The sequence below is a fragment of the Alteribacter aurantiacus DSM 18675 genome (genome assembly GCF_000429705.1).
Lineage (GTDB): Bacteria > Bacillota > Bacilli > Bacillales > Salisediminibacteriaceae > Alteribacter > Alteribacter aurantiacus.
The window spans coordinates 1-57,671 of sequence record NZ_AUCJ01000012.1 but is presented as its reverse complement, the minus strand read 5'-3'; the positions used below and the strand labels follow the sequence as shown (position 1 = coordinate 57,671).

Annotated in this window: 51 protein-coding genes and 1 rRNA gene (1 of these 52 running past the window's edge); all 52 read left to right on the top strand. The window is 44.3% G+C overall.

Going from position 1 to position 57,671, the window contains the following annotated elements:
- Window positions 1–1,706: the 3' portion of a methionine--tRNA ligase gene (gene metG / locus G476_RS0102475; RefSeq protein WP_026688709.1), read on the top strand. Its footprint begins 265 nt before the window's first position; only the last 1,706 of its 1,971 coding nucleotides appear in the window; the start codon falls outside the window, past its left edge; it ends in the stop codon at window positions 1,704–1,706.
- Window positions 1,707–1,974: 268 nt separating this feature from the next.
- A complete protein-coding gene (locus tag G476_RS0102470) occupies window positions 1,975–2,742 on the top strand; it encodes a TatD family hydrolase (protein ID WP_026688708.1) in 768 nt (255 codons plus the stop codon).
- A gap of 219 nt (window positions 2,743–2,961) precedes the next feature.
- A complete protein-coding gene (locus tag G476_RS0102465) occupies window positions 2,962–4,332 on the top strand; it encodes a G5 and 3D domain-containing protein (RefSeq protein ID WP_026688707.1) in 1,371 nt (456 codons plus the stop codon).
- A gap of 537 nt (window positions 4,333–4,869) precedes the next feature.
- Window positions 4,870–5,421: a ribonuclease M5 gene (gene rnmV / locus G476_RS0102455; protein WP_026688706.1), complete on the top strand. Its 552-nt coding sequence runs from the start codon at window positions 4,870–4,872 to the stop codon at window positions 5,419–5,421.
- Window positions 5,422–5,426: 5 nt separating this feature from the next.
- Window positions 5,427–6,308, top strand: a complete 882-nt coding sequence (rsmA, locus tag G476_RS0102450) for a 16S rRNA (adenine(1518)-N(6)/adenine(1519)-N(6))-dimethyltransferase RsmA (protein ID WP_026688705.1) — start codon at window positions 5,427–5,429, stop codon at window positions 6,306–6,308.
- 70 nt (window positions 6,309–6,378) lie between these two features.
- Entirely contained in the window at window positions 6,379–7,251 is an 873-nt protein-coding gene (yabG, locus tag G476_RS0102445) for a sporulation peptidase YabG (protein ID WP_026688704.1), read from the top strand.
- A gap of 454 nt (window positions 7,252–7,705) precedes the next feature.
- Window positions 7,706–7,972, top strand: a complete 267-nt coding sequence (gene veg, locus G476_RS0102440; protein WP_026688703.1) for a biofilm formation stimulator Veg — start codon at window positions 7,706–7,708, stop codon at window positions 7,970–7,972.
- A gap of 269 nt (window positions 7,973–8,241) precedes the next feature.
- Window positions 8,242–8,433 (top strand): small, acid-soluble spore protein, alpha/beta type, encoded by a 192-nt coding sequence (locus tag G476_RS0102435; RefSeq protein ID WP_026688702.1) that lies wholly within the window; start codon window positions 8,242–8,244, stop codon window positions 8,431–8,433.
- 464 nt (window positions 8,434–8,897) lie between these two features.
- Window positions 8,898–9,761, top strand: coding sequence for a 4-(cytidine 5'-diphospho)-2-C-methyl-D-erythritol kinase (gene ispE, locus G476_RS0102430; RefSeq protein WP_026688701.1), 864 nt, complete (start codon window positions 8,898–8,900; stop codon window positions 9,759–9,761).
- A 75-nt stretch (window positions 9,762–9,836) separates the two neighbouring features.
- Window positions 9,837–10,649: a pur operon repressor gene (gene purR, locus G476_RS0102425; protein WP_026688700.1), complete on the top strand. Its 813-nt coding sequence runs from the start codon at window positions 9,837–9,839 to the stop codon at window positions 10,647–10,649.
- A gap of 161 nt (window positions 10,650–10,810) precedes the next feature.
- Window positions 10,811–11,989 carry an acetyl-CoA C-acetyltransferase gene (locus G476_RS0102420; protein WP_026688699.1) on the top strand — a complete coding sequence of 393 codons (1,179 nt, stop codon included), beginning with the start codon at window positions 10,811–10,813 and terminating at the stop codon, window positions 11,987–11,989.
- 75 nt (window positions 11,990–12,064) lie between these two features.
- Window positions 12,065–14,137 carry a sigma-54-dependent Fis family transcriptional regulator gene (locus tag G476_RS23145; protein ID WP_084405574.1) on the top strand — a complete coding sequence of 691 codons (2,073 nt, stop codon included), beginning with the start codon at window positions 12,065–12,067 and terminating at the stop codon, window positions 14,135–14,137.
- Between the two features lie 317 nt (window positions 14,138–14,454).
- A complete protein-coding gene (locus G476_RS0102410; protein ID WP_026688698.1) occupies window positions 14,455–16,029 on the top strand; it encodes an acyl CoA:acetate/3-ketoacid CoA transferase in 1,575 nt (524 codons plus the stop codon).
- 18 nt (window positions 16,030–16,047) lie between these two features.
- Entirely contained in the window at window positions 16,048–17,337 is a 1,290-nt protein-coding gene (locus G476_RS0102405) for a GntP family permease (RefSeq protein ID WP_026688697.1), read from the top strand.
- A gap of 93 nt (window positions 17,338–17,430) precedes the next feature.
- Window positions 17,431–18,171: a 3-oxoacyl-ACP reductase FabG gene (gene fabG, locus G476_RS0102400; RefSeq protein ID WP_026688696.1), complete on the top strand. Its 741-nt coding sequence runs from the start codon at window positions 17,431–17,433 to the stop codon at window positions 18,169–18,171.
- Window positions 18,172–18,505: 334 nt separating this feature from the next.
- Window positions 18,506–18,796, top strand: a complete 291-nt coding sequence (gene spoVG / locus G476_RS0102395) for a septation regulator SpoVG (protein WP_026688695.1) — start codon at window positions 18,506–18,508, stop codon at window positions 18,794–18,796.
- A gap of 432 nt (window positions 18,797–19,228) precedes the next feature.
- Complete coding sequence (gene glmU, locus G476_RS0102390; RefSeq protein WP_026688694.1) at window positions 19,229–20,593, top strand: bifunctional UDP-N-acetylglucosamine diphosphorylase/glucosamine-1-phosphate N-acetyltransferase GlmU; 1,365 nt, start codon at window positions 19,229–19,231, stop codon at window positions 20,591–20,593.
- 41 nt (window positions 20,594–20,634) lie between these two features.
- A complete protein-coding gene (locus G476_RS0102385; protein ID WP_026688693.1) occupies window positions 20,635–21,588 on the top strand; it encodes a ribose-phosphate diphosphokinase in 954 nt (317 codons plus the stop codon).
- A 121-nt stretch (window positions 21,589–21,709) separates the two neighbouring features.
- The gene (locus G476_RS0102380; RefSeq protein WP_026688692.1) at window positions 21,710–22,354 is read left to right on the top strand and encodes a 50S ribosomal protein L25/general stress protein Ctc; all 645 of its coding nucleotides are present in this window, start codon (window positions 21,710–21,712) and stop codon (window positions 22,352–22,354) included.
- A gap of 642 nt (window positions 22,355–22,996) precedes the next feature.
- Window positions 22,997–23,554 (top strand): aminoacyl-tRNA hydrolase, encoded by a 558-nt coding sequence (gene pth / locus G476_RS0102375; protein WP_026688691.1) that lies wholly within the window; start codon window positions 22,997–22,999, stop codon window positions 23,552–23,554.
- Between the two features lie 82 nt (window positions 23,555–23,636).
- Entirely contained in the window at window positions 23,637–23,861 is a 225-nt protein-coding gene (gene fin, locus G476_RS0102370) for an anti-sigma-F factor Fin (RefSeq protein ID WP_026688690.1), read from the top strand.
- A 115-nt stretch (window positions 23,862–23,976) separates the two neighbouring features.
- Entirely contained in the window at window positions 23,977–27,531 is a 3,555-nt protein-coding gene (mfd, locus tag G476_RS0102365) for a transcription-repair coupling factor (protein WP_026688689.1), read from the top strand.
- Window positions 27,532–27,823: 292 nt separating this feature from the next.
- Window positions 27,824–28,363, top strand: a complete 540-nt coding sequence (gene spoVT, locus G476_RS0102360) for a stage V sporulation protein T (protein ID WP_026688688.1) — start codon at window positions 27,824–27,826, stop codon at window positions 28,361–28,363.
- Window positions 28,364–28,526: 163 nt separating this feature from the next.
- The gene (locus G476_RS21115; protein ID WP_084405572.1) at window positions 28,527–30,164 is read left to right on the top strand and encodes a putative polysaccharide biosynthesis protein; all 1,638 of its coding nucleotides are present in this window, start codon (window positions 28,527–28,529) and stop codon (window positions 30,162–30,164) included.
- A gap of 6 nt (window positions 30,165–30,170) precedes the next feature.
- Window positions 30,171–31,637 carry a bifunctional methyltransferase/pyrophosphohydrolase YabN gene (gene yabN / locus G476_RS0102350; RefSeq protein WP_026688687.1) on the top strand — a complete coding sequence of 489 codons (1,467 nt, stop codon included), beginning with the start codon at window positions 30,171–30,173 and terminating at the stop codon, window positions 31,635–31,637.
- Between the two features lie 167 nt (window positions 31,638–31,804).
- A complete protein-coding gene (locus G476_RS0102345; RefSeq protein ID WP_026688686.1) occupies window positions 31,805–32,080 on the top strand; it encodes an RNA-binding S4 domain-containing protein in 276 nt (91 codons plus the stop codon).
- A 200-nt stretch (window positions 32,081–32,280) separates the two neighbouring features.
- The gene (gene yabP / locus G476_RS0102340; RefSeq protein WP_026688685.1) at window positions 32,281–32,589 is read left to right on the top strand and encodes a sporulation protein YabP; all 309 of its coding nucleotides are present in this window, start codon (window positions 32,281–32,283) and stop codon (window positions 32,587–32,589) included.
- On the top strand, window positions 32,586–33,182 hold the full coding sequence (gene yabQ, locus G476_RS0102335) for a spore cortex biosynthesis protein YabQ (RefSeq protein ID WP_026688684.1): 597 nt from the start codon (window positions 32,586–32,588) through the stop codon (window positions 33,180–33,182). The genes yabP and yabQ overlap by 4 nt, the downstream gene beginning before the upstream one ends.
- Before the next feature lie 5 nt (window positions 33,183–33,187).
- A complete protein-coding gene (locus tag G476_RS0102330; RefSeq protein WP_026688683.1) occupies window positions 33,188–33,568 on the top strand; it encodes an FtsB family cell division protein in 381 nt (126 codons plus the stop codon).
- Window positions 33,569–33,640: 72 nt separating this feature from the next.
- Window positions 33,641–34,114 carry a S1 domain-containing RNA-binding protein gene (locus tag G476_RS0102325; RefSeq protein ID WP_026688682.1) on the top strand — a complete coding sequence of 158 codons (474 nt, stop codon included), beginning with the start codon at window positions 33,641–33,643 and terminating at the stop codon, window positions 34,112–34,114.
- A gap of 677 nt (window positions 34,115–34,791) precedes the next feature.
- The gene (spoIIE, locus tag G476_RS21110) at window positions 34,792–37,275 is read left to right on the top strand and encodes a stage II sporulation protein E (protein WP_051314621.1); all 2,484 of its coding nucleotides are present in this window, start codon (window positions 34,792–34,794) and stop codon (window positions 37,273–37,275) included.
- Between the two features lie 338 nt (window positions 37,276–37,613).
- Window positions 37,614–37,943 (top strand): hypothetical protein, encoded by a 330-nt coding sequence (locus tag G476_RS0102310; RefSeq protein WP_026688681.1) that lies wholly within the window; start codon window positions 37,614–37,616, stop codon window positions 37,941–37,943.
- A 528-nt stretch (window positions 37,944–38,471) separates the two neighbouring features.
- Window positions 38,472–39,209 carry a vWA domain-containing protein gene (locus tag G476_RS0102305; RefSeq protein WP_026688680.1) on the top strand — a complete coding sequence of 246 codons (738 nt, stop codon included), beginning with the start codon at window positions 38,472–38,474 and terminating at the stop codon, window positions 39,207–39,209.
- Window positions 39,175–40,182: a protein kinase domain-containing protein gene (locus G476_RS0102300; RefSeq protein WP_026688679.1), complete on the top strand. Its 1,008-nt coding sequence runs from the start codon at window positions 39,175–39,177 to the stop codon at window positions 40,180–40,182. The genes G476_RS0102305 and G476_RS0102300 overlap by 35 nt, the downstream gene beginning before the upstream one ends.
- Window positions 40,183–40,210: 28 nt before the next feature.
- Window positions 40,211–40,966, top strand: a complete 756-nt coding sequence (locus tag G476_RS0102295) for a threonine/serine exporter family protein (protein ID WP_026688678.1) — start codon at window positions 40,211–40,213, stop codon at window positions 40,964–40,966.
- Between the two features lie 65 nt (window positions 40,967–41,031).
- Complete coding sequence (locus G476_RS0102290; protein ID WP_026688677.1) at window positions 41,032–41,478, top strand: threonine/serine exporter family protein; 447 nt, start codon at window positions 41,032–41,034, stop codon at window positions 41,476–41,478.
- Complete coding sequence (gene tilS, locus G476_RS0102285) at window positions 41,462–42,883, top strand: tRNA lysidine(34) synthetase TilS (protein ID WP_026688676.1); 1,422 nt, start codon at window positions 41,462–41,464, stop codon at window positions 42,881–42,883. The genes G476_RS0102290 and tilS overlap by 17 nt, the downstream gene beginning before the upstream one ends.
- 78 nt (window positions 42,884–42,961) lie before the next feature.
- Window positions 42,962–43,501, top strand: a complete 540-nt coding sequence (hpt, locus tag G476_RS0102280; protein ID WP_026688675.1) for a hypoxanthine phosphoribosyltransferase — start codon at window positions 42,962–42,964, stop codon at window positions 43,499–43,501.
- A gap of 70 nt (window positions 43,502–43,571) precedes the next feature.
- On the top strand, window positions 43,572–45,611 hold the full coding sequence (gene ftsH, locus G476_RS0102275) for an ATP-dependent zinc metalloprotease FtsH (RefSeq protein WP_026688674.1): 2,040 nt from the start codon (window positions 43,572–43,574) through the stop codon (window positions 45,609–45,611).
- A 93-nt stretch (window positions 45,612–45,704) separates the two neighbouring features.
- Window positions 45,705–46,475: a type III pantothenate kinase gene (locus tag G476_RS0102270; RefSeq protein ID WP_026688673.1), complete on the top strand. Its 771-nt coding sequence runs from the start codon at window positions 45,705–45,707 to the stop codon at window positions 46,473–46,475.
- Between the two features lie 32 nt (window positions 46,476–46,507).
- The gene (hslO, locus tag G476_RS0102265; protein WP_026688672.1) at window positions 46,508–47,404 is read left to right on the top strand and encodes an Hsp33 family molecular chaperone HslO; all 897 of its coding nucleotides are present in this window, start codon (window positions 46,508–46,510) and stop codon (window positions 47,402–47,404) included.
- A gap of 247 nt (window positions 47,405–47,651) precedes the next feature.
- Window positions 47,652–48,584 carry a cysteine synthase A gene (gene cysK, locus G476_RS0102260; RefSeq protein WP_026688671.1) on the top strand — a complete coding sequence of 311 codons (933 nt, stop codon included), beginning with the start codon at window positions 47,652–47,654 and terminating at the stop codon, window positions 48,582–48,584.
- A 404-nt stretch (window positions 48,585–48,988) separates the two neighbouring features.
- The gene (pabB, locus tag G476_RS0102255; RefSeq protein WP_425387203.1) at window positions 48,989–50,431 is read left to right on the top strand and encodes an aminodeoxychorismate synthase, component I; all 1,443 of its coding nucleotides are present in this window, start codon (window positions 48,989–48,991) and stop codon (window positions 50,429–50,431) included.
- Window positions 50,432–50,444: 13 nt separating this feature from the next.
- Window positions 50,445–51,032 (top strand): aminodeoxychorismate/anthranilate synthase component II, encoded by a 588-nt coding sequence (gene pabA / locus G476_RS0102250; protein WP_026688669.1) that lies wholly within the window; start codon window positions 50,445–50,447, stop codon window positions 51,030–51,032.
- Window positions 51,026–51,874, top strand: a complete 849-nt coding sequence (gene pabC, locus G476_RS0102245; protein ID WP_026688668.1) for an aminodeoxychorismate lyase — start codon at window positions 51,026–51,028, stop codon at window positions 51,872–51,874. The genes pabA and pabC overlap by 7 nt, the downstream gene beginning before the upstream one ends.
- Before the next feature lie 262 nt (window positions 51,875–52,136).
- A complete protein-coding gene (gene folP / locus G476_RS0102240; RefSeq protein ID WP_084405576.1) occupies window positions 52,137–52,910 on the top strand; it encodes a dihydropteroate synthase in 774 nt (257 codons plus the stop codon).
- Window positions 52,903–53,268: a dihydroneopterin aldolase gene (gene folB / locus G476_RS0102235; RefSeq protein WP_026688666.1), complete on the top strand. Its 366-nt coding sequence runs from the start codon at window positions 52,903–52,905 to the stop codon at window positions 53,266–53,268. The genes folP and folB overlap by 8 nt, the downstream gene beginning before the upstream one ends.
- Window positions 53,265–53,795 (top strand): 2-amino-4-hydroxy-6-hydroxymethyldihydropteridine diphosphokinase, encoded by a 531-nt coding sequence (folK, locus tag G476_RS0102230; RefSeq protein WP_026688665.1) that lies wholly within the window; start codon window positions 53,265–53,267, stop codon window positions 53,793–53,795. Before folB ends, folK begins: the two co-directional genes overlap by 4 nt.
- Window positions 53,747–53,953 (top strand): helix-turn-helix domain-containing protein, encoded by a 207-nt coding sequence (locus tag G476_RS0102225; RefSeq protein ID WP_026688664.1) that lies wholly within the window; start codon window positions 53,747–53,749, stop codon window positions 53,951–53,953. Before folK ends, G476_RS0102225 begins: the two co-directional genes overlap by 49 nt.
- Before the next feature lie 13 nt (window positions 53,954–53,966).
- Entirely contained in the window at window positions 53,967–54,986 is a 1,020-nt protein-coding gene (dusB, locus tag G476_RS0102220) for a tRNA dihydrouridine synthase DusB (RefSeq protein WP_026688663.1), read from the top strand.
- 138 nt (window positions 54,987–55,124) lie between these two features.
- Complete coding sequence (lysS, locus tag G476_RS0102215) at window positions 55,125–56,636, top strand: lysine--tRNA ligase (RefSeq protein ID WP_169720867.1); 1,512 nt, start codon at window positions 55,125–55,127, stop codon at window positions 56,634–56,636.
- A gap of 785 nt (window positions 56,637–57,421) precedes the next feature.
- Window positions 57,422–57,671, top strand: a 16S ribosomal RNA gene (locus tag G476_RS0102205); the annotation flags it as partial.

Genomic DNA, 57,671 nt, shown 5'->3' with positions numbered 1-57,671 from the left:
TCTCCTATGATGACTTTATTCGAACGACAGAACCAAGACACAAAGACGTTGTGCAAAAGATTTTTGATCAGCTTCTCGATCAAGGGGATATTTACCTCGATGAATACGAAGGCCTTTACTGTACGCCATGCGAATCGTTCTTTACAGAGCGTCAAGCGGAAGGCGGGAACTGTCCTGACTGTGGCAGACCGGTAGAAAAGGTTCGTGAAGAGTCTTACTTCTTTAGAATGAGCAAGTACTCGGATCGACTGTTAAAGTATTATGAAGACAACCCTGAATTCATCCAGCCTGAATCCCGTAAAAAGGAAATGGTCAATAACTTCATTAAACCGGGACTGGAAGATCTCGCAGTATCTCGTACGTCATTTGATTGGGGCGTTAAAGTAAAGAGCAATCCTGAGCACGTTGTCTATGTCTGGATTGACGCGTTGTCGAATTATATTACGTCTCTTGGTTATGCAAGTGACGATGATTCCCTTTATCAAAAGCACTGGCCGGCGGATGTTCACCTTGTAGGAAAAGAGATTGTCCGTTTCCACACGATTTACTGGCCGATTATGTTAATGGCCCTTGATCTCCCATTACCGAAAAAAGTCTTCGGTCACGGTTGGTTATTGATGAAAGACGGAAAAATGTCCAAATCAAAAGGGAATGTCGTCGATCCTGTTCCATTAATTGATCGCTACGGCCTCGATGCCCTTCGTTATTATCTTCTTCGTGAAGTACCATTTGGTTCTGACGGAGTATTTACTCCGGAAGGGTTTGTGGATCGCTTGAATTATGATTTGGCAAACGACCTTGGAAACCTTTTGAACAGAACGGTTGCCATGATTAATAAATACTTTGACGGTGAAGTGCCAAACTACGTAAAGGATGCCACGCCATATGATGAGTCTCTTGTGGACCTTGTGAAGGCGACGGTTGATAAAGTGGAAGCGGCCATGGAGGACATGGAGTTTTCCGTTGCATTAACAGCCATCTGGCAGCTTGTAAGTCGTACGAATAAATACATTGATGAGACACAGCCTTGGATTTTAGCAAAAGATGAGACGGCAAAAGAACAGCTCGGATCGGTGATGTACCACTTAGCTGAATCTCTTCGAAACGTCTCCATCATGATTCAGCCGTTCATGACTGAAACACCACAAAAGATTTGGGATCAACTCGGTGTCGCCAAAGAAGACACAGAGTGGGAGTCCATTCATGAATTCGGACGCCTGAAAAATGGTTCCCGTGTCGTGAAAAAAGGCGAGCCTCTCTTCCCACGTCTTGATGTGAAGGATGAAGTTGCCTATATCGTCAAATCAATGGGCGGGGAAGTCCTTACAGAAGAAGATCAGAAGAAAGAAGCGGAAAACAAAGAGAAGAACGTACCTGAAGTCGATGAAATCACGATTGACGACTTCACAAAGGTAGAACTTCGTGTCGCGGAGGTCATTGATGCAGAACCGGTGAAAAAAGCCGACAAACTGCTCAAACTTCAGCTCGATTTAGGCTACGAAAAACGACAAGTCGTCTCAGGAATCGCTAAACACTACAAGCCAGAAGAGCTTGTTGGGCAAAAAGTGATTTGTGTGACCAACTTAAAACCGGTTAAGCTTCGTGGAGAGCTATCTCAAGGGATGGTTCTTGCCGGGTCTAAAGGAAAAGACTTAAAGTTGGCAACGATTGACCAATCCTTGCCAAATGGTGCTCAAGTGAAATAAAACAAGTAATTGCCCGGCACCAGTTGCCGGGCTTTTTTTAAAGAAGAGTGGTGTTTGCGCCGGATGGTTTGTGTTTAAACAGGTTGGGGGAGCACTTAAACAGGTTGGGAGCGCGTTTAAATAGGTCAGAGCAGCATTTAAACAGGTTGGAGGCGCGTTTAAACAGGTTGGAGGCGCGTTTAAACAGGTTAGTGACACACTTAAACTGGTTAGTACCGCATTAGCCCTCCACCACACCTTCAATTAACAAAAGGAAAGGACGATTAACATGCTATTTGATACTCATGTACACCTCAATGCCGATCAATTCGAAGATGATCTGACAGATGTCATTGAACGAGCTCAAGAAGCGGGCGTTAAAGAAATGGTTGTTGTCGGATTTGATAAGAAAACCATTCATAAAGCCATGGCTCTTGTTGAACAATATGACTTTCTTTACGCATCAGTCGGTTGGCATCCAGTAGATGCAATCGACATGACAGACGAACACTTGAAGTGGATTGAAGAGCTATCGGCTCATCCGAAAGTCGTTGCCATCGGGGAGATGGGTCTCGATTACCACTGGGATAAATCACCGAAAGACGTTCAAAAGGAAGTCTTTCGTAAACAGATTCGTCTTGCGAAAAAGGTAAACATGCCGATTATCATCCATAATCGTGAAGCGGATCAAGATATCGTTGACGTACTCAAAGAAGAAGATGCAGGACAAGTAGGTGGCATCATGCATTGCTTTGCAGGAGACATGGACATGGCAAGAGAATGCTTGGACATGAATTTTCACATCTCTTTTGGAGGCCCGGTGACGTTTAAAAACGCCAAGCTACCAAAAGAAGTAGCTACGCAGATTCCGATGGATCGTCTCCTGATCGAAACCGATTGTCCGTTTCTAGCACCGCACCCAAATCGAGGAAAGCGAAATGAACCGGCATACGTGACACTTGTTGCTGAGAAATTGGCAGAGTTAAAAGAGGTCTCCTATGAGGAATTAATAGAACAAACACGAAATAATGCGAAAAAACTATTTAACATAAGCTGACAACTTTCGGTGTCGAAGGAAATCCCATGGTGTCCAAGAAACGAACCTGGTCCTATTCTTCGACACCGATTTTTCTGTCTTTTGTAGGGTTTGTCGAAGGGAAACGCTTTACATTTCCATAAAACGTGGACGATAATACTAGGAAATGGTTCTTAGAGCCGAATTGACAAGAAAGGTGGATAGGGGTAAAATGTGAAAATCGAAGGAGGCGTTCTGACTATGAATGATAGGATGAAGCAACTTCTTTCACGTTTATTCACGTGGAAAAAGTTGGTCATATCCGGCGTCGGCCTTACTATTGTGCTTGCTACCGTTGGATTCGTATTCTATGAAATTACGAAAACAACCGTCACGATTTATGCTGAGGATCTTGAACGCGAGGCCCAAACGCATGCAACCACAGTAGAAGAGGCTTTGGAAGAACAAGGAATAGACATAGGCTTTCATGATCACATTGAACCAGCACTTGATACCAAACTCACAGATGAGACTCACATAACCATAACAAAAGCGAACCACGTTACATTAACGATCGATGGAGAGCGAAAGGTCACATGGACCATAGCGGAAAATGTAGAAGAGCTTCTTCAAGAGATCGATCTTGAGGTGGGCGAACACGATTATCTTTCCCACTCACCTGAAACAAAAATTAACTCCGAAACCGACATTGTGTATGAAGCCGCCTTTGGTGTCACGGTATACATAGACGGAAAAGAAGAGAAGATCATGACCACTTCGACGACTGTCGCTGACTTTTTAGAGCATCATGAAATAGAGCTTAACGACTTGGATAAAATAGAGCCAACTGTCGATGAGCGACTAACCAACGAGGCGGACCTAACTGTAGTCCGTGTAGAAAAAGTCACCGATGTCGTGGAAGAAGCTGTCGATTTCGCCACTGTAAGAAAGAGCGACTCCTCCCTTGAGCTAGGGAATGAAAAAGTCGTGAACAGTGGAAAAGACGGCAAATTGAAAAAACATTATGAAGTTATTTTTGAAGACGGTGAAGAAGTTTCCCGTGAACTTGTAAAAGAAGAAGTCGTGGAAGAAAGCGAAGACCGCATTGTCACAATTGGAACAAAAACACCGACACCTGTGACAACCGTTTCTCGTAGCTCTTCCCCATCATCTTCCTCGAGCAGCTCAAATCGTTCAAGTGATTCGGCTTCATCGAATTCTTCTAGTTCTGCATCAGCTTCATCGAACTCGAACTCAAGCAGTTCTGCGTCAAGTTCATCAAGTTCATCAAGCTCGTCAAGCTCATCAAATAATAGTTCAGCCTCCTCTTCTAGTGGATCTAGTGCGGAAAGCTGGCAGACATTTGAGGCAACCGCCTATACAGCAAACTGTACCGGCTGCTCAGGTGTTACAGCCACGGGAATTGACTTGAAATCGAACCCGAATTCGAGAGTGGTGGCTGTCGATCCTAGTGTCATTCCTTTAGGGTCTCGTGTAGAAGTAAAAGGATACGGGACATATCTTGCAGGGGACACTGGAGGGGCTATTAAAGGGAGAAAAATCGATATTTTCATGCCCAGCGGAGCCAATTCATTTGGACGCAGGTCAGTTGAAGTGCGAATTTTAGAATAGTCGATTCAGTGTTATACTAAATAGACACAGGGGTTAGATCTGTGTCTATTTTTGTTTTTGATTTTTATGATAAAATAAATGTTCATTATTCATGCTGTTTTCGAGGTATTGAGAATTTTATATAGAGAAACATGAGTCAGTAAGCTTTTAATTCTATTTGAAGTGTTGGGTGCTTTTGTTATGCGTAGCTGAACGCTAGTAGTGACACTCCTGCGGCCGTGGGAGCCAGGGTAGACCCCCCGCAAGGGCTTTGCCCGAGGAGGCTAGCCGGCGCCGCAGCGGAAAGGGAGCGGATAGCGTGAAGCGGAGCTTTATACACCGAGGCAAGGGTAGGCTCATTAATAGAAATATGAACAAAAACCGCGAAGCGTACCGACTAAAAGTAAAACTAAATGTTGCTTTCGGAAGGTTTGTTGCTTTCACACAAGAAAAGTTGAATCGGAAGGCCAGTATGCTTCAACCACCATTCTAGTGATGAAGATAATAATAAAAAAGCAACAATTAAACGAAAGCAGCTAAACTAAATGAGGTTTAGTTGTGATTATAAAAGAAATGATTGTAGTAGAAGGAAAAGATGACACGAAAGCTTTAGCGAGAGTTGCTAAATGCGATACGATTGAGACGAACGGATCGGCCATCAACGATGTGACGATTGAAAAGATCCGACTTGCAGCAGAGCGTAGAGGGGTGATTATTTTTACAGACCCCGACTATCCTGGCGAGAAAATTCGCCGGACAATTGAAGCGGCTGTGCCCGGGTGTAAGCATGCTTTTTTACCCAAGGAATTGGCCCAAAACCATAGAGGGAAAATTGGCGTAGAAAATGCATCCGATAAAGCGCTTCTCGATGCATTAGAAGCGGTTCGAAGCCCTGGAGAAGTGGCAGAGGAGCAAATTACTCTTGATGATTTGATCGCATCAGGGTTAATTGCAGGGACAGGTGCAAGGCAGCGGCGGGAAGACCTTGGTCGAAAGCTGAAGATCGGTTATGCGAACGGAAAACAGCTTCACAGGCGACTGGTGCAATTCCGCATCTCAAAACAAGAGTTTATTAAAGCCCTTAACTATACGCAAGAGAAAGAAGAGTGACACTCATGACGAAAGACATTGCCACCCCGAAACGAACGAAAGAAATCCTGCAAAAACATAAGTTTTCGTTCAAGAAAAGCCTTGGGCAAAATTTTCTTATTGATACGAACGTGCTAAGAAATATTGTCGCTGCAGCAAACATTACCAAAGAGACATCGGCTATTGAAGTAGGTCCTGGAATCGGAGCGTTAACCGAGCAGATTGCAAAGCAAGCAGGTTCCGTTACGGCCCTTGAAATTGATCAACGCCTTTTACCTATTTTAAATGACACACTGTCACCATATCCTCACGTTCGGGTGATTCATAAAGATGTTTTACAAGCTGATCTACACACGTTAATTAACGAAGAGATCAAGAAGAAGGATGACCTGGTGGTGGTTGCGAACTTGCCGTATTATGTGACTACGCCTATTTTGATGAAGCTACTAGAAGAGAAGCTGCCGCTCCGAGCGATTGTGGTTATGATTCAAAAAGAAGTAGCCGAGCGAATTGCTGCTAAACCGAATTCGAAAGACTACGGTTCATTGTCGATTGCATGTCAGTATTATGCCAAAGCTGAAACAGTTCTGACTGTGCCTAAAACGGTCTTCGTTCCACAACCAAATGTGGACTCGGCTGTCTTAAGGCTGACGATCCGGGATGAGCCACCTGTGAGTGTAAAAGACGAAGCTTTCTTTTTCCGAATCATTCGAGCATCTTTTACCCAGCGTCGTAAAACACTTTTAAACAATCTCGTGCACCATTTTGATGCCAAAAAAGAAAAAGAACAAGTGGTTGCCTTATGTGAACAAGCCGGTATTGATCCTAAACGTCGAGGAGAATCTTTGTCGATGGAGGAGTTTGCCAAGTTGAGTGATGTCTTTGTTGAACGCTATGGAAACGAGTAACTTAAACACAGAATGACCGGAACTGATACGCCTCCTCTCGCATACGTTATCGTGTGAGGAGGCGTTTGTCATGCGAGGGATTAAACTCGGCCAGGTAGTAGGTAGGGCATCTTACAAGTGCGATGTCTTATTTAGGGTTGTGGCAATCAATGGGGACATTGTCGAACTTTTTGGGGAAGAGATGCGTTTAGTGGCAGATGCCCCGATGGACGACTTGGTCGTCATGGAAGAAACAGATCGAAAGCGTCACCTGGAACAGTATAAAGAAAAGGAAGAAAGTTGTTATCATTTGTTTCGACAAGACCGTAAGCTCATACGTGAACAAACGGAATATGAAATTACGTCAGGATATACGGAGAAGCAGTCTTTTTTTGAGTTACCGGGACGAATCCTTCATATTGATGGAGACCCGATTTACTTAAAGAAATGCACAGCGGTTTATGACCGCTTAGGTGTTCCAGTGTATGGTGTGCATATTGCTGAAAAAGAAATGCCTCTTCAAGTGGCCTCTCTCATTGAAATGGTTCGACCGGACATCTTAGTGATCACAGGTCACGATGCCTACATGAAAAACAAAGGGTCTAAAACAGACATGAAAGCATATAGAAACTCTCGTTATTTTGTGGACGCAGTGAAAGAAGCAAGAAAAGTCGTTCCGTACATGGATCACCTTGTGATCTTTGCAGGGGCGTGTCAATCCTATTTCCAAGCTATCTTAAAGGCCGGTGCCAACTTTGCCAGCTCTCCGGAACGAATTAACATTCACGCACTCGATCCGGTCTATGTGGTAGCGAAGGTTAGCCTTACACCGTTCATGGAGCGGGTAGCTCTTTGGGATATGCTAAAGCATACGTTAACCGGAGAACGGGGCATGGGTGGTATTGAATCGAGAGGTTCCTTAAGAAGAGGCATTCCAATTGAGCAGGAAGACATTGAAGAATAATTTAGTAAGAGTTGCGGGTGAGCGAGAGCCTGGAGCTCTTTTTTGTGTTTAAAGATAGGGGGCGCGTGGCGAAGTGGAGCTAACTGGATTAAAAAAGGAATAAGTGGGTCAAATACAAAATAACTGGATCAAAGCGACATTAACTGGACCTATAAAAGAATAACTGGATTAAACCAAAAATAAGTGGATGATCCGAAACCCGAAAGACCCTCTCTTGCCTTACTAATCTATACTCAAACCTTCAGCCTCCCTATCTGGTTTACATAAAAATGAGAAAACTGTACAAACTACCGACAGAAGGGTTTCAGTGGCAATTTTGCCTGCAAAAAATGGCGAAATGACAAGGGAATCTTTTATTGACAGTCACCATCATACATTGTTATAATTTAAATTTTATTTTAATTTGACAACATTGTCGAATGATGGTATTGTATATACAGTGAGGTGTAGTGGAATGGCAAAAACGTTGATTGAAATTAAACGCACATTAGACGCAAACGTAGGCAAAAAAGTCACGATTAAAGCAAATGGCGGAAGACGAAAGACGATTGAACGTTCTGGTCTGTTGGAAGGTACGTACCCTTCAGTATTTATCATTAAGTTAGATCAGGATGCCCACGCATTCGAACGCGTATCATACAGCTATACGGATGTTTTGACAGATACGGTTCAACTGTCACTACCGGAAGAAGAAGTAACAACGACTACAGAGTCTGTTTAACAGTCATTTGGTTTTTACGATGCGATTATTCAAAAAAACGTCTAACGGAACGAACTTAGGCAGTTTTTTGGATAATCGTTTTTTTGTATTGTGCTGGTGCTTTGATGATTGATGGACCTGTAGACGATCCAGCTTAACAGGGAAAACGAAGTGTCAGATATATCCCGCATCCATCATCAACATTTCCCAAAAACGCCATTTTCCTCATAGAAACAATCCCTGCCTCAAGGTAACACTAAAGGTGTCACTGTTACTGGGAGGGCTTAACTATGGGCAGAAGAAGACGAGGCACGATGTCAGAAGGATTTAAAGTAGAGCTGGCAAAGGATTTAGGCTTCTATGACACTGTTCAACGTGAAGGCTGGGGCGGGATCCGCTCACGGGACGCCGGCAACATGACCAAGCGTGCAGTTGAAATGGCCGAACAACGAATGGCCGAGCAGTACCAGAACAAACAATAAATCACGTGACAGTGACGGAAGGTCCAAAGAGGCGATATGCCTTTTGGGCCTTTTTCTTTCCGGAACAACGTCTCAGTGAACCTTTTTATTTCATGTGCAAGTCTGGGTTCTTTTGATATGCGTAGATGAGCGCTAGAAGCGACACTCCTGAGGTGGGGGGAGCCAAGATAGACCCGAAGGCATTGAAAAAGTTAAAGATCAAACTTTTTCAGTGCCTTCAGACCCCACAAGGAGGCTCGTCGGCACTGCCGTAGATAGGGAGCGGATAGCGTGCAACGAAGCTTTACAATTGAGGTAGGGATATATTCATTTTCCGGAACTAGCCCTCTAAAGAAGGAGATTAGCTAAGCCTTTCATAAAAATAGCGACATTTTTCTGCCAAAACTGGTTCCCTCACAAGAGTAATGGTAAAATAGCGAAAGCGACAATGTTCGGGGAAAAGCTAGAAAAAGTAGGTGGAAATGATGCAGCGGATTGTAAAAGCACCAGCGAAAATCAATTTAACCCTTGATGTCTTAAATAAACGAAACGACGGTTATCATGAAGTGGAAATGGTCATGACGACGGTTGATTTAGCCGATCGCATTCATTTAACGGTAAAAGACAAGAACGCGATTACGATTGATGTGGACAAAGGGTTTGTACCAAGCAATGAACAAAACCTTGCTTACAAAGCAGCGAATCTGTTGAAAAAGCGCTTCAACGTAAAAAAAGGCGTACATATTTTTATTGAGAAAAACATCCCGGTTTCAGCAGGCCTTGCAGGGGGGAGCACGGATGCAGCTGCCACTCTTAGAGGACTGAATGACTTGTGGAACTTGGGGCTAAGCCTTGATGAGCTTGCCGATCTCGGGGCGGAGATCGGCTCGGACGTTCCCTTCTGTGTACATGGTGGAACAGCCATTGCTAGAGGTAGGGGCGAGAAGCTTGAGCACATCGCCACACCACCTCCGTGTTGGATTGTCCTTGTGAAACCGCCTATGGGTGTTTCAACAAAAGACATCTACGGTAAGTTGAAATTGGAAGATTTGCAACACCCTAATACAGAGAAAATGGTTCAAGCCATTGAAGAAAAGAACTTTAAAGGAATCTGTAGTGAGCTTGGTAATGCTATGGAAGACGCAACTTTTTCTATCCATCCCCAAGTCCTTCATTTAAAAAACCGAATGAAAGGGTTTGGAGCGGATGGTGTTCTTATGAGTGGAAGTGGACCGACCGTTTACGCCCTTGTGCAAAACCAATCTCGTGCAGACCGGATCAATAACGGTCTTAAGGGTTTCGTGGATCAGGTTTTTGTCGTTCGCCTTTTAGGTACTCGTCACGAATAGGGTATGGATTTGTAAAATCCGGACAATAATGATATATTAACTTTAAATATTCGGATTTTACACGGAGGTTGACGGATGAAATTTCGCAGGAGCGGGCGGCTGGTGGATATGACCCACTATTTTATGGACAATCCTCATCGGCAAGTGCCTTTAACTTATTTTTCAGAACGTTATCAATCGGCCAAATCATCGATTAGTGAAGATTTGACGATCGTAAAAGAAATGTTTGAAGCAAAAAAGATCGGAACGCTTGAGACGGCGGCAGGAGCCACCGGTGGCGTGACGTTTATTCCGAGCGTGGATGAAGAAACCGCTACAACATTCCTCGAAGAGCTCTGTGAGCGACTGGAAGATCCGGATCGGATCTTACCAGGTGGTTACCTTTACATGATGGATGTTATTGGAGACCCCACACTTGTACAAAGTATCGGGCGAATTTTTGCCTCCCGTTACCGACATGCAAACGTAGATGCGGTCATGACAATGGCAACCAAGGGGATTCCTCTCGCGTACGCCGTAGCTTCTCAATTGAACGTGCCGGTAAGCATCGTTAGGCACGAGCATCGGATTACAGAAGGGTCCATTGTGAGCATTAACTACGTGTCAGGGTCCAAAAAGCGCATCCAGACCATGTCATTGGCAAGGCGGAGTCTGAAGCCTCACTCGAACGTGTTGATTATTGATGACTTTATGAAAGCTGGGGGAACCATTCGCGGCATGATGGAGCTCGTGCATGAATTTCAATCCACTGTTGCGGGAATCGGTGTCCTGACAGAAGCCGTTCATGAAGAAGAACCACTTGTAGATGAATACACATCGCTTACGAAGATATCTCAAGTAGATGCAAAAGCAAAAACGATCAAAGCAGAAATTGGAAATCTCTTTTAACTAGTGAAGGCCGTTCCTTAATGGAGCGGTTTTTTTGTTTTTGCTTTCGTGCCTCCCTATTCCTATTAAAAAGACGTGCGAGTACCACCTCCACACTGGCATAAAACTTGCATAAATACAGGGTGAGAAACGAATCACTCAAACCATGAGGAGGAATAGAAATGAGAGAAGTCGTTATTGTGAGCGCTGCTCGAACACCAATCGGAAATTTTGGCGGTGCTTTAAAAGAGAAGTCGGCAGTGGAGTTAGGAACAATCGCAGCCAGGGGGGCCATTGAGCGGGCAACGATTACCCCTGACATGATTGATGATGTGTTGATCGGCAACGTTCTCTCAGCCGGCCTTGGACAAAATGTAGCACGACAAGTGGCCATTCACGCAGGACTTCCAGATACGATTACGGCCACAACCATTAACAAGCTATGCGGATCGGGTCTTCGAACGGTGAGTATGGCAGCTCAGTTTATCGCTCTTGGTGATGCAGATGTCATTTTAGCTGGAGGAACAGAAAGCATGAGCAACGCCCCTTACGTGTTGCCACAGGCACGCTTCGGACAACGAATGGGAGACGGGCGAATGGTTGACACAATGTTACGGGACGGTCTTACGGATGCCTTTGAAGACATTCATATGGGTATAACAGCAGAGAATATCGCGACCAGATGGGAGCTATCTCGAGAAGATCAAGATGCCTATGCATTGAAAAGCCAGCAACGGGCAGAAGCATCGCAAAAAGCTGGTCGGTTTGAGGAAGAGATTGTTCCTGTTGACATTCCGAAACGGAAAGCAGAAGCAAAACGTGTAAAAGATGACGAGTTCCCAAAGCATGGGATGACCATGGAGAAGCTTGCGAAGCTCCGCCCTGCGTTTAAAAAAGACGGTACCGTTACTGCGGGATCGGCGTCAGGTATTAACGATGGAGCGGCCATGGTGATTGTCATGGCAAAAGAAAAAGCGGAAGAGCTTGGCATAACGCCTCTTGCCACGATCACGGCATACGGAAATGCAGCATTAGATCCGAACATTATGGGGTATGGCCCAGTACCTGCAACAATTCAAGCATTAAAAAGAGCCAACTTGACCACAGATGACCTTGATTTAATTGAGGCAAATGAAGCGTTTGCTGCGCAAGCATTAAGTGTGGTTAACGATCTTAACCTGGACCCGGATAAGGTAAACGTAAATGGAGGGGCCATAGCCCTTGGTCACCCAATTGGGGCATCAGGCGCGCGTATTTTGGTTTCTTTGCTACATGAAATGAAGCGACGGGACGCAAAGCGAGGATTGGCTACCTTATGTATCGGCGGAGGCCAGGGCACGTCATTGATCGTTAGTCGGTAACGGACCGAAAAGATCGGACCATGAATGGATGAATGTTTGCTATACTAACGTTTAAGAGTAGAAGGAGGTGGGAGCATGCATACACATGAGCAAATTCCGGCAAAAGTAGCGATGAAAAAAGCGCCCGTCGTATTGCTAAAAGAAGAGAGCATACAAGAAGCGGCAAGAAAAATGTATCAGTTTAAACATGAGCACGCACCGGTGATTGACCACATGAAGCGTGTTGTAGGAAGTTTGTCCGGGGATTCTTTACTGTCCGCCTTAATGAAAGGGCTTCCACCTCAAACGTTAGTAAAGGACATTATGGACAGACAAGTGCTTACGGTATATGAAGAGGAAACCCCCGTCCAAAAGATTACTTACCACCCTTCAAGCCTGTTGGTGGTTAATCACAACCAAGAGTTAGCGGGGATTTTGTACTCGGATGATTGGTTCAATCTAGCTGAGGCGAAACGAATGGAGAGAGTGGATCTATTAGGATCCTTGCTCGATTGTGAACAGGACATGTTGCTCGTCACAAAACATGATGAGCGAATTGTTTACGCTAACAAGCAGGCAAAGGACGTGTACGGTCTTTTACCCGGAATGAACGTCACAGATCTTATAGAGAAAAGCACCTTTGTTGATATGATTTCTGATGGATTGGATGAAGAAACCTACTCTTTTTTTATAAAGAAACAAAAAATGCGGATCAAGAAGTATACAGTCTCTTGTGGAGAAGGTAGTTACTACGTGTTTCGGTTCAAAGAAGCCACACCCTCACTGACCCAAGGAGAAGGGGAGTGGAAAGAAAAGGCCGAGCAAATGGAAACCATTCTTGAGCTGACCTATGACGGCATCATTATTGTCGACACTCAAGGGATGATTACAATGATTAGTAAAGAATATGCTTCTTTCTTGGAGATGGAGGAAGAAGCGATCGTCGGCCGCCACGTCACAGATGTTATTGAGCACACGCGCATGCATATTGTGGCCAAGACAGGGAAGCCCGAAATCGCAGATATTCAGCCGATTAAAGGGGACTACATGATTGCCACGAGACTCCCGATTTATAAAGAAGGGAAGCTCGTAGGGGCAGTCGGAAAAGTACTTTTTAAAAACTTGGGAGGCTTTAAAGCGCTCAAAAAACGAATGGAAAAGCTCGAAAAGGAGCTGGCCTCGTTTCGAGGGGAATGGAAGGAAACGAATCGGGCGAAGTATCAATTCGATCAGCTCATTGGAAAAAGTGAACAGTGGAACAGGGCAAAAGAGTTGGCCTTAAAGGCATCGTCTACCGACTCCAGCGTGCTTCTTCTTGGGGAGAGTGGAACGGGAAAAGAGCTCTTCGCCCACGCTATTCATAACGCTAGTCCTCGGGCTCCGGGGCCTTTTGTAAAAGTAAATTGCGCAGCCATTCCTAATGACTTGATCGAAAGCGAGTTGTTTGGCTATGTGGAAGGTTCGTTTACAGGTGCGAAAAGGGGCGGGAAAATAGGGAAGTTCGAAGCCGCTGATGGGGGAACCATTTTTTTGGACGAAATCGGAGAACTGCCAATACATATGCAGGTGAAGTTACTAAGAGTACTTCAAGAGCGGGAAGTGGAAAGAGTGGGAGCGACAAAAGCGAAACCGGTGGATATTCGGGTGATCGCTGCGACCAATCGTCATTTAGAGAACATGATCGATGAAGGTGACTTCAGGCTCGATCTCTTCTATCGTCTGAATGTGTTTTCCATCTCCATCCCACCTTTAAGGAGTCGTCCGGAAGACATCGAGGAACTTATTCCGTACTTTCTAAAGAAACTCTCTCGCACATTAGGAAAAGAAGTGCGAACCATTGAAGATGAAGCGAAGGGAGCTCTTCTTGATTATCATTGGCCGGGCAATACAAGAGAGCTTGAAAATGTGGTGGAGCGCACGGTGAACGTCGTCGATTCGTATCAAACGATTACAAAGAGCCACTTGCCGGAAAAGTTGACCGGAGTGTCCGGGCGACGAGAAAAGCCTCAATCTTATGCCGAACAAATGCTTGAGGCTGAAAAGAAGGCAGTAACGAACGCCCTTCGTTATACGAATGGGAATAAATCGAAGGCAGCGAAGGTTCTTGGTTTAAGCAGAACAGCTTTGTATGAAAAAATAGCTAAGCTGGGATTATCATCCGCAAATTAGACTCAAAAGGTGCCGCCTTTTGAGTTTTTTTGTACCATTCTTGTGTAATAATCAGTCCTTCTCACTCGTATTTTGTAAGGTTTACTGAACACTACTGTTAAATGGACCACGAACTGTAAGTTTATGTTTACATTAGGGCTAAGGTGGTGTTCTTTTGTGTACGGGTTTCCTTACAATCAAGAGAGAAAAGAGACAACCGATTATGAAAGCGCATACATATAAGGCGGTTTTATGAGGAGTTTTCCTCTATTTTGTTGGCATCGTTCTTGCATTTTAAAACGTCATACCGAAAATCGAACTTGGAGGTTGATGTGAGTATGAGTAAGGTGATGACAGCAAAAGAAGCCGTTAAAAAAATAAAAGATGGATCCATGGTAGCGACCGGTGGGTTTGTAGGCAACGGACACCCGGAAGAATTGACGAAAGAATTGGAAGCGCGCTTTCTTGAAGAGAGTGCTCCGAGAGATTTGTCCTTGGTATACGCTGCCGGTCAAGGTGACGGAAAAGATCGAGGACTTAATCACCTTGGACACGAAGGACTTGTTAAACGAGTAATTGGAGGGCATTGGGGTCTGGCCCCGAAGCTACAGAAATTAGCAATCGACAACAAAATCGAAGCCTATAACCTTCCTCAAGGGGTTATTACGCATCTTTTTAGAGATATTGCGGCAGGAAAGCCCGGTACAATTTCTCAAGTGGGGTTGCGAACCTTTGTTGATCCGAGAAAAGATGGAGGAAAAATCAACGATTGCACGAAAGAAGATGTAGTGGAGCTCATGTCGATTCATGATAGAGAATATTTGTTTTATCATACTTTCCCGATTCATGTAGCCATCATTCGCGCCACCTATGCGGACGAATTTGGAAACGCTACCATGGAAAAAGAAGTGGCGAGTCTTGAGATTTTATCCATGGCACAAGCAGCTAAGAACTCCGGTGGAATAGTCTTGATGCAAGTAGAGAAGGTAGTGGAAAACGGCACGCTCGACCCGAGGATGGTCAAAGTGCCGGGGATCCTCGTGGATGCAGTCATAGAAGCGAAACAAGAAAACCATATGCAAACCTTCGCTGAAGACTATAACCCTACGTATTCAGGAGAAATTAAAGTGTCTCTTGATAAATTAAAGCCGCTTCCTTTATCGTCGCGAAAAATCATTGCTCGTCGATCTGCTATGGAGTTGATTCCAAATGCGATTACTAATTTGGGCATAGGTGTACCAGAAGGGGTTGCTTCTGTAGCCAGTGAGGAAGGTGTGATTTCTAACATGAGGCTTACAGTAGAATCCGGGCCGATCGGAGGAATTCCGGCAGGAGGGTTGAGCTTTGGAGCTTCCACGAACCCTGATGCGATCATCGATCAACCTTACCAATTCGACTACTACGATGGAGGCGGACTTGATCTAGCCTTTCTTGGCCTGGCTCAGCTCGACCGAGATGGGAATGTCAATGTAAGTAAATTCGGCTCTAAAGTAACCGGTGCCGGTGGCTTTATTAACATTACGCAAAATGCAAAGAAGGTCGTTTTCTGCGGCACGTTTACAGCAGGGGGCTTAGATGTCTCCATCGAAGACGGAAAGTTGGCAATTTTACAAGAAGGAAAGATTAAGAAGTTTATCCGCGAGGTAGAGCAGATCACATTTAACGGTCCGTATGCCTTCGAGACGAAGCGGCCGGTGATGTATGTAACGGAGCGAGCGGTCTTCGAGCTTGGTCCAAACGGTATTGTCTTAAAAGAAATCGCGCCTGGTGTGGACTTACAGCGAGATATCTTAGACCAAATGGATTTTGAACCAATTGTATCGGATGAATTGAAGCCAATGGATCTTCGGATTTTTAGACAGGAAAAAATGGAGCTTGGTAACAACGCTAAAAAAACACTTACTGAAGTATAAGAAGAGGAGGGAATTTACATGTTTGGTATTTTACTAGGTTTAGCATTACTCATGTTTTTAGCCTACAGAGGTTGGTCAATCATTTGGGTGGCCCCAATTGCAGCCGGTGTGGTGGCGTTAACCGGTGGACTTGATCTTTTGGATGCTTATACGGACACGTACATGCAAGGCTTCGTTGATTTTGCGAAGACGTGGTTCCCGGTCTTTATGCTAGGTGCGATCTTCGGGAAGTTGATGGAAGACACGGGGATGGCAAAGTCTGTGGCCTTAGCATTAACGAAGGTCATTGGTACTGAACGAGCTATATTAGGCGTGCTCGTTTCGGCTGCTGTCCTTACCTATGGTGGAGTTAGTTTGTTTGTGGTTGTCTTTGCTGTTTACCCACTTGCATTGGCTCTGTTTAGAGAAGCGAACATTACTAGACGTTTAATTCCGGCAACAGTAGCTTTAGGTGCTTTTACCTTTACGATGACGGCTCTTCCGGGTACACCTCAAATTCAAAACCTTATCCCAATGCCTTACTATCAGACAACACCGATGGCTGCTCCAGTAATGGGGATTTCAGCCGCAGTTGTTATGGCAGTAGGAGGGTATTTATACCTTCGATGGCGTGAGAAAAAACTTACTGCTACAGGGGAGGTCTATACCGAACCAAAAGATAAAAAAGTATTGGCTGAAGATGAGGGTGGAAAAGTCCCTCATGTTATTTTATCGGTACTTCCGCTCTTGATTGTCCTTGGTACATTGAACCTTTTTAACCTAGACATTGTCATTGCCCTTATCATCGGTATTCTCGCAATAATGGCCTTAAACATTACGAAGTTTAAACAGTTTACAAAAGCGATAAATGGTGGAGCGAATGGTTCAATTATTGCCATTATTAATACGAGTGCAGCGGTAGGGTTTGGTGCTGTTGTACGTGCGGTTCCGGGCTTTGAGCGCATGACTGAGATCGTTTTAAGTGTTCCTGGAAACCCTCTTATCTCACAAGCGGCGGCGATCAATGTTCTTGCCGGGGCTACAGGTTCTGCGTCCGGCGGGATGGGAATTGCTCTTGAAGCCCTTGGAGATAGGTATTACGAAATTAGTATGGCTACAGGGATTCCGCCTGAAGCCTTCCACAGAGTCGCTTCTATCGCGTCTGGTGGTTTAGATGCTCTTCCTCATAACGGAGCCGTATTAACACTCCTGGCCATTACAGGAATGAGTCATAAAGAAGCCTATAAAGATATCTTTGTGGTTGGGGTTGTGATTCCTGTCATTTCTGTATTTGTTGCGATCTTGGTATCCATTATTGGATTTTTGTAAGACATAATCAGCCATTTGAAGAAAGTAGCCTAGCGCAGGCTCGATCGGTCATGTGGCTAGACAGACTATATGTGAACTAAAGGAGACATAAACATGAGATTAAAAGAAAAGACAGCCATCATTACAGGTGCCGGACGAGGCATTGGAAAAGAAACAGCGTTAGTGTTTGCAAGAGAAGGGGCAAACGTTATTGTAGCGGATTTAAATGAAGACGATATAAGGCAAACCGTTCAAGAAATTGAGGCGGAGGGCGGTAGAGCGATTGCCGTGTCAGTCAATGTAACTGATCGTGAAGGTATACAAACATTAGTAGAGGAAGCAAAAGCAGCATTTGATCGCATTGATATTCTCGTAAATAACGCTGGTATTACAGCAGATGCTCAGTTGTTAAAAATGGAAGAGTCTCAGTGGGACCGAGTGATTGATGTGAATTTAAAAGGAGTATTTAATGTGACACAGGCAGCCGCTGCCGTCATGAAAGAACAAGGTGGCGGTGTGATCCTTAACGCTTCTTCGGTTGTGGGTACGTACGGAAATTTCGGACAGACCAACTATGCTGCGACGAAGTGGGGAGTCAATGGCATGACGAAAACATGGGCGAAAGAGCTCGGGCGCTATCAAGTACGTGTGAATGCCGTAGCTCCAGGATTCGTGTTGACACCTATGACTGAAAAGATGCCTGAAAAAGTGTTAACCATGATGAAGGAGAAGGCCGTGCTGAAGGATCTTGCTACGCCAACTGACATTGCAAGTGCCTATTTGTTCCTCGCATCAGACGAAGCAAGGTTCATTACAGGTGAAATTCTCAGTGTGGATGGCGGGGTTGTTATTTAAGACGTCCCCATTTGCGGCACCGATAAGATTATTTTGAAGAAGGAATGATGAAGGCCGTCCATGTTGGGCGGCTTTTGTTTTGTAATAAAAGGTAGCTCTATGAAGTCGTTTTCCCCCTCAAAATACGCCGGCGGTCCAGTAAATGATCCCTGTCCGTCATGCTTTTTGCACACATCTTCTAAATTAGGAAAAAGGCCTCAGGAGGAAGGTTGTAGCTACTTCTGAATATAACGATTACAAATTTTAAAATTTCTCAGAAAAATAGAAGGAATTTTCCAACAAACGTTGAATTTGTTAATCAAGAATCTATTATACGGAAAAGGTGGTGGCAGATATGGAAGTAACAGATGTGAGACTGCGCCGTGTAAACACGGAAGGTCGTATGCTCGCTATCGCATCTATTACCATCGATGATGAATTTGTCGTGCATGACATTCGCGTGATCGACGGAAATAATGGCATGTTTGTAGCAATGCCGAGCAAGCGTACTCCAGACGGAGAGTTTAGAGACATCGCGCATCCGATTTCCTCTCGAACGAGAGAGAAAATCCAGACAGCTGTTCTTGCAGAGTACGAACGGGCTGGAGAGGAAGAAGTAGAATACGAGGAAGCAGGCGCTTCTTAAATTTTACAATGGATATAACCCGGTCACTTAGGAGACCGGGTTATTTTATTTGTGTTCATTTTTATCGTGTTAGCTAGGTTTCGAAAAGATGGCGCTTCAAGTTCCTACGACGCAGAGACTAAGAGGCTTCACGATCAGAGTGAGAAGCACGGTGTCCCACCTTATCCCCTGGTCCACCAAGAAAAGGGAGCGAATGGCGACCTACGGAGCTTTACATAGAAGGAACAGAGGATTCACAATCCCATATTGTGGTATAGAATAATAAACCATTGCTAAAAAGAAGCTTTAAAGGCTGTGTTTGCAAAAGGCAAGCTCACTTTAACCAACGAATTAGCATATCATGGAAAACCCGATAATCTAGTAAGCTTCCTTGAAATATCGCTAGTTTTAAGATATATTCAATAATGGAAAAACGCACCCTGGAGGTATTTTATGAGTAAACGGTTCGCGGTTATTTTAGCCGCAGGTAAAGGAACACGAATGAAGTCTGATTTGTACAAGGTGCTGCACCCTGTTTGCGGAAAAGCAATGGTACAGCATGTGGTTGACCAGCTCAAGGGCTGTGAGGTTGAAAAAACAATCGCTGTAATTGGTCATGGAGCTGAACTTGTAAAAGATCGACTTGGCAATGACGCCGAGTACGTCTTACAAGAAGAACAACTAGGAACGGGTCACGCTGTTATGCAAGCTGAGTCTTTACTTGCGGGTGAAAAGGGAACTACCGTTGTTTTATGCGGAGATACACCGTTGCTTACTCAGGACACAATCAATGAATTACTTGAGTACCACGAGACTCAAGGGGCTAAAGTTACTGTTCTTACAGCAAAAGCTGAAGATCCAACAGGTTATGGTCGTGTGCTCCGAGATGAGAACGAAGCTGTCAAACGAATCGTTGAACATAAAGATGCAAATACTGAAGAGCGAAGCGTGAAAGAAATTAACACAGGAACGTATTGCTTTGATAATGAAGCACTTTTTGAAGCACTTACCCACGTCAATAACGATAACGTTCAAGGAGAGTACTACTTACCTGACGTTATTGAGATTCTCCAAAAACAAGGGGAATTGATTGCAGCCTATCAAACACCGCATTTTGAGGAAACGATGGGTGTAAATGATCGTGTTGCTCTTTCGGAAGCTGAGCAATTCATGCAAAAGCGTATTAACAAAGAGCATATGAAAGCGGGTGTCGGCATGATCGACCCAACGAGCACGTACATCCAAGCCGGTGTTGAAATCGGTAAGGATACACTCCTTTACCCAGGTGTTGTTCTTGAAGCCGGGACTGTGATTGGCGACCAATGCGTAATCGGCCCTCACACGGAAGTGAAAAACAGCCGTATCGGTAACAAAACCACAGTCAAACAATCCGTCGTTCATGACAGTGAAGTGGGAAGTGGCGTAGCCATCGGACCATTCGCTCACATTCGTCCACAATCGGATATCTCTGATGATGTTCGTATTGGAAACTTCGTAGAAATTAAGAAAACAAAAATGGGACAAGGAAGCAAGGCGTCTCACTTGAGCTATCTTGGCGATGCGGAGATTGGAGACGAAGTGAATGTAGGGTGCGGGTCAATTACGGTTAACTATGACGGTAAAAACAAGCACCTTACAAAGATTGAAGATGGAGCGTTTATTGGCTGTAACTCAAACTTAATTGCTCCAGTAACCGTAGGCGAGGGCGCATATGTTGCGGCGGGCTCTACGATTACAGATGATGTGCCGGGAGAAGCATTGGCTATCGCTCGCCAGCGTCAAACAAACAAAGAAAACTACGTAAAAAAAGATAAATAAGCCTGTGTTTAAAACTTTTAACTACTATGGAGGTAAGTGCAATTATGTCCCAATATGGTGATGGAAAGCTTAAAGTATTTACATTGAACTCAAACCCGGAGCTCGCTCACGAGATTACGGATCACATTGGAATAGAAATGGGGAAAAGCTCCGTTTCAAGATTTAGTGATGGTGAGATCCAAATTAATATTGAAGAAAGTATTCGTGGCTGTGATACATACATCATTCAGTCCACTTCTTCTCCGGCAAATGAGCATATTATGGAGCTTCTCATTATGATTGACGCTCTTAAGCGTGCATCTGCGAAAACGATCAACGTGGTTATGCCTTACTATGGCTATGCCCGTCAAGACAGAAAAGCCCGCTCACGTGAGCCGATAACAGCAAAGCTTGTAGCAAACCTCCTAGAAACAGCCGGTGCTACACGAGTGATTGCACTCGACCTTCACGCAACACAGATTCAAGGGTTCTTTGATATCCCAGTAGACCAGCTCGTCGGTGTTCCGATTTTGGCTGACTACTTTGAAGGAAAGAACTTCGATGACGTGGTTATTGTATCTCCGGACCACGGTGGCGTTATCCGTGCCCGTAAGATGGCGGATCGCTTAAAAGCACCGATTGCTATCATTGATAAGCGTCGTCCAAAGCCGAACGTGGCTGAAGTAATGAACATCGTTGGTAACGTAGAAGGCAAAACGGCGATCATCATTGATGATATCATTGACACTGCAGGTACAATGAGCCTAGCAGCAAACGCATTAGTTGAATCGGGAGCAAAAGACGTGTACGCTTGTTGTACACACCCAGTACTCTCCGGTCCTGCTATGGAGCGTATTGAAAACTCAAAAATCAAAGAGCTGGTTGTGACAAACACAATCAACCTACCTGAAGAAAAGAAAACAGGAAAAGTAACCATGCTTTCAGTAGGTGAATTGTTAGCGAAAGCGATCATTCACGTCCATGAGCAACGTTCTGTAAGTAAGCTTTTTGATTAAGGTGTGCGCCCAAGGGCGGCGAAACAGCTGAGAAAGAACAGCGATAAGGTTTAAAGTATGGTTTCAAATCATTCAAAGTAGGGTAAAACAGTACTATACGAATAGGATGAGGTGACTAGACATGGTAACAGTATTGCAAGCAGTAGATCGTAAGGATTTGCGAGGTTCAAGACTCAACAAGATTCGTCAATCAGGAGGCATTCCGGCCGTACTATACGGAAAATCACTAGACACAACACCAGTCACAGTAGATGAAATCGAATTTCTTAAAACCTACCGTGAAGTTGGTAAAACAGGCGTATTCAAGCTTGATAAAGACGGTAAAAAATACGATGTGATGATTTATGACATGCAAGTGGATCGCATTAAAAATGAATTTGTTCACTTAGACTTCTACGCAGTAGACATGAAGAGTGAACTTGATGCTGATATTCCTGTGAACTTGATTGGAGAATCAAAAGGAGCGAAAGAAGGCGGCGTGGTGCAGCTTGCGGCATACGAATTGTCCGTTAAAGCACTTCCGGCGAACCTTCCTGATTCCATCGACCTTGATGTATCCGACTTAGATGTGAATGATTCCATCCAAGTGAAGGACATTAAAGGCGTGGGAGATTTCGAATTCAACAACGACCCTGAAGAAGTTGTTGTCTCCGTATTGCCTCCTACAGAGGAGCCAGAAGAGCCAGCCACTGAAGGAGGCGAAGAGCCTGAATTAGTAGCTGCTGAAGATGGCGAAGAAAATTCACAAGGTGAAAAAGAAGAATAATATCGATAATGAAATGGAGGTATAACCCACTGAGGTTATGCCTCTTTTCGCCTTGGATTTAATGGTGAAAAGGGAGGCAACTTGTCTTCATAGGAAGCTAACTCGACTAAGCAGTCTGCTAACTTGATTAAAGCGGTTGCTAACTCGACTAAGTTCTATCCTAACTCGACTAAAGCCACCGTTCATTCAACTAAACAAAAAATACTACGTTTTATGATGAATCGTTCTGTTATATAATGAATGGAAAAGCAATTAAGATAAAGATGCGCTCAAGCTTCCATGATAACTCACGAGACTGGCTGGCACAGCCACGAAAAATAAAGGGCCCATAGGCTTCAGCCGCAATTCTAGTGATGCAGAAAATAATATACGCTGTTTTCGGAAGTATTGTTGCTTTTATACAAGAAAAAGTTGAAGCAGAAGGGCACCGCCACGGAAAGCGAAGGGCCCGTATGCTTCAACAACAATTCTAGTGATAAAGAAAATAAAAAAACAACATATATACGAAAACAGCCATAATAAAAAGCAAACACCGTACGAAATAGACAAAAAACATACATAAATCAGGAAGAGGGGACGACAATGTTTTTCAAAAAATGGTTCACCCGCTCTGATAGGGAAGAAGAAAGTGAGGTTACTGCTATGAAGTTAATCGTAGGACTAGGAAATCCGGGGGCGAAATACGATGGTACTCGACATAATGTTGGATTCGAAGTGATTGACCGCTGCCAAGACAAGCTATCGATTGAGCTCACAGAAAGTAAGTTTAAAGGGATTCATGGCTCTGCCGGCATGGGAAGTGAAAAGATTTTTTTGCAAAAGCCTCTCACGTATATGAATTTATCCGGTGAAGCGGTAGCACCTCTCATGAATTTTTATAAAATGACGCCTGAAGATTTGCTAGTCGTGTATGATGACCTGGATCTTGCACCTGGAAAGATTCGTTTACGTCAAAAGGGCGGCGCGGGTGGTCATAACGGCATTAAATCGCTTATTCAACACCTTGGCACGGATGAGTTTAAACGAATTCGAATTGGAGTAGGTAGACCCGTGCAAGGACAAGCGGTAACGGATCATGTTCTTGGTCGCTTTGCACCTGATGAACGAAAACTTATGGATGAATCGGTTGAAAAAGCCACAGATGCGTGTTTATCATGGACAAAACAGCCGTTTCTTCAAGTGATGAATGACTATAATTAACGAAAACAAGTGAATAACCGGTATTTTCTCCGTTCATACTATTGCAAGAAGGTTTTGCATAGGTTTGTTAGGAGGATATATCATGGCTATACATTATGAATGTCGTCATTGTCGGACGAAACTAGGTTCAATTAATCATTCAGATGAAGAAAGATTAGGGTTTCATCTCCTTAACGAAGAGGAACGGGAAACCATGATCAATTATGACGATCGTGGAGAAACACACGTGAAAGCGATCTGTGAAGAGTGCGAGAAAGCACTAACTGAAAATCCTGATTATCACCAATTTGAGTCTTTTTTACAATAATGGATGGTTTTAAATGACAGTAGGCTTTGGCAAGCGACATGCCAAAGCGTTTTTCTGCTGATATACAGAAGGGTGTCATACTACTAGATTAGAAAAAAGCAAGGGGGGAAACACCTTGAAAGGCTTAATAGACTTATTTAGTCGAGGGGACGATGTAACGAGCATTACAGATGGCATTGAGGCAAGGCTATCAGAACAAATGGTAGCTGGTCTCACAGGGTCATCCAGGTCTCTTTTACTCGCTTCAATCTATCAAAAAACCAGAGGTTCACAGCTGATTGTGACCCATAATCTATATCAAGCCCAAAAGCTATATGAGGATTTATCTTCTTTAGCGGGAGAAGAGGACATCTTTTTATACCCCGTTAATGAATTAATTGCTTCTGAGATCGCTGTTGCTTCACCGGAAATGAGAGGACAGCGCATCGAGGCCTTAAACCACTGGACCAACAATAAGCCAGGAATCGTGATTACGCCGATGGCCGGTTTAAGACGACTGCTTCCGCCAAAGGAAGTGTGGTCACAATGTCAAGTGGAACTAAAGGTAGGAGAAGATCTCGATCTAGATCGTGTTCTTACCCGTTTTGTTTCGATGGGCTTCTCAAGAACCGATATGGTCACGTCACCGGGAGAGTTTAGTGTTCGAGGCGGTATTATAGATATTTACCCACTAACTGAAGAGCATCCGATCCGAATTGAGCTCTTTGATACAGAGGTTGACTCGATTCGGCATTTCGACGTGGAAACACAACGTTCTTTAAATCAAACCGAGCACGTGTGGATTGGCCCTGCTAAAGAAGTGTTACTTGAGGATCGCCATTACGAAAATGGCGCTATGCGTCTTGAGCAACAATTGTCGGCAACATTGTCGAAAATGAAGGATGCGAAAGCGAAAGAATTAACCTCCCAAAAAGTAGGCGAGGAGATTGGCTGGCTAAGAGAAAAAACGCCATTTGATGCTATGTATAAATACATGGCCTATTACTATGATCAAAAAGCTACGCTTCTGGATTACCTACCTGAAGGCGGTGCTGTCTTCGTTGATGAAATCAGCCGAGTACAAGAGATGGCTCAAAGTCTTGAAAAAGAAGAAGCAGAGTGGCAGACGACGATGCTCAGCCAAGGAGCGAGCGTATCCGACTTGGTCATTTCAAAAACGTGGAGCGAGCTGATTGAAAAGGCAAGTGTTCCTCGTGTTTATATGAGTCTCTTCTTGCGACACGTTCCGTCTACAGCACCGAAAAACATCGTAAATTTCCAAGCGAAGTCGATGCAGAACTTTCACGGGCAGCTCCATTTGTTGAAAACGGAAGTGAGCCGTTGGAAAGAATCGGATTATCGCATTTTATTTGTCGCTGGTGACCAAGATCGTGCGGAGCGAATGAAACAGGTGCTCGCGGATTACGACATTGAAGCGGGAATTACATCTCCTGACAATCGTCCAGCGCCAGGGGAAGCCCTTATTACGACTGGGCAGGTTACTGCAGGATTCGACCTTCCTATGCAACGGATTATGATTGTGACAGAGGAAGAAGTATTTACAAAAAAAGCCCGTCGTCCGAAACGGAACCGTCAAAAACTGTCTAATGCCGAGCGAATCAAAAGTTATTCAGAGCTGAAAGTCGGGGACTGGGTTGTTCATATTAACCACGGAATCGGAAAGTATTTAGGCATTGAAACGTTGGACATCGGTGGTATTCATAAAGACTACATGCACATTACCTATGCGGGAGATGACAAGCTCTATGTGCCTGTAGATCAAATTGACCAAGTCCAAAAGTACGTCGGTTCAGAAGATAAAGAGCCAAAGCTCTATGCTTTAGGTGGAAGCGACTGGAAGAAAGTGAAGAACAAAGTTCGCTCTTCTGTAGAGGATATCGCTGATGATCTGATTAAGCTCTATGCTGAACGAGAGTCGAGTAAAGGGCACGCCTTTTCTGAAGATGGACCGGAACAACGGGAGTTTGAGAATTCATTCCAGTACCAAGAAACGGAAGATCAAATTTCTGCTATTGAGGAAATCAAAAAAGACATGGAAAGAGACCGTCCGATGGATCGTCTTCTGTGTGGAGACGTAGGTTATGGCAAAACGGAAGTGGCTCTTCGCGCTGCCTTTAAAGCCATCATGGATGGAAAGCAAGTGGCGTTTCTTGTACCAACAACGATCCTCGCGCAGCAGCATTACGAAACGATTCGAGAGAGATTTCAAGACTTCCCGATTAATATTGGCCTCATGAATCGATTCCGTACAAAGAAAGAACAAAAAGGAACCATTGAAGGACTGGGTAAAGGATCCATGGACATTGTGGTCGGTACCCACCGACTATTATCAAAAGATGTGAAGTTTAAAAACCTCGGTCTTCTTGTTGTGGATGAAGAACAGCGATTTGGGGTTACACATAAAGAGAAGATTAAACAATTGAAGGCGAATGTGGATGTACTCACACTCACTGCTACACCGATCCCTAGAACCCTTCACATGTCCATGCTTGGCGTGCGAGATCTATCGGTCATTGAGACCCCGCCTGAGAACCGTTTCCCCGTTCAAACGTATGTGGTTGAATACAACGAAGCTCTAACACGTGAAGCGATTGAGAGGGAGTTGGCAAGGGGAGGGCAAGTGTTCTTCTTGTATAACAGGGTAGAAGATATTGAGACGATGTCCGACAAAATTGCCACGCTCGTTCCCGACGCTACGGTCCGCTTTGCTCATGGTCGTATGACGGAAACAGAGCTTGAAAGTGTCATGCTCGACTTCTTAGAAGGGAACGCAGACGTATTGGTTACGACGACAATTATTGAAACAGGGGTCGACATTCCTAACGTAAATACCCTTCTTATCTATGATGCCGATCGTATGGGACTGTCACAGCTTTATCAGCTCCGCGGACGAGTAGGCCGATCTAATCGAGTGGCCTATGCTTACTTCACCCATCAGCGGGATAAAGTACTGACAGAAGTAGCGGAGAAAAGGCTCCAGTCCATTAAGGAGTTCACTGAGCTCGGATCTGGCTTTAAAATTGCTATGCGAGACTTGTCCATTCGAGGTGCCGGTAATCTACTTGGAGCCGAGCAGCACGGGTTTATCGCTTCGGTTGGTTTCGATCTTTACTCACAAATGCTGAAAGACGCGATCGATGAGCGAAAAGAAGCAGTAAGTAGCGATAAGGGAGAACAGACGAAGAAAAAGACGAAGCCGGACCTTGATTTGGATATCAAAGTGGATGCTTATATTCCGGAGTCGTATATCCCTGATTCAAAGCAAAAAATCGACATGTACAAACGGTTCAAGGAGCTTGATTCACAGCGGGATATTCTCGATCTGCAAAATGAAATGATTGACCGCTTCGGTGATTATCCAAAAGAAGTTGGTTTCTTGTTCCAAGTGGCAAAGATCAAAGCATACTCTTATCAAGAGGGTGTTCAGTCCATTGTGGAGAAGAACAATGAGTGTAAGGTCATTCTGACTGAAGAGGCCACAAATGGTATCGATGGGTCGAAATTGTTTAACCTTGTCAATAAAATTTCCCGGAAAATGAATCTTTCCATGACAGGAAAGTCAATTACGATCCATATAAAGCGAAAAACGTTAAAAGACGAAGAATATTTGAACGCTCTTGAAAAAGCGTTGGCGAATCTTGATGAAGTACGAAAAGAACCTGTAGGGTAACATGTACTAGACTGAAGCACCGATCCCGTTGATCGGTGCTTTTTCTCTATATAAGGTGAAGTGTGAAAAGATGACTTAGTATCAGGGCCCTTGTGAATGACTAAACACAGGGTCAGACCCCATATTTGGAAGGGGATTTCCAATGAAAGCAGGGAGATACGCAATTTTATTCTTTAATTGGTGAATAGTTCTTTTTTTTAGTTGGATAATAAGTACAAGCTCAAGCTGGCAAAGAAACATTGCCTGCACAACATCTACGTGATTACATCAAGGAAAGCGAGGCAACGCATGTATGAAGGCAACTGGAATTGTTCGTCGCATTGATGATTTAGGCCGGGTCGTAATCCCAAAGGAAATTAGACGCACATTGAGGATTCGTGAGGGAGACCCTTTGGAAATTTTCGTCGATCGTGACGGCGAAGTAATCTTGAAGAAGTATTCTCCGATCTCTGAATTGGGTGATTTTGCTAAGGAATACGCAGAAGCGCTATACGACAGCCTAAATCATCCTGTACTTATCGCAGACCGCGATACGTATATCGCCGTAGCAGGCGGATCGAAGAAGGATTACGCGAATAAGAGTATCGGCGATATTATCGAATCGGCCATGAATGATCGCAAAACGCTCCTAGAGACAAGCTCAGGAGAGTACAACATTGCCGGAGAAGCAAAAGACAATCTGAGTGGGTACGTTATTGCCCCTATTATTGCCAGCGGTGATCCAATTGGGGCGGTTGTACTTCTTGCAAAAGAAGGCGCCCAAATGGGAGATGTGGAGAAAAAGCTCGCTGAAACAGCGGCAGGATTTCTCGCACGTCAAATGGAACAATAATCATTTATATTTGTTAAAAAGGGAGCTGCCTGAGAGGTGGCTTTCTTTTTTTATGTCTGATTCGCTAGGAACCTGCTCATTACAAAGGGGCGATTAAGTTATGCTATAATAACGTCATAAAAGTCCGGAGGGGAAAGTTCCCTGATGAGAGAAACGGTGTGCAATGATGGGGAACGAAAAAGAAGTCTCAATGAAGAACAACGACCATAACAACGCGAAGCGACAATCCTTTGTTAAAGGGGCACTTTATTTATCCCTTGCAGCCATCATCGTCAAGGTCTTAAGTGCCGTCTACAAAGTGCCGTACCAAAACATAACGGGAGACGTAGGGTTTTATGTATATCAGCAAGTGTATCCCTTTTACGGTATTGCCTTGGTACTTGCTACATACGGATTTCCCGTCATCTTGTCAAAATTAATCTCTGATGAACGGGAAAAGGGAAACAAAGGAAACATTGGAGGCTTGCTTGTTGTGTCAACGGTCGTGATTGGTGCGGTCAATGTGAGTCTTGGCTTCATGCTTTATTGGAGTGCCCCTTTTCTTGCAGCTGGAATTGGCGATGCACGTCTAGCTTTTCCACTGCAGGTTATGGCTGCCCCTTTTCTTGTGATGCCATTCGTATCTGTCTTAAGAGGTTATTATCAAGGAATGGAATGGATGACACCGTCTGCCGTGTCTCAAGTGATTGAGCAGAGTGTGAGAGTGGTTGCCATCCTCCTTTTGTCCGCTTGGGCAATGGCTCAATACGGCCCTTATGAAGCAGGTGCAGCGGCGGCCTTGGGTTCCTTTTTCGGAGGGATGGCTGCGCTGTTCTCCTTGTTGTTCCCCTTGAAAAAAAGTAGGCTCCACATACGTTCTGTAAAAAAAGATCGAGAGTGGAAGCGATATACAAAAGCGATCGTGATTGGTGGATTTTATGTTTGCATAAGCGCAATGAGCATGGTTTTGATGCAGCTCATTGACTCATTAACGATGGTTCGCTTGCTAAGTATGACTGGCATGGAAAGGGACATGATCCCTGTTTTAAAAGGAATATATGATCGTGGATGGCCTATTGTACAAATGGGAACCGTGATTACGACCTCCTTCTCCTTGAGTCTCGTCCCACTAGTGGCAAGAGCATCTTTTAACCGGGATCATAACAAGGTGCGCCTTTACACAGCTCGGGCCGTAAAAACGGGGGCATTCCTTGGTGGTGCAGCCGCAGTTGGCTTGGTTACCGTGATGCCGACCTTGAACCCCATGCTTTTTACAGACCGTCAAGGTGAACATGCCCTAATGCTGATCAGTTCTGTCGTTCTGCCTGCTTCTCTTTTTTTAACGACTGCAGCGATCCTGCACGGTGTTGGGAAAGGGAAGGTACTTCTTTTTTCCGTTGCAGTAGGGATTGTAGTTAAAACAATTTCTAATGGGATATTTGTTCCTCTGTACGGAATAAACGGAGCAGCGATAGCCACACTGCTCAGTTACGTAACCATGGTCTTCATTGTCTTTATATATATGAAGAAACTGGGAGTGTGGAATGCAAGGGGAACGGGAGTGGGAGAAGGGATCAAACTGATGATTGCTCTAACCCTAACCGGGGTGACTGCATTGGTGTGTCAGGCCATTTGGTTTTATGCAGTAGCGGATGCATCTCGTTTCGGATCCGTCGTGATTGCTCTAACTGCATCTGGTGCCGGTGCAGTAGCGTTTCTAATATCAGGCGTAAAGTTAAATGTGATTAAGTACGAAGATTGGCAAGAAGTACCCAAACTACCTTCAATGATAAAAAAACTGGAACGTAAGAAAAGGAGCTGACAAACCGTGGCCCATACGATTACAATTTTAGGACTTGGTGCAGGGGACTTGGACCAATTACCGATTGGGATTTATAAAAAACTAAAACGAGTTTCTTCATTATATGTGCGCACAAAAGACCATCCTGTCCTGCACGAGTTAAAAGAAGAGGGCATCGACCCTGAAAGTTTTGATCATATATATGAGCAACACGACCAATTTTCGAGCGTATATGAATCAATCACAGCAATTCTTTTGGAAAAAGCAAGAGAAGAAGATGTGGTTTATGCCGTGCCCGGTCATCCCCTTGTTGCGGAGGAAACCGTGCAGCGCCTCATAAAAGGCGCGAATAAATACGGTGTCACCATTAAGGTCGAAGGTGGACAGAGTTTCCTAGATCCGGTATTTGCATCTTTAAAGATCGATCCTATTGAAGGCTTTCAATTGGTAGACGGTACAGCCTTGAAGCGAGACGAATTGCAGTTAAGACACCATATTCTCATTGGCCAAGTGTATGATGCATTCGTGGCATCAGAAGTGAAGCTCACTTTAATGGACATTCTCCCTGATGACTATCTTGTAACCGTGGCAACAGCTGTAGGAAGTAAAGAGGAAACCTTAACGGAAGTTCCTTTGTATGAACTAGACCGAGTAACCACGTTGAATAACCTTACTGCAGTCTACGTGCCGCCGGTAAAAGACGATGCCCTTCTTACTCACGAATTCACAAAGCTTAGAGATGTGATTGCCACTCTTCGCGGTCCAGGTGGTTGCCCGTGGGACCAAAAGCAAACCCACGAGTCTCTTAAGCCTTATTTAATCGAAGAAGCGTATGAAGTGCTAGAAGCCATCGACGAACAAGATGAAGAGAACCTCGCTGAAGAACTGGGTGATGTGTTACTGCAGGTCATGCTTCATGCACAGATTGGTGAAGATGACGGCTACTTCTCAGTTTCGGATGTGATTACGTCCATAACTGAAAAGATGATCCGTCGTCATCCCCATGTGTTTGATACGGCCCATGCAGACAACTCTGAAGCCGTCGTTACGCAGTGGGAAAAGATTAAGCGAGAAGAAAAAGGGGACAAAGGCTCTGACGAGGGACTCTTAGACAGCATCCCAAAATCATTGCCGAGCTTACTACGTGCATACAACGTTCAAAAGAAAGCGGCTAAAGTTGGCTTTGATTGGGACGATGCACAGCCGATGCGCGAAAAGCTGAAAGAAGAACTCCGCGAATGGGAAGAAGAGCTGGAAAACGGTGATCCTGAAGCGATGAAAAAAGAGTTCGGAGACGTGCTCTTTACAATCGTAAACATTGCCCGTTTTTATAAAATTGAACCGGAAGAAGCGCTACGAACCACAAACGAAAAATTCGTTCGCCGATTCCGTTATATTGAAGAGACCTTAAAAGAAACAGGGTCTGATTGGGAAGAAAAATCCTTAGACGAACTCGATGTATTTTGGAACGAAGCGAAAGAGCGAGGGTTGTAGACTCTGTGCTTAATCAATCCTGCAGGGTGTTTCTACCGGCTTGCTAGCACCGCCACGGAAAGCGAAGGGCCCGTATTCTTCAACAACAATTCTCGTGACGAAGAAAATATTAAAAAAGCAACAATCTATACGAATATTGCGTAAACAAAAGAGAGAGGAGATTCCATATGAGAATCGATAAATATCTAAAGGTTTCAAGACTCATCAAACGAAGAACGATGGCTAAAGAAGTAGCTGAGCAAGGAAGAATCACAGTCAACGGTCAAACTGTCAAAGCTGGCGCGAATGTTAAAGTAGGGGATGAAATTTCAATCCGCTTTGGTCAAAAAATCGTAACCGTAACTGTAGACCGCCTAGAAGAGTCTACACGAAAAGATGAAGCTGCTACTCTCTATACATTAGTTAAAGAAGAGTCACTTCGAGACGAACAGTCCGATTTTTAAAGGCCCACCGTTCCTAAGGGACGAAAAGATCTTTAGTTTTACCATTGAAGGAAAAGATAAAATGCCATCCTTTGTTTCGTCCCTTTTGAATCAGGGTAAACAAACAAAGGAATGTCTTACATAATGTGCAAAACAGGGCTTGTTCTATTCACTTAACCCTCCACATAGACTGTACCAAAGAGTCTGGGGAGGGTAGTGCTATGAATCAATCATATGAATTCATGTCAGGTGGACAAGGACGGCAACAAAGAGACCACAACATCTCGATGAAAGGTCGAAAAACCCTTGAAATTACAGGAGTAAAACAAGTGGAAAGCTTCGATAACGAAGAATTCCTGTTGGAAACCGAAATGGGTTTCTTATCCATACGGGGCCAGCATTTACAGATGAAAAACCTTGATGTAGATGAAGGGAACGTCTCTATTCAAGGGCGGGTGGACGATCTTGTTTACCTCGACCAAAATAACAGTGATAAATCCAAAGGGTTCTTCGGGAAGTTATTCAAGTGACCCTTGAAGTACAATTCGAAACGATGCTAGTCATGACTGTGATGGGCATCTGGCTTGGGGTGGCTGTGGACACATATCATCGATTCCTTGGCAGCCCCCGTCAGTTTAAATGGGTTCACCTCGTGAATGATTTATTCTTTTGGTGTGCCCAAGGCCTTTTTCTGTTTTATGTTTTACTTAAGGTCAACGAAGGGGAAATGAGATTCTACGTCTTGCTTGCTCTTTTGCTTGGTTATTCTACTTATCGCGCTTTACTGCAAAACATTTATAAGAGTGTGCTTGAATGGATGATCCGTTTCGTCATTGCTTTATACCGATTTATTGTCAGACTGATCGTCATCTTCATCATCACGCCGATAAAATGGTTATTGCAAGTTGTACTGGCCTTATGTATGATAATATTATCCACAATATGGAGAATTGTTTACTTTTTCCTAAGAGTATTGATCGCGCCCCTACGTTGGACCTTGGCTAAAGTAGGTGTACGATTTACGTTCTTGGTAAAATGGAAACAAAATCTTTATTTATTTTCAGAAAAGCTATACAGTCAATTTAAACGAGTGAGGAACTGGTTTAAGAAAAGAAAGGAGTGAAGAACGTGCATGATCATCGCAGAGTCAACTTCGAGAGACTCGCTTCTGAGTATGCTGAAGAACAGGAAAGACTGAAAGATCAAAAGAGAAGAAGAAGAAAAGGACTCGTCCGCCGCATGTCCGTTTTTGGCGTCCTGATGTTTGCGATGTTCATTTTCACTGTCTTTACACTTTTCTCTCAACATAGTACGATTCAGGATCAGCAGCAAAAGCAAGGTGAGCTGGAAACCAACCTGGCTAATTTAGAGCAAGAGGAAAATGAGCTGAAAGAAGAGATAGAGTTACTGCAAGATTATGATTACATTGCAGAACTTGCAAGACGGGATTACTTTTTAACAAAACCGGGTGAAACCCTCTTTCAGTTGCCGCGATCTTCATCAGATTGACACAATTCCTCTCTCATCGGTATAATGTAACTATATGAATTTTTTCAACATACAAGGAGGAGCATTTTTTACATGTCGATTGAAGTAGGCAGCAAGCTGAAAGGGAAAGTCACTGGTATTACTAACTTTGGAGCGTTCGTTGAACTCCCAGGAGGCTCAACAGGTCTTGTCCACATCAGTGAAGTGGCAGATAACTATGTTAAAGACATCAATGAGCATCTCACTGTCGGTGACGAAGTAGAAGTGAAAGTGTTAAATGTGGAAAGTGACGGGAAAATCGGCTTATCGATCCGCAAGGCAGTAGACAAGCCGGTTGGACAAAGCTCCAGTTCCGGAAGACCAGGACCAGGTTCAGGTTCAGGATCGGGTTCAGGTTCAGGACGTCCACCTCGCCGTGGAGGAAGTGGTGGTCCGCGTCAACAAAGACCACGATCCATGTCTTTTGAAGACAAGATGAACCGTTTCCTAAAAGATAGTGAAGAACGTCTAACTTCTTTGAAGCGTCAGACAGAATCAAAGCGTGGGGGTCGTGGCACGAAACGCTAACTCTTGCTGCTAATTAAATATAATAGTGAAACACCTACACGAGTGTAGGTGTTTTTTTGTGTGGATGGGTGTAGGTGGGGTGGGAAAGTGATTGATAAATTGTGAAAGTGATGGATAACGAGGGGAAAGTGATTGATAAATTGTGAAAGTGATGGATAACGAGGGGAAAGTGATTGATAAATTGTGAAAGTGATGGATAACGCGATGAAAGTGATTGATAAAATCTAAAAGTGATGAATAACGAGAAAAAAGTGATTGATAAATCAAAACTCGCCATCCGGCCCCCCACCTACTACCCCGAAAACCGAATCAACCACCTCCCCCCGAACAATTAAAAAGATAAAAAAACCCTTTTTCAAGAAAAACAACCCTCTTTTTTTCTGCTAAAAAGAGAGAAAGATGAGAAGTGTACTTCAATCTCCACCAACTTTTGTCAGAATTTTCATTTTACTTAAAACTCCACAAAATCCATGGTGCGTATAGAAGCGAGGTCGATTTCAGTTCAATTGAGCAAATGACGGAGTGAATGTACAGCGTGGGGAAAAACCGAAAAAGAAGTGGATTTAGGAATGAAAGCCGTCGAACACTTTTTTTTGACACTTAGGTTCTTTTGACAAATTCTTCAGAAAATACATGTTTATAATGTTACCACTATATGGAACAGGTGGTGCTTACACATGTTAGGACGACTTACGTATCGTGCAACCAGCCAAACCTCGGCGATCCCAATACCAAATAAACCATTCTCCCGCCTTTCCAAGAGGATGGTAGCCTTTCTTGAAAAGCCGAGTGTAAAAGATGCAAAGAGAACGTTTTGGATTATATTAATCGGATTCTTGCTCGGACGAGCTGTAATTCTAATGCACTTACTACCATTTGTTGTTCCCTTCTTGGCTGTGATGCTTCATTGGCAAAAGTCGAAAGCGAAGTGGGCGCTTCTTGCTCTGTGGGCGGGAGCGGCAACGATCTCGATTACGTTTGCTGCCTATGCGATAGGAGCGACGATGACCTACTTAATTTTACACAGAATCATAACAGCCATGAGGCCACAGAGTAACTTGATTCCATTAACGGTTTTTATCACGGTGGCCACAGTGAGGTTTTCTACTATATCCATTCAAGAAGGCTTCTCTTCTTATGGCGCCATGATAGCAGGAGTAGAAGCGGGTCTTGCTCTTGTAGTAACCTTGATCTTTTTCCAAAGTATTCCCATCTTGTTTGAACGAAAGAACAAGATGTCTTTACGACACGAGGAAATTGTGAGTATTGTGATCTTCCTTGCTTCAGTCATGACGGGAACCGTCGGATGGCTTTTATATAATCTATCTGTTGAATTCATTATAGCGAGATACCTTGTTCTCGTATTCGCCTTCGTAGGTGGGGCAGCGATTGGATCCACCGTAGGGGTGGTAGTCGGGCTTATCTTGAGCCTTGCAAATGTGGCGAATTTGTTTCATATGAGCTTACTGGCCTTTTCCGGACTGCTCGGTGGACTTTTGAAAGAGGGTAAAAAAATCGGGGTGTGTATGGGGCTGCTAATTGGAACCGGATTGATGGGGATGTACGGTGACAATCAGAGTACCTTGAGTATCTCCATGATGGAAACGGGTGTTGCCATTGCGATCTTCCTTGTTACACCGAAGAAGTGGATCGAGCACATTGCGCGCTATATACCAGGAACGGCAGAGCATGCGGTGGAGCAACAGCAATACCTTAGAAAGATCCGTGATTTAACAGCGGGTAAAGTAGAGCAGTTCTCCCGGCTTTTTTACACGCTTTCAAATAGCTTTTCAGACGTAAGTGCAGAGGATCCTGGAAAAGAGCAGGGGCGTGACGTCGATCTTTTCCTCAGTAAAGTAACGGAAAAGACGTGTCAAACGTGTATGAAAAAACATCAATGTTGGACACGTAAGTTCTCGGAGACGTACAACATTATGGAACGCACGATGCAAGAGGTGGAGACCAATAATGACGTGCATGATCGGCGTCTCATGAGTGATCTCCATAATCATTGTATTAAGCACGACAAAGTGATTCGGGCTGTGAAAGATGAAATTGGCCAGATTCATGCCAACAAGCAGCTTCGCAAGCAAATTATCGAGAGCAGGAGGCTTGTGGCCGATCAGCTAAGAGGTGTGTCAAAGGTCATGGAGGACTTTGCAAAAGATATTCAACGAGAACAAAAGACCCATGAACTTCAAGAGGAACAAATCAGCCGATCCCTCACAAAAGCCGGCGTCGAAGTGGAGCAAGTGGAAGTGTACTCTCTCGATAATGGAAACGTGGATATCGAGATGATCATTTCTCATAACGAATATAACGAAGGAGAAAAGGTGATTGCACCACTCCTTTCCCATATATTGAAAGAAACCATTGTGGTTAAACATACGGAAAAGGCCTCCCTTGCAGGTGGAGCGGAGAGACTCGTGTTTGGTTCGGCCAAGCAATACGTTGTTTCAACAGGTGCATCACAAACGGCAAAAGGGGGCAAGTGGATTTCTGGGGACAGCTATTCAACGATGGAGCTTGGTGCGGGAAAATACGCTCTTGCCATCAGTGACGGGATGGGTAACGGGAAACGAGCGCACCTGGAAAGTAACGACACGATTGAGCTGTTAAAAAATATTTTGCGATCCGGGATTGAAGAAACGGTCGCCATCAAATCGATTAACTCTGTGTTAGCACTCAGGTCGGAAGAGGAGATGTTCTCGACTCTTGATCTGGTGATGATAGATATGCAAGATGCATCAGCTAAGTTCTTAAAGGTAGGATCCATTCCTAGTTTCTTAAAACGTGGAAGGCAGGTGAAGATGATTGAATCGGGTAATTTGCCAATTGGAATGATTACTGACGTGGAGGTGGATGTGGTTAATGAGCAATTAAAAAGCGGGGACCTTCTCATCATGATGAGTGACGGCATCTTTGATGGTCCTGCGAATATTGAAAACAGGGAGGTGTGGATGAAGCGCGTGATTAATGAAATGAAAACGAATGACCCTCAGGAAGTTGCTGATCTGCTGATGGAACGTGTCATTCGAGAAGGAGGAGGGATTCATGACGATATGACGGTGGTCGTAGCCCGAATTGACCACCATTTACCAAAATGGGCTACCATTCCGGTCGCCTTTGAAGAAAAGGCGTTCGCTAAATCATCCAGCTAAGGATGCGAGCCAACGGATGTTAAAGAAAAGCGGGTCTTTGATCAGATACAGGAGGTGAAATCTGCATGTCAAGGTACTATGAGCCAGGTTAGCGTGAGAAGGGCAATATAAACGAACAAAGAGAATCGACGAGAGAAACAGAGTCCGGAGAATCCCGGGGGTGGCCGGTGATTCAGGGTAACGAAACGTTTTGTGGCGATCTCTCTTTATTGGCAAATAATTAAATAGGCATTTATAAGTAGGATCATAATTCATAATTAATGCAAATCAAGACGACCACGAAAAGCAAACAGCATGGCCGCTAATGAGCGGAAAAACCTTCGGAGGTGGAAGAAATAATGGAAAAATCCAACATGTTTCTAACGTTACGAGAATGGTTGATTCGAGTGTTTGCTTTTAGGACGTATGCGGTGTTTGCCAACGTTAGCCCGGAGAAAAGATTACGAGTGTCGCTGGAGGGCAAAAAAGCCCTGTCGGTTTACCCCGGGTGGGTGAGTGCCATATCGGTGAAGGAAAATCTGTTAAACGTAAAAGGAAGGTTCAGTGACGTGATTGCCCCAGGCACGTACCGCCTTTTTGTGATATGGCCGGTAGGACCACCGAGAGAAATGGCAGCATTTGCGATAAGGATTATTCCTCTTCTTTATCTGGCGAGCATGATGGGGTAGTGGGAAGGCACAAGGAGACGTCCTTTTGTCAGCCTCTCAATCAGAAATGCTCCAGTGTAGGAAGTCTCTGGAAAGCGACTTCCGTTGCCGTCCTAAAACGTCTGACGGATCACGTTACTACTTCGGAAGTGATGTCTGGTTCCATCGGCTACGAGCTCGAGGTCACTTTGTCACGTCTGAAGAAGCCTGAAAAGCGGCTTCAATCAGCCGGTCCAAAGTGCTTGTACTTTCTTGAAATAATAAAAATGGATAAAAGTATAATATCAACTATGACTTTCGCCACCAATTGGCGATAAGTCAAGTTTCTTTAATCGCTCGTGAGCAAGCCGATTACACCTTTCTCATGTCCGGCTGCATCAAGCAGCTCCTCGGGGTCGTTTGATGCCGTCAAAGGAAGTCTGAGAAGCGACTTCCGTTGCCGTCCTAAAACGCCTGACGGAGCTAAGCGCTTGATTCCGCCTTTCGTTGTATATTCTCTTTCATTCTTGTAAATGATGATACTAGTTTTATCATTTGGAGGGGAAAGAGATGAAGAAAGGTACGCTTAGGCAGGTATTGTTGTTGACGGACGGTTGTTCAAACGCAGGGGGAGACCCTGTTGCCATTGCAGCTCTTATGAAAGAGCAAGGAATTACGGTAAATGTAATTGGTATTTTAGAAGAGTCTCAGCATGGTGAGCATGGATTAAATGAGGTGGAGCAGATCGCTTCGTCCGGTGGTGGCATTAGTCAAATCGTTTATGCGAAACAGCTCTCGCAGACGGTTCAGATGGTCACTCGAAAAGCGATGACGCAAACCATTCAAGGGGTGGTGAATAAGGAGCTTCAGCAAATTCTAGGTGAAGAGCATGAGTTGGAAGATTTGTCTCCGGCAAAAAGGGGACAGGTTGTGGAAGTGGTTGATGATCTTGGTGAAACGATGGACCTTGAAGTGCTCATATTAGTAGATACGAGTGCGAGCATGACCAAGAAGTTGCCGATGGTGCAAGAAGCATTGATTGATTTGAGCGTAAGTTTGCGGTCCCGAACAGGGGCTAATCAATTCTCCCTTTATTCGTTCCCGGGAAAACGACAAGATGTGGAGAAGAGATTAGGGTGGACCCCGCACTTGGACTCCCTTTCAGGTGTGTTTAAAAAGCTTACTCCAGGCGGATTGACACCGACAGGACCGGCACTTCAAGAAGCGCTTCATATCTTCTATAAGCGGATGGACAGAATTGAGGTCGAACGAGATGAGAGAACCGATCTCGAAGAAACAGGGATGTAAACTATATAATGATCAAAGATTGATCGGTAAGTGGCATAAAAACCAGTATCATATTATAAAGGAGCTGGGACGGGGGGCCACGGGTACTGTTTACCTCGCTGATACAAAGGCTGGCTTGGCTGCGCTTAAAGTGGGACAAGATGCCATGTCCATCACATCAGAAGTGAATGTATTAAAGCACTTTTCAAAGGTCCAAGGAGATCACCTTGGGCCTTCTCTCATCGATGTGGATGATGTTGAAACGACTAGCGGGACATATCCTTTCTATGTCATGGAGTATATAAAGGGGGAAGAAGTAATCCCTTTTTTAAGAAGCCGTGGTGGGGAATGGATTGGGATCACAATTATTCAGTTGCTTGGAGACCTTGATCGCCTTCACCTTGCAGGGTGGGCTTTTGGGGACTTGAAACCTGAAAATTTACTTATGACAGGACCACCGGTTAGGGTGCGGTGGTTTGATGTAGGTGGAACGACAAAGCTTGGTCGATCAATTAAAGAATATACGGAGTTTTTTGATCGAGGATACTGGGGGCTTGGGAGCCGCAAAGCAGAGCCTACGTACGACTTATTTGCAGTAGGTATGATTATGATTAACTGCGCTTATCCTTCTAGGCTAGAGAGGAAGGATAAGGACAATCTCAAGTACTTGCTTACTCAAGTTAGTCAAACATCCATGCTCACAGCGTATTCGAGCGTGATTAAAAAAGCCCTTACCGGAAGCTATCATGATGCGCTTCACATGAGAAAAGACCTAACAGAGCTCATCGGACACACGTCTTTTTCACCTGAAAAACACATGGTTAAGAAGAGGAGTCCGGTTATAAATAAAGAAAGTGCGACAGTCAATCGCAAATCTTATAAAAAGAGAGTCCGGCGCCAACAGAAGCGCTCATCTGGTATAGGTGAAACCGTCCTTGTAGCCTCTTTCCTTCTTCTTGCTTATGTTCTATACTTAGTTGGACAAATCATGTAGCAAAGAAGATCGTGCAAGGAGGCAAACCATGGGGAAATCGGATAAAGTCATGGACATATGCCTGTTAGCCGGTGAAATCATGCTCACGAACGGAGCTGAAACATACCGGGTAGAGGAGACGTTGGAACGGATGGCAAAAGCAGCATCTATGAAAAACGTGCACTGCTTTGCTACAACGACGGGAATCTTCCTTTCCTTTGAGGAAGAAGGAAAAGATGACCATATGCAGATGGTGCGTGTGGATGACAGACTTCAAGACTTGAACAAAGTGACTGAAGTGAATCAAGTATCAAGAGAATTCGTTTCGGGCGAACTTGATGTAGAAACGGCAGAGGCGAAGCTCGAGGATATCGCCAAAGCTTCGGTTCCATATCCGTTATGGCTCATTCATTTGAGCGCGGGAATTGCGGGAAGCGGCTTTTCATTTCTATTTGGCGGTGATTGGCCAGACCTGTTACCCGCCTTTATCGCTGCGATTTTAACGAGCATCACGGTCGTTGAGTTTGAGCGTTACTTAAAAGTCCGTTTTGCGGCTGAATTCATGGCGGCTTTTATCGGTGGTTCAGTTGCTATTGCTCTTGTTTTTTTCGGAGTGGGAGATAATATCAACCAAATTGTCATCGGATCATTGATGCCTCTTGTTCCAGGTGTTCCGTTAACGAACGCTGTAAGGGACTTGATGAGTGGTGATTTGGTTGCAGGAGTAAGTAGAGGTGCGGAAGCGCTTCTTACATCGTTGTCGATCGCAAGTGGTGTGGCATTTGCCATCTCCTTATTTCTCTGATGAAAGATAATGAAAAAATTGGGTTTTGAATTTTTTCATTATCTTTGACGAAAGGAGCGGGACGCATGTTTTTTATTGAATTAATTATTTGTTTTATTGCAACAGTGGGGTTCGGTGTGATCTTCAGTGTACCAAAGCGAGCGCTTTTATTAGGTGGAGGAATCGGAGTTGTTGCTTATACCGTGTTAAGTGGAGGCCTATATTTTGGCGCTTCACCTGTATTTTCAACGGCCATGGCATCCTTAACAGCAGCGTTAATCGCTCACTTTTTGGCAAGGTATGTGAGGATCCCTGTAACGACCCTTGCCATTCCTGGGATATTGCCACTCGTGCCGGGAAGTCGTGCTTACTTCACCATGCTTGCCTTTGTAGATGGTGAATATTTAACGGGGCTTGAGTATGGGGTTGAAACGATGTTAAGAGCCGGAGCGATCGCAGCCGGTCTTGTGTTTGCACTTGCTGTTTTTTCTTTTGGAAAGGGGATTGGTCACCGTTATGAAACGAGTCGTTGATCAATTTGTTTTGCGCCACCAATTACTTTTGCCAGAAAAGACCGTGCTTGTTGCTGTATCTGGTGGTCCTGATAGCATGGCTTTACTCCATTACGTAATGGAAAAGAAAGAGGAAATGGATCTTTGTGTGATTGCACTGCATGCCGAGCATGGACTGCGCGGGAAGGAATCCGAAAGTGACATGTCTTTTGTGATTGAACGATGCCGTAATTACGATATCGAGTGTGTAACAGAAAAGCTGGATGTGAAAGCTTACGTGCAGGAGTATGGCGCTTCTGTTCAAGAAGCGGCAAGAGTGTGCCGCTATGATTTCTTTGAACGAACGATGCGTGCACATGATGGTGATGTCCTTGCAATGGGACATCACGGGGACGATCAAATTGAAACGATGATTATGAGGCAAGTGCGAGGAGCGGGGGCCGGTTTAAAGGGGATACCTGTGAAACGTACATTTGCCGGGGGCTTTCTTGTGAGGCCATTTTTAAATGTAAGTAAAGAAAACATTTTGGCATATTGCAAAGAGCACAGACTTCCTTACCAAGTGGATTTGAGCAATGAGGAAGATAAATATACGAGAAACCGATTCAGAAAACGGATTCTTCCATTCTTTAAAGAAGAAAACCCAAATGTTCATGAACGGTTTCAAAGCCAAAGTGAATGGCTGCACGAAGATGAAGCGTTTTTAACCGATCTTGCAAAAGAGAGACTTTCCGATGTGATTTTAGAGCAAAATGAAAAGCAAATTAGATTATCGGTGAAAGGGTTTCTTGATTTGCCCATCCCTTTACAAAGGAGGGGCTTTCATCTAATATTAAACTATCTTTCCATAAAGGACGATCACGTACCATCGTTAAGTGTACATAAGAGAGCGTTTATGGACTTGCTTGTACAAGAACACCCTTCCGGTCACCTTGATTTGCCGGGGGATCTTTTTGTTGACCGATCGTATGATCATTGTCTGATCTCAACCGAAGCAATAACAGCGGATATTGATGAAGACATGTTGGAAAAACGATTGCCTGTACCTGGCATGGTTATGCTTAAAAAGGGTATGATAAAGGCGTCTGTTTCTCCATATAAACCGGATCACCGAAGAGGTTTATGGGTATTGCAGTGTAACCTGCTTGATTTGTGCTTGCCTTTGACAGTACGTTCAAGGAAGCCGGGGGACCGTGTGTTTCCAAAAGGAATGACCGGGAGCAAGAAGATGAAAGATATCTTCATTGATAAAAAAGTTCCTCGTCATCTCCGTGACACATGGCCTATTGTCACCGATGCAAAAGATCGAATTGTATGGGTGCCGGGACTAGTGCATACGGTTTACGGAAGTGCTACTTCAAACATTGGGGAAGTGCTTTATATGGAATGCGAGTTAGATGATGACCCTTTTAGGGAAGTCACATAAGTAAGCTTTTGTTACATAATGGTCGTTTGTTATATGGGAAAAGTTCGGATTATATTCTAGGAGGCTTAATCGTACATTATGAGAGATGATATTCAGTCAGTATTGATTTCAGAGGAAGAAATTCAGGAAAAGGTCGCAGAGCTAGGTAAACAGCTCACAGAAGAGTATGAAGGTCGCTTTCCATTGGTGGTTGGTGTACTAAAAGGGTCCCTTCCATTTATGGGGGATTTGATCAAACATATTGATACACATGTGGAACTCGATCTTATGGATGTTTCAAGTTATGGTAATGAAATGGTCTCTTCAGGGGAAGTTAAGATTGTAAAAGACCTAAACACATCTGTTGAAGGTCGCGATGTCCTGATCCTTGAAGATATTATCGATAGTGGGCTTACTTTAAGCTACTTAGTGGAACTGTTCCGATATCGTAAAGCAAAGACTGTCAAAATTGTAACCCTCCTCGACAAACCGGAAGGCCGTAAAGTGGACCTTGTCCCTGACGTAGCAGGGTTTACAGTCCCTGATGAGTTTGTTGTCGGATATGGCCTTGACTTTGCAGAGCGCTACCGCAACCTCCCATTTATCGGCATCTTGAAGCCGGAAATATACCAAGGTTAATTCATTGTGATGAAGGATGGTTGTATGGTACTATATTTTAAGTGTACTTGTACGCGGGAGGAGGTAAACAATGAATCGGATTTTTCGTAATACAATCTTCTATTTATTAATTTTCCTGGTCATTGTAGGAATTGTAAGCCTCTTTAATGGTGAGACTGACGGCACCGAAGAGATTACATTCAATGAATTCCAGGAGTACTTAGAAAATGGTCAAATAGAAAATGTCACTGCCCAGCCGGGTGGAGATGTATATATCCTGCGTGGGAATTTAGTCCCTGGTGCAACGGATGATGAAGAGGAGCCTGAAGAAGGAGCTTCCTTCATTGTAAATGTTCCTGATACACCAGAGATGATAGGTCAAGTTGTGACCTTGGTGAACCAAGCAGATTCAGTTTCTTTCCAAGAAGCTGAAGAACCAAGTGGATGGGTGACGGTGTTTACCGCAATCATTCCATTTATCATTATCTTTATCTTGTTCTTCTTCTTACTCAGCCAAGCCCAAGGTGGCGGAAGTCGTGTGATGAACTTCGGTAAGAGTAAGGCGAAGCTCTATAGTGAAGACAAAAAGAAAGCCCGCTTTAAAGATGTAGCCGGTGCAGAAGAGGAAAAGCAGGAGCTTGTCGAAGTCGTTGACTTCCTTAAAGACCCTCGCAAGTTCTCTGAGATCGGTGCAAGAATCCCGAAAGGTGTCCTGTTGGTAGGTCCTCCGGGTACGGGTAAGACGTTACTTGCACGAGCGGTTGCAGGAGAGGCCGGCGTGCCGTTCTTCTCAATCAGTGGTTCCGACTTCGTTGAGATGTTTGTCGGTGTCGGTGCATCCCGTGTACGTGACTTGTTTGAAAATGCAAAGAAAAACTCGCCATGTATCATCTTTATTGATGAAATTGATGCAGTTGGTCGTCGTCGTGGTGCCGGTCTTGGTGGCGGACACGATGAGCGTGAACAAACACTTAACCAATTACTAGTAGAAATGGACGGTTTCGGTGCGAATGAAGGAATTATCCTCATCGCTGCAACAAACCGTGCTGATATTCTTGACCCAGCCCTTCTACGTCCAGGACGTTTTGACCGTCAAATTATGGTAGGTCGTCCCGACGTGATCGGACGTGAGCAAGTCCTTGAGGTTCATGCGAAGAACAAGCCATTGGCTGACGACGTTAACCTTAAGACCATTGCCCATCGTACCCCAGGCTTCTCTGGTGCAGATTTAGAGAACCTTCTTAACGAGGCAGCCCTTGTTGCTGCTCGTACAGACAAAAACAAGATCGACATGGAATCGGTTGAAGAAGCGATTGACCGCGTCATTGCGGGCCCTTCGAAGAAAAGCCGTGTTATTTCCCAGAAAGAACGAGGCATTGTTGCCCACCACGAAGCCGGTCATACGGTGGTAGGGGTGAAGCTCGAGAGTGCAGACATGGTTCACAAAGTAACCATCGTACCTCGTGGTCAAGCTGGCGGATACGCAATGATGCTTCCAAAAGAAGACCGTTATTTCATGACAAAGCCTGAGCTTCTTGATAAGATCGTAGGCCTTCTTGGTGGACGTGTAGCCGAGGAAGTGATGTTCGGTGAAGTAAGTACCGGAGCACACAATGATTTCCAGCGGGCCACTGGCATTGCTCGTAAAATGGTTACGGAATATGGAATGAGTGAAAAGCTCGGACCACTACAATTCGGTCAGCCACAAGGAGAAGTCTTCCTAGGCAAAGACATTAACAATGAGCCGAACTACAGTGACGCCATTGCTCATGAAATCGATATGGAAATTCAGCGTATCATTAAAGAGTCGTATGAACGCTGTCGTCAAATCTTGGTTGAACACAAGGATAAGCTTGAACTTGTTGCTCAAATGCTTCTTGAATATGAGACGCTTGATGCAGAACAAATTAAGTCCCTTGTTGAAGATGGAAAAATGCCTGAAGGGCATCACATGTCCAATAAACTTAACGGTGAATCAGATGATGAGCCAAAAGTGAATATCCAGAGTAAAAAAGGTACAGACAACGAAGCAACAGAGGAAAGTAACGAGGAGAAACCTCGCAGAAGCTACCTTGACGACCAAGTTGAAAAACCTTTTGATGATGATAATAAAGACAAAGATAACAAATAATGTTCTTTAAGGGGGTGTCCTGAAAGGTGAACGAATAACCTTTCAGGGGACCCTTTTCGTCTGCATAAACCTTTTGAAAGGTGGAAGCCTGACATGATTTTAGTTCTTGATGTAGGCAATACAAACGTTGCTCTAGGCGTTTACGATGGAAATAAACTTGTGCATCATTGGCGTATTGGGACCGATTTTCGTAAAACATCAGATGAATATGGGGTCCTTCTTGGCAGTCTTTTTTCTCAAGTTGGAATACACTATAAAGACATCCAAGGTGCGATGATGAGTTCTGTCGTGCCTTCGGTCATGTACGCTTTGATTCAAATGTGTAAAGACTATCTAAAGGTAGAACCAAACGTCGTTGGTCCTGGTATTAAAACGGGGTTGAACATCAGATACGACAACCCAAAAGAAGTAGGATCCGATCGTATTGCTAATGCAGTTGGTGGCATTAAAGAATACCAAAGTCCCCTTATCATTGTAGATTTCGGTACAGCCACGACATTTTGTTACATTAATGAGCATGCTCAGTACGAGGGTGGCACGATTACACCAGGTATAAAGATTTCGACAGAAGCGCTCTATACGCATGGGTCTAAATTGCCACGAGTCGAGTTGAATAAACCGAACGGGATTATTGGAAAGAACACGGTTCATGCAATGCAGGCAGGGATTATTTACGGCTATGTAGGACAAGTGGAGAAGATTGTAGAAGAAATAAAGAAACAGGCAAAGATGAATCCACATGTGATTGCAACTGGTGGATTGTGCAAACTGATTGCTTATGAAACACCGGTTATTGACCAGGTGGATCCTCTGCTTTCTTTAAAAGGATTAAAAGAAATTTATGAAAAAAACAATACACACTAGAATGGATAAGGAACGAAGGGAGTATGTTTGATATGTCGGATTACTTAGTAAAAGCATTAGCTTATGACGGAAAAGTGCGTGCCTATGCCGTACGCTCAACAGAAATGGTACAGGAGGCTGCGAGACGCCATGATACATGGAGAACCGTCACAGCAGCTTTAGGAAGGTCATTATCAGCCGCTTCCATGATGGGAGCCATGCTTAAAGGTGACGAAAAAATTACCGTAAAAGTGGAAGGTGACGGACCAGCTACACCGATTATTGTTGATGCCAACGCCAACGGTGAAGTAAGAGGATACGTGTCAAATCCTCACGTGGATCCTGAGAGAAACAGCCAAGGAAAGCTAAATGTGGCTGAGGTAGTAGGACGAAACGGCACAATTAGTGTTGTAAAGTATCTAGGACTGAAGGACAACTTTACAGGTAGTGTACCGATTGTTTCTGGAGAGCTGGGAGAGGACTTCACTTACTATTTCGCTAAATCAGAGCAAACACCGGCATCGGTAGGCCTTGGTGTAATTATCGATAAAGATGAGGTTGTCGCTGGCGCAGGCGGGTTTATCATCCAGCTTATGCCGGGTATTACAGATGATGTGATTGACGATATTGAGCACAAACTCAACACGATGGAGCCTGTTTCAAAGCTCATTCAAGACGGGCTGACGCCTGAAGAGTTACTGTTTACGATTCTTGGTAAAGATAATGTCCGCATTTTAGACGAAATGGGCGTCACGTTTCAATGCCAGTGTTCAAAAGAGCGTATCTCCAACGCCATCATGGGTCTAAACGAAGACGACATTAGCGCCATGATTGAAGAAGATGGAGGCGCAGAAACCCAGTGTCATTTCTGTAACGAAAAATATATGTTTGACAAGACCGATTTGCAAGACATTCTTGATGAAAAAAGAGCGGGTAACGAACCTCAGTAATGGGAAGGGGAGTATTGTAGGGAACGCGAAAACCGATGAGTGAGACCTCATAGAAAAGAGGAAGATGCCGATTCGACTTTTGTGGTCCCTTTAGACCGGGGACATCCTTAGTGTTACGTTGGCACAGATAAAGGGAAAATAATCCAACGTAACTATTGCCCGCAAGATTGGTTTTTGCTACGATGGTTTCAACACGATTAAACATAGAGAAATACTCGGGTATACCCAATACGAGGAGGAATCGTTGATGGCTAAAGTAGTGAACTCAATAACGGAACTGATTGGAGAAACACCTCTTGTTAAGCTTAACCGTTTGGTCACAGAAGATCATGCAGATGTGTACTTGAAGTTGGAGTTTATGAACCCAGGAAGCAGTGTAAAAGATCGTATCGCTTTATCCATGATTGAGGATGCAGAAAAAAGTGGACGATTAAAGGACGGGGACACCATTATTGAACCGACGAGTGGAAACACAGGAATCGGCCTTGCGATGGTGGCAGCCGCAAAAGGATACCGTACCGTTTTGGTGATGCCTGAAACCATGAGTATGGAACGGCGAAACCTTTTAAAAGCCTACGGTGCAGAGCTTGTCCTTACACCGGGACCTGAAGGAATGGGTGGCGCAATTCGTAAAGCAACTGAATTAGCCCGCGAACATGACTACTTTATGCCTCAACAATTTCAAAACGAAGCGAACCCGAAAGTTCACCGTGAAACGACGGGAAAAGAGCTGCTTGAACAGGTCGGCGATCAATTGGATGCCTTCATTTCAGGGATTGGTACAGGTGGAACGATTACAGGTGCCGGAAAAATATTGAAGGAGCGCTTTCCTGACTTGAACCTTGTTGCTCTTGAGCCTCAAGATTCACCGGTTTTGTCAGGTGGCAAAGGTGGACCTCATAAAATACAAGGAATCGGTGCAGGCTTTGTACCAGACATCCTTGATACAGAATTATACGATGAAGTAATGAAGGTATCGACGGAAAATGCGTTTGAGTATGCCCGCCGCGCAGCGCGAGAAGAAGGGATCTTAGGTGGGATCTCCTCTGGTGCAGCCATTTATGCCGCTTTGGAAGTGGCTAAAAAACTAGGCAAAGGAAAGAAAGTGGTTGCAGTGATTCCGAGTAACGGGGAACGCTACTTGAGTACGCCGTTGTATCAATTTGAAGGACATGAATAACGAGAAGTCCGGCAGGCGAAGAGCTTGCCGGATTTTTGTCGTTTTAAATGGGGCGTGGCAAGAGGGGGAGGGGAAAGTGATGGATAACGGGGGGAGTGATTGACAAATCAAAGTCGATGAAGAACGAGAGGAAGTCGATGAACAAATCCCAAAGTCGATGAAGATCCCGAGCAAATCAATCAACAAAACTCCCAACGTCCACGAACACCAAACCCAAGCTATTTCAATGCCCCCCCAAACCCCACCTCCACTTGCCCCACAAAAACCCCTCTCTAAACCAAGTTTCTACATATCTGTCCCTCACTGATGGAACAATACAGAGGAATCTGGATGATTGCAGTTCCGGCGGAGGCTACGTATAATGATGAACAAGTACAAAAGTTTCGGAAAAGAGTGATGCAGCAGTGGCGATTCAACGAAGAGCTGTGGGGCGATCCCGTAAGCTTACTCCTTTTAAAAAGAACTGGTTTCATACATTTACGACATTAGCCCGTTCGAGCGAACAATATATTCTTCTCGAAAGCGGTCGCGGAGGCCGATATTCCATCATTGGTGTAAATCCGTGGGCAGAGCTTAAAGGAAAAGACGATACATTGGTCATCAAGACAAACGAAGAGAAGGTTGAAAAATCCGGCCCACTTCTTGCAAATCTTGAACAGTGGCTGTCACAATACGTTACGGATAAAGTACCGGGACTTCCTGATTGCCAAGGAGGACTCTTTGGGTATGTAAGCTATGATTTGATTCGACAAATTGAATCAATCCCTACCCAGTCGGAGGACGATCTTCAAACCGACGACATACACTTCCTAGCCTTTGATGACCTATATATCCTGGATCACCAAGAAGACATATTTTGGATCATCACTCATGTGACTGATGAATCGGCAAAAGCGGAAGACGTGAAGTTGGACCAAATGGAGAACGCATGGGAGCTTGCAGCCCAAGAACCTGAAGACTGGTATAAAGAAAGAAGCACATTCGAAGCTGCTGGGTCTTCCATCCGAAGTTTTTCTGAACCGGCATTTATGACGGCAGTTAAACGAGTCCAAGATTACATTGCACAAGGAGACGTCTTCCAAGTAAACTTGAGTGTAAGAGAATCTCAAGGGCTCGCTTCACATCCTTTACACGTTTATGACTGTCTCCGTAAAATTAATCCATCGCCTTATATGGGGTACTTTGAAACGGGAGAGATTCAGCTCGTCAGTGCATCCCCGGAACTTTTGGTAAAAGTGAACGGAGAGGAAGTAAGCACAAGGCCGATTGCTGGAACGCGATCACGTGGACGAGATGAAGCAGAAGATCAGCGCTTGGCTGACACACTGATTAACAATGAAAAAGAGCGAGCAGAGCATGTGATGCTTGTGGACCTTGAGCGTAATGATCTTGGCAGAGTGTGTAGCTACGGATCCGTTGAAGTGGACGAGCTTATGGTAATCGAGAAGTACTCTCACGTGATGCATATTGTGTCCAACGTGAAAGGAACGCTTGCCAAAGGTCATTCCGTCTTTGATGTGATTGCAGCTACGTTTCCTGGGGGCACGATTACAGGGGCTCCAAAAATTCGAACGATGGAAATCATTGAAGAATTGGAACCGGTACGTCGAGGCGTCTACACCGGATCCCTCGGATGGATTGGTTTTAATGGAGACATGGAGCTTAACATTTCCATTCGAACGATGGTCGTTAAAGACGAGACTGCACATGTTCAAGCAGGGGCGGGAGTGGTTATTGATTCCGACCCGAAAGCAGAATACAAAGAATCATTGAAGAAAGCTAGAGCGTTATGGAAAGCAAAAGAGATGAGCGAAGATGAGTTGAGCCGAAAATTGAGTTTGAGCTGAGGAGGATTTTTAGATGATTTTAATGATTGATAACTACGATTCATTTACGTACAACTTGGTACAATATTTGGGAGAATTAGGTGAAGAGCTTGTTGTTAAGCGAAACGACAAGATTACGATAGAAGAAATAGAAGAGCTTAACCCGGCATTTATTATGATTTCCCCTGGACCGTGCTCTCCGAATGAAGCGGGAATCAGCATGGAAGCGATCAAGCATTTTGCTGGTAAGATTCCAGTCTTCGGTGTGTGTTTGGGCCATCAGTCCATTGCCCAGGTTTTTGGGGGAAAGGTCATTCGTGCGGAGCGATTGATGCACGGGAAAACGTCCGAAATTTATCATGATGAACAAAGCGTGTTCAAACATTTGCCTTCCCCTATGGTTGCTACCCGCTATCACTCCCTCATTGTTGAGCGTGAGTCGTTGCCGGACTGTTTTAAAATCAGTGCGCAAACGGAAGAAGGGGAAATTATGGCTATTCGTCATAAGACACTTCCGGTTGAAGGGGTGCAATTTCATCCCGAGTCGATTATGACGGCTGAAGGAAAGCAGCTTCTTAAGAATTTTATTGAACGATACAGGGAGTTTGAATACTCATGTTAATGTATTTGAATGGGCTGATTCTCCAAGAAGAAGAAGCGGTGATTTCCCCGTTTGATCATGGATTTATTTATGGAGTTGGTCTTTTTGAAACCTTTCGGACTTACAATGGTCATCCATTTTTGTTGGATGACCATTTTGCTAGGCTCCATCGCGGACTCGACCAACTTCGGATTGTGAAAGCCCCATACGATCGAGGGGAAGTCCTACATATTATCGAGAGACTGCTTGAAGCAAACGACCTTACTGATGCTTACTTTAGGTGGAATGTCTCTGCTGGAATAGCACCGGTGGGCCTACCATCGAAGCCATATACAAATCCTAATGTCATGGTCTTTGTAAAAGAACTTCCACAAACAAGGGCTAAAGAAAAGGCACTACACATCCTAAAGCAACCTCGAAATACTCCGGAAGGGCAAGAGCGCTTAAAATCCCATCACTATTTAAACAACATTTTCGGTAAGTATGAAATGGGGGAGAACCTTAAAGGCGAGGGCTTATTTTTAACGGAACATGGTCATGTAGCTGAAGGGCTAGTATCGAATGTCTTCTGGAGAAAAGGCGGAGATGTGTATTCGCCGAGCGTTGAGTGCGGTATTTTAAACGGCATCACGCGGCAGTTTGTAATTAATCTGTTCCGATCACTAGGCTATCACGTCCATGAAGGTCGCTATCTACTAGAGGCAATGCTTCAAGCTGATGAGGTCTTTGCGACCAATTCCATTCAAGAAATAGTGGCTGTTTCTGAAGTGGGGGAACATACATTCCCTGGCATGGGTGGGCCTGTGTATGAAGAGGTCACCAAAGCTTACACTAAGAAGGCAATGAAAAAGTTCGATCTTTAACTTTTTCATTGCCTTCGAAGCAATGAGCGTAACGGTTGCCTGTTTTGAAAGCCTGATACGAGTGGGTTTCTCGTATCAGGCGCGCAACCGAGTGGAGCCATTGCCATTCAAATAAAGGCACTGAAAAAGTTTGATCTTTAACTTTTTCAAAGCCTTCACTAATGAAGTTAGACCAAAGAGGTGATGAAAGGTGAGAAAGAAAAAAATAGAGCGGATTAAATGGGAAAATTATACATTAGATTTTTCCGAAAAGACGTATGTGATGGGGATCTTAAACGTCACCCCGGACTCTTTTTCTGATGGTGGCCAATATGACCGAAGTTCTCGCGCCGTTGAGCACGCTCTTTCCATGATTGAAGAAGGAGCAGATATCATTGATGTTGGAGGAGAGTCCACACGTCCGGGAGCCACAAAAGTAGGCGAAGAAGAAGAGATGAGGCGTGTGCTCGAGCCACTAAAGGAAGTTAGAAAACACGTGAACGCACCAATCTCAATTGATACATATAAGGCGAACGTGGCAAAAACTGCGATTGAAGCAGGAGCGAATATCATCAATGATGTATGGGGAGCGAAATATGATCCGGATATGGCAAAAGTGGCAGCGGCTTACGATGTCCCGATTATTCTCATGCACAACAGGGAAACACCACAATATAACGATTTGATGACCGATATTGTAAATGACTTGGAAGAGAGTATCCAGATTTGTTTGAGAGCTGGTGTGAAAGAGGACCGAATTATTTTGGATCCGGGTATCGGCTTTGCAAAAACCTATGAAGAGAACCTTCTCGTGATGCGTCATGTAAGTCGAGTAACAGACATGGGGTACCCCGTTTTACTAGGTACGTCGAGAAAATCGATTATTGCTAAAACCCTAGACCTCCCAGTGGACGAACGGATGGAAGGGACAGGAGCAACAGTTTGTTACGGAATTGATAAAGGGTGTGACATTGTGCGTGTGCATGATATTAAACCGATCAGCAGAATGGTAAAGATGATGGATGCGATGATCGGCAAGGGAGGATACAATGGATAACATTTATGTAACCGGTATGGAATTTTTTGCGTATCATGGTGTGTTTCCTGAAGAGAACAAGCTCGGACAACGATGGTATGTAGATGTGACATTAGGGATGGATGCAAAACCAGCTGGGACGACCGATGATTTGGACAAAACGGTTAACTATGCCGACGTCTATAACCATGTGAAAGATGTGATGGAAAGCGACCCGGTAAAGCTAGTTGAAACGTTATGCGAACGTATTGCTGCTCGGATGTTCGAGCACTTTGAAGTGGTGGAATCCTGCACAGTGAAAGTCATCAAGCCCGATCCGCCTATTCCGGGGCATTATGACAGCGTAGCAGTTGAAATTACAAGGGAGCGCCCAGAATGACAGATCAGCATGACGCTTATGTAGCGTTAGGATCAAACATTGGAGAAAGAGATGTATACCTGCATGGTGCCATCCAACAACTAGACGCACACCCAAACATTACTATAGTGAAAAAATCTTCCATATATGAGACTGATCCTGTAGGTTACACCGATCAAGCTGCCTTTTTAAACATGGTGATTAAACTTACTACGACACTTCAACCTCTTGAATTATTGGATGTACTCCAAGGAATTGAAGACACGCTCGGTCGTACAAGGGAGGTAAGGTGGGGACCTCGAACAATAGACCTTGACATTTTGCTCTATAATAAAGAAAATATTAAGTTGGAACGGTTACACGTTCCTCACCCAAGAATGTTTGAACGTGGTTTTGTATTAGTTCCATTATATGAAGTTGATCAGAATCTTCAATTTCCAAATGGACAAGATCTTCAACATTATGTACGTGACTTAACAGATAAAGAGGGTGTGCGAAAATGGAAGAGATCATCTGGGGCCGACGAATCCGCGCCTTTCGAAAGCTAAAAGGATATACGCAAGAGAGTTTTGCTAAAGAGCTTGATATTTCCGTATCTGTTCTTGGTGAAATTGAGCGGGGAAACCGTAAACCGTCCGATGAGTTGATTGCTTCTGTTGCAAACACACTTGGTATCACGATAGAAGAATTAACGTCGATTAAATAAAGAGGTGTACACCGTGCTTAAAATTGGTGATATCACGATGAAAAACCAAGTTGTCTTAGCTCCAATGGCTGGCGTTTGTAACCCGGCGTTTCGCCTTATCGCAAAAGATTTCGGCGCAGGGCTTGTATGTGCTGAAATGGTAAGTGATAAAGCGATTCTCCATAAGAATGAACGATCATTACAAATGCTATATGTGGATGAGCGGGAAAAACCACTCAGTCTTCAAATCTTCGGAGGGGATAAATCCACTCTTGTAGATGCGGCCAAAGTAGTCGACAAACAAACGAATGCTGACATTATTGATATTAATATGGGTTGCCCGGTTCCAAAAATTATTAAGTGTGATGCTGGAGCAAGGTGGCTACTCGATCCGGATAAAATATACGACATGGTTTCTTATGTCGTTGAAGCCGTCGATAAACCTGTAACGGTAAAAATGCGTATGGGTTGGGATGAAAATCACATTTATGCCGTTAAAAACGCCCAAATGATTGAAAAAGCTGGCGGAAGCGCAGTCGCTCTCCACGGTCGTACGCGAGTACAGATGTATGAAGGGGTAGCCAACTGGGATATCATTAAGGATGTAAAAGATGCCGTTACTATTCCTGTGATCGGAAATGGAGATGTCAAAACACCGGAAGATGCCAGGCGTATGCTTGATACAACAGGTGTTGATGGGGTCATGATTGGTCGTGCAGCTCTTGGTAACCCTTGGATGCTCTATCGTACCATTCATTATTTAGAGACTGGTGAAAACATTCCTGAACCTACACCGAGAGAAAAGATGGATGTGGCTATTCTCCATATGGATCGCCTCATTGAACTTAAAGGTGAAAGTGTAGCGTTAAGAGAAATGCGCAAGCACGCTTCATGGTACATTAAGGGCCTTAAAGGCGCAGGGCTTATGCGTGATAAAATTAACCAAGTTACGAAACGAGATGAATTGGCAGCGGCACTTGATGGTGTCGTAGAAGTCGTTGAAGCAAAAGAAAAAGAACGCATTGCCGAAATGGCTGGCGAACAAGCGGGTTAAGTTGACATTACAGGGGCATTTCCCTATAATACCTCATGAGATAAACGGAAACTGTCAGCCTAAGCTGGCAGTTTTCTTCATGATAAATAAAGGATGTCAGTGTGATTTCAATAGAAACCAAACTTATACAAATAGGAGATGGTGACGGTGAGTCAAGAGCTAGAACTAAACGACCAGTTACAAGTGCGACGGGAAAAAATGAAGGAAATGATGGACCTTGGTATCGATCCTTTCGGTAAACGATTTGAACGAACCCACACAGCTGACCAAATGTTAAAAGCGTATGACGAGTATTCTAAAGAAGAATTGGAAGAGAAAAGCTTTCCTGTGACATTAGCCGGGCGTATTATGACAAAGCGTGGAAAAGGAAAAGCTGGTTTTGCTCACGTTCAAGATTTGTCAGGACAAGTGCAAATTTATGTGCGTAAAGATGCTGTAGGCGATGATCAGTACGAGCACTTCAAAAAAATCGACATCGGCGATATCGTCGGTATTTCAGGAGAAGCGTTCAAAACAAAGGTAGGAGAACTATCAATTAAAGTGAAAGACTTTCAACTTCTTTCAAAAGCCCTTCGCCCGTTACCGGACAAATATCATGGTCTTAAAGATGTTGAACAGCGTTACCGTCAACGTTACCTTGATCTGATAGTGAACCCCGAAGTTCGTGACACGTTCGTACTTCGTAGCCGTATCATTCAATCGATGCGCCGTTACTTGGATAACAACGGATACCTTGAAGTAGAAACACCAATGCTTCATTCCATTGCAGGGGGAGCTTCGGCGAGACCATTTATTACTCACCACAATACACTTGATATGACACTATACATGCGTATTGCTATTGAGCTCCACTTGAAGCGCCTTATTGTAGGTGGATTAGAGAAAGTATACGAAATCGGACGAGTATTCCGTAACGAGGGAGTGTCTACAAGACATAACCCTGAATTTACAATGATTGAGCTATACGAAGCGTACGCAGATTACAAAGACATCATGTCCCTAACCGAGAATCTGGTCGCGCACATCGCTGAAGATGTTCTTGGCTCAACGACCGTTATGTATGGCGACCAAGAAATTGACTTGAAGCCGGAATGGACAAGAGTCCACATGGTTGATGCGGTTAAAGAACATACCGGCGTCGACTTCTGGAAGGAAATGAGCGACGGAGAAGCCCGAGCTCTTGCAAAAGAACACAATGTCCCTGTGAAAGAAACTATGAAATATGGTCACGTTGTAAATGAGTTCTTCGAAACATTTGTTGAAGAGAAGCTTATTCAACCTACATTTGTATATGGTCATCCGTTGGATATTTCTCCACTTGCGAAGAAAAACCCAGAAGACCCTCGTTTCACAGATCGCTTCGAACTCTTCATTGTTGGTCGAGAGCATGCGAATGCCTTTACGGAGCTTAACGACCCAATTGATCAGCGTGAGCGTTTTGAAGCTCAGCTTGTCGAGCGTGAGCAAGGAGACGACGAAGCTCATATGATGGACGATGATTTCGTTGAGTCATTAGAGTACGGGATGCCTCCAACAGGTGGACTAGGTATTGGTATTGATCGTCTTGTTATGCTCCTTACAAATGCACAGTCTATTCGTGACGTCCTTTTATTCCCACAAATGCGTCAACAATCTTCTGAAGAAGAGTAATTTCGTAAAGAATCGCACCTTTTGCCACTAGGCAGAAGGTGCTTTTTTGTTGCTTTGGCTTTGATTAACATCGGTATGGGCTTGAAGTGGAGATGGTAGGGTGTGAGGTTGAGGTGTGGTACGGGAAGGTGACGAGTTTAATCATCATCCTTAGAAGAAAGATTTTAGAGTAGGGAAGAGCGTGGGGCGGACCCGGTGGTAAGGGTAATAATCATTATAGGTTGAAAACTTTGTTTTGAATGTTCTTCTTTATAGAGTAGCTTTGCGAAGTGCTAGCGTAAATGCTTTCGATCTGATGAAACTGCAGGAGTGGTGATGGTTGAAAAAGTTGTCTTAAGGTGAAGAAGAGCATGGTATCTTCTTTTGTCGTGTTGAGAGTGACGGAGTATTGCTCTTTCCATGACCTCGTTGTATACTCAAACATGTTATTTAAAGGGGCACCCTCCCTTTTAAAATATAATGGATACAGGTAGATTGATCGGTTCATAATATTTTTGTTGTATTTTTTAATTTAGGGGTTGCGCTTTTGAAATAAACCATGGTATATTATTATTCGTCGCTGACACAACAACGTTTGTGGCAACAACGAAAAAAGAGAATCAAAAAAACTTTTCAAAAAGTGTTGACGCGAACTTCGCTACATGATATATTAGTTAAGTCGCCGAAAAACGACACCGAGAAAAGCTTTGACCTTTGAAAACTAAACAAAAAGCCAAGCGAAACGTGGGATAATGACACATTATCCCGTCAATAAAGCAAGACATGATGTCAGAGACATCAAACTTTCTATGGAGAGTTTGATCCTGGCTCAGGACGAACGCTGGCGGCGTGCCTAATACATGCAAGTCGAGCGGACTGATGGGGAGCTTGCTCCCCTGACGTCAGCGGCGGACGGGTGAGTAACACGTGGGCAACCTGCCTCACAGATTGGGATAACTCCGGGAAACCGGGGCTAATACCGAATAATCAAAGGAACCGCATGGTTCCCTTGTAAAAGTTGGGTTTTACCTAACACTGTGAGATGGGCCCGCGGCG

Excerpts from the sequence above, each read along its gene's own strand:
- G476_RS0102470 (WP_026688708.1), top strand. The coding sequence starts at position 1,975 with ATGCTATTTGATACTCATGTACACCTCAATGCCGATCAATTCGAAGAT.
- G476_RS0102465 (WP_026688707.1), top strand. The coding sequence starts at position 2,962 with ATGAATGATAGGATGAAGCAACTTCTTTCACGTTTATTCACGTGGAAA.
- rsmA (WP_026688705.1), top strand. The coding sequence starts at position 5,427 with ATGACGAAAGACATTGCCACCCCGAAACGAACGAAAGAAATCCTGCAA.
- yabG (WP_026688704.1), top strand. The coding sequence starts at position 6,379 with ATGCGAGGGATTAAACTCGGCCAGGTAGTAGGTAGGGCATCTTACAAG.
- veg (WP_026688703.1), top strand. The coding sequence starts at position 7,706 with ATGGCAAAAACGTTGATTGAAATTAAACGCACATTAGACGCAAACGTA.
- G476_RS0102435 (WP_026688702.1), top strand. The coding sequence starts at position 8,242 with ATGGGCAGAAGAAGACGAGGCACGATGTCAGAAGGATTTAAAGTAGAG.
- ispE (WP_026688701.1), top strand. The coding sequence starts at position 8,898 with ATGCAGCGGATTGTAAAAGCACCAGCGAAAATCAATTTAACCCTTGAT.
- purR (WP_026688700.1), top strand. The coding sequence starts at position 9,837 with ATGAAATTTCGCAGGAGCGGGCGGCTGGTGGATATGACCCACTATTTT.
- G476_RS0102420 (WP_026688699.1), top strand. The coding sequence starts at position 10,811 with ATGAGAGAAGTCGTTATTGTGAGCGCTGCTCGAACACCAATCGGAAAT.
- G476_RS23145 (WP_084405574.1), top strand. The coding sequence starts at position 12,065 with ATGCATACACATGAGCAAATTCCGGCAAAAGTAGCGATGAAAAAAGCG.
- G476_RS0102410 (WP_026688698.1), top strand. The coding sequence starts at position 14,455 with ATGAGTAAGGTGATGACAGCAAAAGAAGCCGTTAAAAAAATAAAAGAT.
- G476_RS0102405 (WP_026688697.1), top strand. The coding sequence starts at position 16,048 with ATGTTTGGTATTTTACTAGGTTTAGCATTACTCATGTTTTTAGCCTAC.
- fabG (WP_026688696.1), top strand. The coding sequence starts at position 17,431 with ATGAGATTAAAAGAAAAGACAGCCATCATTACAGGTGCCGGACGAGGC.
- spoVG (WP_026688695.1), top strand. The coding sequence starts at position 18,506 with ATGGAAGTAACAGATGTGAGACTGCGCCGTGTAAACACGGAAGGTCGT.
- glmU (WP_026688694.1), top strand. The coding sequence starts at position 19,229 with ATGAGTAAACGGTTCGCGGTTATTTTAGCCGCAGGTAAAGGAACACGA.
- G476_RS0102380 (WP_026688692.1), top strand. The coding sequence starts at position 21,710 with ATGGTAACAGTATTGCAAGCAGTAGATCGTAAGGATTTGCGAGGTTCA.
- pth (WP_026688691.1), top strand. The coding sequence starts at position 22,997 with ATGAAGTTAATCGTAGGACTAGGAAATCCGGGGGCGAAATACGATGGT.
- fin (WP_026688690.1), top strand. The coding sequence starts at position 23,637 with ATGGCTATACATTATGAATGTCGTCATTGTCGGACGAAACTAGGTTCA.
- spoVT (WP_026688688.1), top strand. The coding sequence starts at position 27,824 with ATGAAGGCAACTGGAATTGTTCGTCGCATTGATGATTTAGGCCGGGTC.
- G476_RS21115 (WP_084405572.1), top strand. The coding sequence starts at position 28,527 with ATGATGGGGAACGAAAAAGAAGTCTCAATGAAGAACAACGACCATAAC.
- G476_RS0102345 (WP_026688686.1), top strand. The coding sequence starts at position 31,805 with ATGAGAATCGATAAATATCTAAAGGTTTCAAGACTCATCAAACGAAGA.
- yabP (WP_026688685.1), top strand. The coding sequence starts at position 32,281 with ATGAATCAATCATATGAATTCATGTCAGGTGGACAAGGACGGCAACAA.
- G476_RS0102325 (WP_026688682.1), top strand. The coding sequence starts at position 33,641 with ATGTCGATTGAAGTAGGCAGCAAGCTGAAAGGGAAAGTCACTGGTATT.
- spoIIE (WP_051314621.1), top strand. The coding sequence starts at position 34,792 with ATGTTAGGACGACTTACGTATCGTGCAACCAGCCAAACCTCGGCGATC.
- G476_RS0102310 (WP_026688681.1), top strand. The coding sequence starts at position 37,614 with ATGGAAAAATCCAACATGTTTCTAACGTTACGAGAATGGTTGATTCGA.
- G476_RS0102305 (WP_026688680.1), top strand. The coding sequence starts at position 38,472 with ATGAAGAAAGGTACGCTTAGGCAGGTATTGTTGTTGACGGACGGTTGT.
- G476_RS0102300 (WP_026688679.1), top strand. The coding sequence starts at position 39,175 with ATGAGAGAACCGATCTCGAAGAAACAGGGATGTAAACTATATAATGAT.
- G476_RS0102295 (WP_026688678.1), top strand. The coding sequence starts at position 40,211 with ATGGGGAAATCGGATAAAGTCATGGACATATGCCTGTTAGCCGGTGAA.
- G476_RS0102290 (WP_026688677.1), top strand. The coding sequence starts at position 41,032 with ATGTTTTTTATTGAATTAATTATTTGTTTTATTGCAACAGTGGGGTTC.
- tilS (WP_026688676.1), top strand. The coding sequence starts at position 41,462 with ATGAAACGAGTCGTTGATCAATTTGTTTTGCGCCACCAATTACTTTTG.
- hpt (WP_026688675.1), top strand. The coding sequence starts at position 42,962 with ATGAGAGATGATATTCAGTCAGTATTGATTTCAGAGGAAGAAATTCAG.
- ftsH (WP_026688674.1), top strand. The coding sequence starts at position 43,572 with ATGAATCGGATTTTTCGTAATACAATCTTCTATTTATTAATTTTCCTG.
- G476_RS0102270 (WP_026688673.1), top strand. The coding sequence starts at position 45,705 with ATGATTTTAGTTCTTGATGTAGGCAATACAAACGTTGCTCTAGGCGTT.
- hslO (WP_026688672.1), top strand. The coding sequence starts at position 46,508 with ATGTCGGATTACTTAGTAAAAGCATTAGCTTATGACGGAAAAGTGCGT.
- cysK (WP_026688671.1), top strand. The coding sequence starts at position 47,652 with ATGGCTAAAGTAGTGAACTCAATAACGGAACTGATTGGAGAAACACCT.
- pabA (WP_026688669.1), top strand. The coding sequence starts at position 50,445 with ATGATTTTAATGATTGATAACTACGATTCATTTACGTACAACTTGGTA.
- pabC (WP_026688668.1), top strand. The coding sequence starts at position 51,026 with ATGTTAATGTATTTGAATGGGCTGATTCTCCAAGAAGAAGAAGCGGTG.
- folP (WP_084405576.1), top strand. The coding sequence starts at position 52,137 with ATGGGGATCTTAAACGTCACCCCGGACTCTTTTTCTGATGGTGGCCAA.
- folB (WP_026688666.1), top strand. The coding sequence starts at position 52,903 with ATGGATAACATTTATGTAACCGGTATGGAATTTTTTGCGTATCATGGT.
- folK (WP_026688665.1), top strand. The coding sequence starts at position 53,265 with ATGACAGATCAGCATGACGCTTATGTAGCGTTAGGATCAAACATTGGA.
- G476_RS0102225 (WP_026688664.1), top strand. The coding sequence starts at position 53,747 with ATGGAAGAGATCATCTGGGGCCGACGAATCCGCGCCTTTCGAAAGCTA.
- lysS (WP_169720867.1), top strand. The coding sequence starts at position 55,125 with ATGGTGACGGTGAGTCAAGAGCTAGAACTAAACGACCAGTTACAAGTG.